The 56,621-nt window shown below is 60.2% G+C and carries 55 protein-coding genes and 2 tRNA genes (1 of these 57 running past the window's edge); 35 read left to right on the top strand and 22 right to left on the bottom strand.

Going from position 1 to position 56,621, the window contains the following annotated elements; genetic code table 11:
- The 6 genes from plsX to PM04_RS00255 all read left to right on the top strand — a co-directional run.
- A protein-coding gene (gene plsX / locus PM04_RS00280; protein WP_052068279.1) for a phosphate acyltransferase PlsX crosses the window boundary here: on the top strand, positions 1-599 show its 3' portion. It extends 514 nt beyond the left edge of the window; the window shows 599 of its 1,113 coding nt (coding positions 515-1,113); its start codon lies beyond the left edge, outside the window; it ends in the stop codon at positions 597-599.
- Position 600: 1 nt separating this feature from the next.
- A complete protein-coding gene (locus PM04_RS00275) occupies positions 601-1,578 on the top strand; it encodes a beta-ketoacyl-ACP synthase III (protein WP_038002532.1) in 978 nt (325 codons plus the stop codon).
- Between the two features lie 99 nt (positions 1,579-1,677).
- A complete protein-coding gene (gene ihfA / locus PM04_RS00270) occupies positions 1,678-1,980 on the top strand; it encodes an integration host factor subunit alpha (protein ID WP_038002530.1) in 303 nt (100 codons plus the stop codon).
- 60 nt (positions 1,981-2,040) lie between these two features.
- Positions 2,041-2,829 carry a MerR family transcriptional regulator gene (locus PM04_RS18375; RefSeq protein ID WP_081945959.1) on the top strand — a complete coding sequence of 263 codons (789 nt, stop codon included), beginning with the start codon at positions 2,041-2,043 and terminating at the stop codon, positions 2,827-2,829.
- Positions 2,830-2,934: 105 nt separating this feature from the next.
- A tRNA-Pro gene (locus PM04_RS00260) sits at positions 2,935-3,011 on the top strand.
- Between the two features lie 61 nt (positions 3,012-3,072).
- Positions 3,073-4,140: a 2'-deoxycytidine 5'-triphosphate deaminase gene (locus PM04_RS00255; protein ID WP_038002528.1), complete on the top strand. Its 1,068-nt coding sequence runs from the start codon at positions 3,073-3,075 to the stop codon at positions 4,138-4,140.
- A gap of 93 nt (positions 4,141-4,233) precedes the next feature.
- Here PM04_RS00255 and PM04_RS00250 read toward each other — a convergent pair whose 3' ends face one another.
- Complete coding sequence (locus PM04_RS00250) at positions 4,234-5,001, bottom strand: DUF3445 domain-containing protein (protein ID WP_052068280.1); 768 nt, start codon at positions 4,999-5,001, stop codon at positions 4,234-4,236.
- A gap of 86 nt (positions 5,002-5,087) precedes the next feature.
- On the opposite strand from PM04_RS00250, the gene dddP reads away from it, so the two are divergent.
- Both dddP and PM04_RS00240 read left to right on the top strand, forming a co-directional pair.
- Positions 5,088-6,413: a dimethylsulfonioproprionate lyase DddP gene (gene dddP, locus PM04_RS00245; protein ID WP_038002526.1), complete on the top strand. Its 1,326-nt coding sequence runs from the start codon at positions 5,088-5,090 to the stop codon at positions 6,411-6,413.
- A gap of 85 nt (positions 6,414-6,498) precedes the next feature.
- Positions 6,499-7,356, top strand: coding sequence for a hypothetical protein (locus PM04_RS00240; RefSeq protein WP_152593981.1), 858 nt, complete (start codon positions 6,499-6,501; stop codon positions 7,354-7,356).
- A gap of 8 nt (positions 7,357-7,364) precedes the next feature.
- Here PM04_RS00240 and PM04_RS17275 read toward each other — a convergent pair whose 3' ends face one another.
- Positions 7,365-8,243, bottom strand: coding sequence for an endonuclease/exonuclease/phosphatase family protein (locus tag PM04_RS17275; protein WP_052068281.1), 879 nt, complete (start codon positions 8,241-8,243; stop codon positions 7,365-7,367).
- 136 nt (positions 8,244-8,379) lie between these two features.
- Between PM04_RS17275 and PM04_RS00230 the strand changes: the two genes are divergently transcribed.
- Positions 8,380-9,627, top strand: a complete 1,248-nt coding sequence (locus tag PM04_RS00230) for a bifunctional alpha/beta hydrolase/OsmC family protein (RefSeq protein WP_038002522.1) — start codon at positions 8,380-8,382, stop codon at positions 9,625-9,627.
- A 305-nt stretch (positions 9,628-9,932) separates the two neighbouring features.
- Here the strand turns inward: PM04_RS00230 and PM04_RS00225 are convergent, their stop codons facing one another.
- Positions 9,933-10,349: a DUF6314 family protein gene (locus PM04_RS00225; protein WP_038002520.1), complete on the bottom strand. Its 417-nt coding sequence runs from the start codon at positions 10,347-10,349 to the stop codon at positions 9,933-9,935.
- A gap of 114 nt (positions 10,350-10,463) precedes the next feature.
- Between PM04_RS00225 and purB the strand changes: the two genes are divergently transcribed.
- The 8 genes from purB to PM04_RS00190 all read left to right on the top strand — a co-directional run bounded on the left by purB (position 10,464) and on the right by PM04_RS00190 (position 18,360).
- Entirely contained in the window at positions 10,464-11,765 is a 1,302-nt protein-coding gene (gene purB / locus PM04_RS00220; protein ID WP_038002517.1) for an adenylosuccinate lyase, read from the top strand.
- 74 nt (positions 11,766-11,839) lie between these two features.
- Positions 11,840-12,004 (top strand): chitin-binding domain-containing protein, encoded by a 165-nt coding sequence (locus tag PM04_RS17845; protein ID WP_116903986.1) that lies wholly within the window; start codon positions 11,840-11,842, stop codon positions 12,002-12,004.
- A 127-nt stretch (positions 12,005-12,131) separates the two neighbouring features.
- Complete coding sequence (gene argC, locus PM04_RS00215) at positions 12,132-13,025, top strand: N-acetyl-gamma-glutamyl-phosphate reductase (protein WP_038002515.1); 894 nt, start codon at positions 12,132-12,134, stop codon at positions 13,023-13,025.
- Between the two features lie 65 nt (positions 13,026-13,090).
- A complete protein-coding gene (locus tag PM04_RS00210; protein ID WP_038002513.1) occupies positions 13,091-13,624 on the top strand; it encodes a tetratricopeptide repeat protein in 534 nt (177 codons plus the stop codon).
- Positions 13,625-13,807: 183 nt separating this feature from the next.
- Entirely contained in the window at positions 13,808-14,794 is a 987-nt protein-coding gene (locus PM04_RS00205; protein ID WP_233486439.1) for a flagellar motor switch protein FliG, read from the top strand.
- 63 nt (positions 14,795-14,857) lie between these two features.
- The gene (locus tag PM04_RS00200; RefSeq protein WP_038002511.1) at positions 14,858-15,874 is read left to right on the top strand and encodes a ligase-associated DNA damage response exonuclease; all 1,017 of its coding nucleotides are present in this window, start codon (positions 14,858-14,860) and stop codon (positions 15,872-15,874) included.
- On the top strand, positions 15,871-17,463 hold the full coding sequence (locus PM04_RS00195; protein ID WP_038002508.1) for an ATP-dependent DNA ligase: 1,593 nt from the start codon (positions 15,871-15,873) through the stop codon (positions 17,461-17,463). Before PM04_RS00200 ends, PM04_RS00195 begins: the two co-directional genes overlap by 4 nt.
- A gap of 9 nt (positions 17,464-17,472) precedes the next feature.
- Entirely contained in the window at positions 17,473-18,360 is an 888-nt protein-coding gene (locus PM04_RS00190) for an amidohydrolase (protein WP_038002507.1), read from the top strand.
- On the opposite strand, the gene PM04_RS00185 is transcribed toward PM04_RS00190, so the two are convergent.
- The 5 genes from PM04_RS00185 to PM04_RS00170 form a co-directional block, all read right to left on the bottom strand.
- Positions 18,357-19,133: a gamma-glutamyl-gamma-aminobutyrate hydrolase family protein gene (locus tag PM04_RS00185; protein WP_038002505.1), complete on the bottom strand. Its 777-nt coding sequence runs from the start codon at positions 19,131-19,133 to the stop codon at positions 18,357-18,359. The two genes, PM04_RS00190 and PM04_RS00185, sit on opposite strands and share 4 nt — an antisense overlap.
- A 97-nt stretch (positions 19,134-19,230) precedes the next feature.
- Positions 19,231-19,659, bottom strand: a complete 429-nt coding sequence (locus tag PM04_RS00180) for a heme-binding protein (RefSeq protein ID WP_038002504.1) — start codon at positions 19,657-19,659, stop codon at positions 19,231-19,233.
- Between the two features lie 24 nt (positions 19,660-19,683).
- Positions 19,684-21,825: a malate synthase G gene (locus PM04_RS00175; RefSeq protein WP_038002502.1), complete on the bottom strand. Its 2,142-nt coding sequence runs from the start codon at positions 21,823-21,825 to the stop codon at positions 19,684-19,686.
- A 91-nt stretch (positions 21,826-21,916) separates the two neighbouring features.
- Entirely contained in the window at positions 21,917-22,090 is a 174-nt protein-coding gene (locus PM04_RS17540) for a DUF2256 domain-containing protein (protein WP_081945961.1), read from the bottom strand.
- Position 22,091: 1 nt separating this feature from the next.
- Positions 22,092-23,600, bottom strand: a complete 1,509-nt coding sequence (locus PM04_RS00170) for an FAD-binding domain-containing protein (RefSeq protein WP_038002500.1) — start codon at positions 23,598-23,600, stop codon at positions 22,092-22,094.
- Between the two features lie 196 nt (positions 23,601-23,796).
- On the opposite strand from PM04_RS00170, the gene pepN reads away from it, so the two are divergent.
- The 6 genes from pepN to PM04_RS00140 all read left to right on the top strand — a co-directional run bounded on the left by pepN (position 23,797) and on the right by PM04_RS00140 (position 29,896).
- Positions 23,797-26,331, top strand: a complete 2,535-nt coding sequence (pepN, locus tag PM04_RS00165) for an aminopeptidase N (RefSeq protein WP_038002498.1) — start codon at positions 23,797-23,799, stop codon at positions 26,329-26,331.
- A complete protein-coding gene (locus tag PM04_RS00160; RefSeq protein ID WP_038002497.1) occupies positions 26,324-26,758 on the top strand; it encodes a hypothetical protein in 435 nt (144 codons plus the stop codon). The genes pepN and PM04_RS00160 overlap by 8 nt, the downstream gene beginning before the upstream one ends.
- A 57-nt stretch (positions 26,759-26,815) precedes the next feature.
- A complete protein-coding gene (locus tag PM04_RS00155) occupies positions 26,816-27,214 on the top strand; it encodes a hypothetical protein (RefSeq protein WP_038002495.1) in 399 nt (132 codons plus the stop codon).
- An 80-nt stretch (positions 27,215-27,294) separates the two neighbouring features.
- Entirely contained in the window at positions 27,295-28,467 is a 1,173-nt protein-coding gene (locus PM04_RS00150; RefSeq protein WP_038002493.1) for an aminotransferase class I/II-fold pyridoxal phosphate-dependent enzyme, read from the top strand.
- Positions 28,464-29,381, top strand: a complete 918-nt coding sequence (locus PM04_RS00145) for an ornithine cyclodeaminase family protein (protein ID WP_038002491.1) — start codon at positions 28,464-28,466, stop codon at positions 29,379-29,381. Before PM04_RS00150 ends, PM04_RS00145 begins: the two co-directional genes overlap by 4 nt.
- On the top strand, positions 29,378-29,896 hold the full coding sequence (locus tag PM04_RS00140) for a pyridoxamine 5'-phosphate oxidase family protein (protein ID WP_052068283.1): 519 nt from the start codon (positions 29,378-29,380) through the stop codon (positions 29,894-29,896). Before PM04_RS00145 ends, PM04_RS00140 begins: the two co-directional genes overlap by 4 nt.
- Here PM04_RS00140 and PM04_RS00135 read toward each other — a convergent pair.
- From PM04_RS00135 to dctP, 5 genes are all read right to left on the bottom strand, one after another.
- Positions 29,893-31,413 (bottom strand): malonyl-CoA synthase, encoded by a 1,521-nt coding sequence (locus PM04_RS00135; RefSeq protein ID WP_038002490.1) that lies wholly within the window; start codon positions 31,411-31,413, stop codon positions 29,893-29,895. The genes PM04_RS00140 and PM04_RS00135 overlap by 4 nt on opposite strands.
- Before the next feature lie 9 nt (positions 31,414-31,422).
- On the bottom strand, positions 31,423-32,670 hold the full coding sequence (locus tag PM04_RS00130; protein WP_038002488.1) for a malonyl-CoA decarboxylase: 1,248 nt from the start codon (positions 32,668-32,670) through the stop codon (positions 31,423-31,425).
- Entirely contained in the window at positions 32,667-33,983 is a 1,317-nt protein-coding gene (locus tag PM04_RS00125) for a TRAP transporter large permease (RefSeq protein WP_038002485.1), read from the bottom strand. Before PM04_RS00125 ends, PM04_RS00130 begins: the two co-directional genes overlap by 4 nt.
- Positions 33,984-33,985: 2 nt before the next feature.
- Positions 33,986-34,531, bottom strand: a complete 546-nt coding sequence (locus tag PM04_RS00120) for a TRAP transporter small permease (RefSeq protein ID WP_038002483.1) — start codon at positions 34,529-34,531, stop codon at positions 33,986-33,988.
- Between the two features lie 77 nt (positions 34,532-34,608).
- Positions 34,609-35,589 carry a TRAP transporter substrate-binding protein DctP gene (gene dctP, locus PM04_RS00115; RefSeq protein WP_038002480.1) on the bottom strand — a complete coding sequence of 327 codons (981 nt, stop codon included), beginning with the start codon at positions 35,587-35,589 and terminating at the stop codon, positions 34,609-34,611.
- Between the two features lie 137 nt (positions 35,590-35,726).
- Here dctP and PM04_RS00110 point away from each other — a divergent pair, with 137 nt between their 5' ends.
- On the top strand, positions 35,727-36,383 hold the full coding sequence (locus PM04_RS00110) for a GntR family transcriptional regulator (RefSeq protein ID WP_038002477.1): 657 nt from the start codon (positions 35,727-35,729) through the stop codon (positions 36,381-36,383).
- Between the two features lie 306 nt (positions 36,384-36,689).
- On the opposite strand, the gene PM04_RS00100 is transcribed toward PM04_RS00110, so the two are convergent.
- A tRNA-Leu gene (locus PM04_RS00100) sits at positions 36,690-36,776 on the bottom strand.
- Positions 36,777-36,891: 115 nt separating this feature from the next.
- Here PM04_RS00100 and lipB point away from each other — a divergent pair.
- The 3 genes from lipB to PM04_RS00085 all read left to right on the top strand — a co-directional run bounded on the left by lipB (position 36,892) and on the right by PM04_RS00085 (position 40,101).
- Positions 36,892-37,674, top strand: coding sequence for a lipoyl(octanoyl) transferase LipB (gene lipB / locus PM04_RS00095; protein ID WP_255347893.1), 783 nt, complete (start codon positions 36,892-36,894; stop codon positions 37,672-37,674).
- 235 nt (positions 37,675-37,909) lie between these two features.
- A complete protein-coding gene (gene ctaD / locus PM04_RS00090) occupies positions 37,910-39,583 on the top strand; it encodes a cytochrome c oxidase subunit I (protein ID WP_038002469.1) in 1,674 nt (557 codons plus the stop codon).
- A gap of 5 nt (positions 39,584-39,588) precedes the next feature.
- Positions 39,589-40,101 (top strand): DUF2244 domain-containing protein, encoded by a 513-nt coding sequence (locus PM04_RS00085; RefSeq protein ID WP_038002468.1) that lies wholly within the window; start codon positions 39,589-39,591, stop codon positions 40,099-40,101.
- A gap of 177 nt (positions 40,102-40,278) precedes the next feature.
- Here PM04_RS00085 and PM04_RS00080 read toward each other — a convergent pair whose 3' ends face one another.
- Positions 40,279-40,731, bottom strand: a complete 453-nt coding sequence (locus PM04_RS00080) for a GatB/YqeY domain-containing protein (RefSeq protein ID WP_038002466.1) — start codon at positions 40,729-40,731, stop codon at positions 40,279-40,281.
- A 176-nt stretch (positions 40,732-40,907) separates the two neighbouring features.
- Here PM04_RS00080 and carA point away from each other — a divergent pair, with 176 nt between their 5' ends.
- The gene (gene carA, locus PM04_RS00075; RefSeq protein WP_038002465.1) at positions 40,908-42,056 is read left to right on the top strand and encodes a glutamine-hydrolyzing carbamoyl-phosphate synthase small subunit; all 1,149 of its coding nucleotides are present in this window, start codon (positions 40,908-40,910) and stop codon (positions 42,054-42,056) included.
- Between the two features lie 97 nt (positions 42,057-42,153).
- Positions 42,154-44,214: a glycosyltransferase gene (locus PM04_RS00070; RefSeq protein ID WP_052068284.1), complete on the top strand. Its 2,061-nt coding sequence runs from the start codon at positions 42,154-42,156 to the stop codon at positions 44,212-44,214.
- A gap of 14 nt (positions 44,215-44,228) precedes the next feature.
- Here the strand turns inward: PM04_RS00070 and PM04_RS00065 are convergent, their stop codons facing one another.
- Positions 44,229-44,885, bottom strand: a complete 657-nt coding sequence (locus tag PM04_RS00065; protein ID WP_038002464.1) for a GntR family transcriptional regulator — start codon at positions 44,883-44,885, stop codon at positions 44,229-44,231.
- A gap of 121 nt (positions 44,886-45,006) precedes the next feature.
- On the opposite strand from PM04_RS00065, the gene PM04_RS00060 reads away from it, so the two are divergent.
- On the top strand, positions 45,007-45,669 hold the full coding sequence (locus tag PM04_RS00060) for a pyrimidine 5'-nucleotidase (protein WP_038002462.1): 663 nt from the start codon (positions 45,007-45,009) through the stop codon (positions 45,667-45,669).
- 64 nt (positions 45,670-45,733) lie between these two features.
- Complete coding sequence (locus PM04_RS00055) at positions 45,734-46,924, top strand: UbiH/UbiF family hydroxylase (RefSeq protein ID WP_038002459.1); 1,191 nt, start codon at positions 45,734-45,736, stop codon at positions 46,922-46,924.
- Positions 46,925-46,930: 6 nt separating this feature from the next.
- Here the strand turns inward: PM04_RS00055 and PM04_RS00050 are convergent, their stop codons facing one another.
- The 3 genes from PM04_RS00050 to PM04_RS00040 form a co-directional block, all read right to left on the bottom strand.
- Positions 46,931-48,070, bottom strand: coding sequence for an aminotransferase class V-fold PLP-dependent enzyme (locus tag PM04_RS00050; RefSeq protein ID WP_038002456.1), 1,140 nt, complete (start codon positions 48,068-48,070; stop codon positions 46,931-46,933).
- A gap of 150 nt (positions 48,071-48,220) precedes the next feature.
- Positions 48,221-48,673 (bottom strand): Lrp/AsnC family transcriptional regulator, encoded by a 453-nt coding sequence (locus PM04_RS00045; RefSeq protein ID WP_038002454.1) that lies wholly within the window; start codon positions 48,671-48,673, stop codon positions 48,221-48,223.
- Complete coding sequence (locus PM04_RS00040; protein ID WP_038003750.1) at positions 48,670-49,125, bottom strand: Lrp/AsnC family transcriptional regulator; 456 nt, start codon at positions 49,123-49,125, stop codon at positions 48,670-48,672. Before PM04_RS00040 ends, PM04_RS00045 begins: the two co-directional genes overlap by 4 nt.
- A 134-nt stretch (positions 49,126-49,259) precedes the next feature.
- Between PM04_RS00040 and ilvC the strand changes: the two genes are divergently transcribed.
- Positions 49,260-50,282, top strand: coding sequence for a ketol-acid reductoisomerase (gene ilvC, locus PM04_RS00035; protein ID WP_038002451.1), 1,023 nt, complete (start codon positions 49,260-49,262; stop codon positions 50,280-50,282).
- Positions 50,283-50,355: 73 nt separating this feature from the next.
- On the opposite strand, the gene PM04_RS00030 is transcribed toward ilvC, so the two are convergent.
- Together PM04_RS00030 and PM04_RS00025 are read right to left on the bottom strand one after the other, a co-directional pair.
- Positions 50,356-50,943, bottom strand: coding sequence for a hypothetical protein (locus tag PM04_RS00030; protein WP_038002449.1), 588 nt, complete (start codon positions 50,941-50,943; stop codon positions 50,356-50,358).
- 201 nt (positions 50,944-51,144) lie between these two features.
- Positions 51,145-51,738, bottom strand: coding sequence for a YceI family protein (locus PM04_RS00025; protein ID WP_038002447.1), 594 nt, complete (start codon positions 51,736-51,738; stop codon positions 51,145-51,147).
- Positions 51,739-51,914: 176 nt separating this feature from the next.
- Between PM04_RS00025 and PM04_RS00020 the strand changes: the two genes are divergently transcribed.
- Positions 51,915-52,841 (top strand): DMT family transporter, encoded by a 927-nt coding sequence (locus PM04_RS00020; protein WP_038002445.1) that lies wholly within the window; start codon positions 51,915-51,917, stop codon positions 52,839-52,841.
- On the top strand, positions 52,838-53,422 hold the full coding sequence (locus PM04_RS00015; RefSeq protein ID WP_038002442.1) for an NTP transferase domain-containing protein: 585 nt from the start codon (positions 52,838-52,840) through the stop codon (positions 53,420-53,422). Before PM04_RS00020 ends, PM04_RS00015 begins: the two co-directional genes overlap by 4 nt.
- On the opposite strand, the gene PM04_RS00010 is transcribed toward PM04_RS00015, so the two are convergent.
- Positions 53,409-53,669, bottom strand: a complete 261-nt coding sequence (locus tag PM04_RS00010; RefSeq protein ID WP_116903983.1) for an usg protein — start codon at positions 53,667-53,669, stop codon at positions 53,409-53,411. The two genes, PM04_RS00015 and PM04_RS00010, sit on opposite strands and share 14 nt — an antisense overlap.
- A gap of 192 nt (positions 53,670-53,861) precedes the next feature.
- Here PM04_RS00010 and gyrA point away from each other — a divergent pair, with 192 nt between their 5' ends.
- Positions 53,862-56,606, top strand: a complete 2,745-nt coding sequence (gene gyrA / locus PM04_RS00005) for a DNA gyrase subunit A (RefSeq protein WP_052068285.1) — start codon at positions 53,862-53,864, stop codon at positions 56,604-56,606.
- Positions 56,607-56,621: the final 15 nt, after the last annotated feature.

Genomic DNA, 56,621 nt, shown 5'->3' with positions numbered 1-56,621 from the left:
TGGGCATGTCCTACGCGCGCAACGGTCTGGGTCTGCAACGGCCCCGTGTTGGCATTTTGAATGTCGGCACCGAAGAACACAAAGGTCGCCCCGAACTGCATGAGGCGCATGACATCATCGCCGCTTCAGCGGATGCCAACAAATATGAATTTGTCGGCTTTGTTGAAGGCGGCGATATCCCCTCGAACCGCGTGGACGTGATTGTCACGGACGGGTTCACCGGGAATGTCGCGCTGAAAACAGCCGAGGGCACGGCCAGCTTCATCTCTGAGGCGCTGCGCACCGCGTTCCAAGCCACGCCCCTGTCCAAAATCGCGGCTCTACTGGCGATGACGTCCCTAAGACGGCTCAAAAAGCGGATCGATCCGCGGCGCGTCAACGGTGGCGTGTTTCTCGGCCTGAACGGGACAGTCGTAAAATCTCATGGTTCCGCAGATGCCACCGGCGTTTCCGCAGCGATCAAACTGTCGTGGGACTTGGCGCAAACCGGATTTTCTGACCGCCTCGCAGCGCGTCTTGCATCTACTCAGTCTACAGGTCAAAGTGTTAACAAAACCGAGGCTGGGTTAACCCCCGAAAAGACCGATCAAGGCATCTAACATGAGCGTAATCCGATCCGTTGTGCGTGGTGTGGGCCACTATCTGCCCGACCGCGTTGTGGAGAACGCGGAATTTGAGACTTGGGTCGAGACGTCCGACGCTTGGATTCGGTCCCGCTCTGGGATTGAGCGGCGTCATTTCGCGGCCGAGGGGCAAACCACATCTGATCTTGCAACCCGCGCAGCGCAGGCCGCCCTTGCGGACGCTGGCATGGATGCCTCGCAGATCGACGCTATAGTCGTCGCGACCTCTACTCCCGATTTCACCTTCCCGTCCGTGGCGACAATGGTCCAAGGTGCCCTTGGGATGGAGCGCGGCTTTGCCTTTGATATCCAAGCGGTATGCGCGGGCTTTGTTTACGCCCTGACCAACGCGAACGGTCTGATTCTGTCGGGCCAAGCCGAGCGCGTTTTGGTTATCGGTGCGGAAACGTTCTCTCGGATTATGAACTGGGAAGACCGGACCACCAGTGTTTTGTTCGGCGACGGCGCGGGCGCTCTGGTCTTGGAAAAGGCCGAAGGCCAAGGCACCTCGGACGACCGCGGCATCCTAGCCACGGACCTCAATTCCGACGGTCGCTTCCGCGAAATTCTGTACGTTTCGGGGGGGCCATCCGCCACCCAAAGCACCGGCCACCTGATTATGGAAGGCAAGGAAGTCTTCCGCCATGCCGTTGAAAAGCTTGCCACTTGTACCGTTGATGTCGTCGCCAAAGCGGGCCTTACGACCGACGATATCGACTGCGTGATCCCCCATCAGGCGAACCTGCGGATCATCAAACGCACCGCCGACAAACTGGGCATCGATGAGAGCAAAGTTGTCATCACGGTCCAAGATCATGGCAACACGTCGGCGGCCTCTATCCCGCTTGCGATGTCCGTGGGCAAGCAGCGCGGTCAGGTTCGTGAGGGCGATTTGGTCGTCACCGAAGCCATCGGCGGCGGCCTCGCATGGGGCGCTGTGGTGCTACGCTGGTAACCGCTCATTTGCTGCGCGAAGAACATCTGCCAAGTGCTTGTTATTGACTCGAAAACCGCCGTGCCCCAATGTGGGTAAAACATGGCGAGGGACCCGGATATGACTTCAAAAACACTGACACGCATGGATCTGAGCGAAGCGGTTTTCCGCGAAGTCGGTCTGTCGCGCAACGAAAGCGCACAATTGGTTGAGCAGGTTCTGCTGCACATGTCCGATGCGCTGGTCCAGGGCGAGCAGGTCAAGATCAGCTCCTTCGGGACGTTCTCCGTCCGTGAGAAATCGGCCCGCGTGGGTCGCAACCCCAAAACCGGCGAAGAAGCCCCCATCCCGCCACGTCGCGTGCTGACCTTCCGCCCATCGCACCTGATGAAAGATCGCGTCGCGACTGGTAACAAAGCCTAACAAACTGTTCACGCGGAGCGGGCTAAAGTGCCGCCTCCATCCAACAGTTGAGGGGGAGTTATGAGCAAAAGCGCTGATGCCTTTCGCACGATCCGCGAGGTTGCGGATTGGTTGGGCGTGCCGACCCATGTTTTGCGGTTTTGGGAAAGCAAATTTGACGTGGTCAGTCCCGTAAAGGGGCCCGGCGGCCGTCGGTATTACCGCCCTAATGACATGCGCCTTTTGGGCGGTATCCGCGTGCTATTGCATGATCAGGGCATGACCATTCGCGGCGTGCAAAAGATGATCTCCGAAGATGGGGTCGCCCCGATTGAGGCTCTCTCGCCCGAGCCGGCCTTTGCGGACCCCAAGACCAAACCCTCTTCCTCACGGACCGCACGGCGTGGCGCCAATCGGCGCGTCGTCAAAGAGGACGCCAATGCGGGTGGTACCGGGCGCGGCGGTCTCTATGACCTCGATGCTTTGTCCGAAGAAACCCCGCCTGCCCCGTCCGAAGCCCCCATGGTGCATGTTGAGCCCGAACCGGTTGAGGCCGAAGTTCTCAGCTTTGCCAACGCGTTGCAAAAGAACGCAACACCAGTTGAAGAGGTGCCTGAGCCGGCAGAGGAGCCACTTATCCTCGACAGCGCACACCAAATCGTGGACGACGCAATCGCCCCCGAACTCCCGCTAGAGCCACCATCGCCCGAAATCACCGAACACGCTATGGTCCGCGCGCTGACCGCAAAAGCCGCCGCCAAGCGGGGCACAAACACCGCGCTCAGCGTCCAAAACCGCGCCAAGCTTGACCTTGTGGCCCGCCGGATCAAGCTTCTGAGCGACCGGATCAGTGCCGAGCTGAAATCCTGACGTGACGCTGGCTTTCGCACAGGGAAACACGACGAAAAAAGGTCGGACATTCGTGGCAATTGCCGCTTGCAGCCCCGAAAAAATACCTTATACGGACCGCATAGTCGGGCTATGGCGCAGCCTGGTAGCGCGTCCGTCTGGGGGACGGAAGGTCGCAGGTTCGAGTCCTGCTAGCCCGACCACCGACTGCAAAGCCGCAGGCCATTTGGCACTGCGGCTTTTGCTGTTCATAGGGGTAAGAAAATGACACACGGGGTTCTCCCTTCTCAGGCCCTAGAGGCGATGTTGGACCGCGGTGAAATCGCCGTGACCGCACCACTGGTCGACGGTCAGGTGCAGCCTGCCTCGCTCGATCTGCGCCTTGGCACGGTAGCCTACCGCGTCCGCGCCTCGTTTCTTGCGGGTGCTGGTACGCCGGTGGCAGACCGCCTCGCAGATTTTGAGATGCACCGCATGTCGCTTGACGGTGGCGCGGTCCTAGAAAAGGGCTGCGTCTATCTTGTGCCCCTGATGGAAAGCCTCGCCCTCCCCGCCGGGATCACAGCTGTGGCGAACGCAAAGTCCTCCACGGGACGGCTCGATCTCCTGACCCGTGTCATCACCGATGGCGGCACCGAATTCGACCGCATCCCCGAAGGCTACGCCGGCCCTCTCTACGCCGAAATCTGCCCCCGCTCGTTCAGCGTTTTGGTCCGGCCCGGCATGCGCCTCAACCAAATCCGCTTCCGCCAAGGCGAGGCAGTCCTGTCCGACAGTGCGATGGCCGCCCTGCACACTCAAACCCCACTGGTGGATGGCACACCGCTCATCTCCGAAGGTTTGGGCTTCTCCGTCGATCTCAAACCCAGCGAAGGCGATCTGGTCGGCTACCGCGCCAAACCGCACACCGGCGTGATCGATCTCGACAACATTGGCCACTACACGCCGCGCGACTACTGGGAAGAAGTCCGCACATCCGATGGCCGCATCATCCTGGACCCCGGCGCGTTCTACATCCTCGTCAGCCGCGAAGCCGTCACGATTCCCCCCCAATACGCCGCCGAAATGGCGCCCTATCTGGCTATGGTTGGCGAATTCCGGGTCCATTACGCGGGCTTCTTCGACCCCGGATTTGGCCACGGCGTCCCGGCCCGCGGCGTTCTTGAGGTTCGCTGCCACGAAGCCCCCTTCGTCCTCGAACATGGCCAAGTGGTTGGGCGTTTGGTCTATGAAGGCATGACTGAGGTCCCAAATGTCCTCTACGGTGCAGATATGAAAAGCAATTATCAGGGCCAAGGCCTCAAGCTGTCCAAACACTTCGCCGCCCCCTAGGCCACGCACTCCGCCTCCTTTGTTCCCTAAATACTCCCCAGAGCGCGAGAGAGGATCTCTCGCTTTGGCGATGCCGTCAGGCGGCGCAAAACCTCACGCCTGATGAAACGGGCAACTCGCCTGCTGCTTGGACGTTAACCGATCAAACGGCAGCACATAGGTATGCACCAAAAACACCAGCGCATCCGTCTGAGGCAGGCGCAAAATCGTCTGACGCTCGGCCCGTAAATAGCGCGGCGTTCCCTTGGGCGGGATTCGTGGCGCGGTCTCGGAATGAGGCTGATACAGCTCTGCATCGTGATACATCAGCGCATTCGCCCGCCACAGCGGTTGGCCCACGCGGACGCGGTCGAACATGCGTTCAACCCTTGCCGCAACGGGCGCGTAGCTGGGCACGGGGCGGTGTATCGCGTCCAATGGCTGCATAAATTTCTCGGCCAAGGTCCACGCCGCCGGAAAGCACAACAAAGCCCCCGTCAAAACGAACGCACCCTCGCGCTTTTGTAGCACCACGACATCCTCTTGGATCAACCCGCCCAAGCTCTCTAGCGGCGCGTCGCACGTGGGCACGACAACCCGTCCATCGGGACAGCGCACAGCATCGCCCTGCCGCTCAAACCCAGCGGGCAATGCCCCCAGAACCACCTCCAACGCTTCACGCGCAGCGGGTTCTGCGGCCGGATCAAGGGCCAAAACTTGCGATCTGCGTGCCTTTATCAACCGCGCTTTGTGGGCCATTTGTGCGGCGTATGCCTCATCCACAATCAGCCAATCCCCCTCAACCGGGCGCATCCCCGGCAGCCGCGCAAGCGCGGGGTCAGACCACCGGGTAAAGGGCAGATGTTCCTGCAAAATGTCCATTTGCGCCCTCTTGGCCGATGAATCGTGTCGCTTATGCCGCAGAAGGCGCCGAAATGCACGGCACACTCATGGATAAGGAGGCCCCCATGAACCAGCATTATCGCACCACCCGCAAGATTGACCCCAGCAAAGGCACCCACCTTTTAGACGGGACACCAAACGACAACGACCGGATGGAGATTGGGCCTACCAAGCTGGCCTATGATGAATGGGAAGCCGCCGATCTGATCCTGCCCGATTTGGCCGCCATGCGCGCCTATCGCCACCGCCGGCTCGTCGATGCTGTCGTGGCCCGGGATTTGGGCGGTGTGTTGATGTTCGACCCGCTCAACATCCGCTATGCCACCGACAGCACCAACATGCAGCTGTGGAACACGCACAACCCGTTCCGCGCGGTGTTGGTCTGTGCCGATGGCTATATGGTCATCTGGGACTACAAGAATGCCAAGTTCCTAAGTGCCTTCAACCCCTTGGTCCAAGAACAACGCTCTGGCGCGGATCTGTTCTACTTTGGGCGTGGCGACAAAATCGACATCGCCGCTGACACCTTTAGCAATGAGGTCCGCACCCTGATCGAAGCCCACGGCGGCGGCAACATGCGGCTGGCCGCGGACAAGCCGATGGTGCACGGCCTGCGTGCACTTGAAGCGCAGGGGTTTGAGGTCACGGACGGCGAAGAGTTGACCGAAAAAGCCCGGTCCATCAAAGGTCCGGATGAGATTTTGGCCATGCGCTGTGCCTCTCATGCCTGCGAGGCCGCGTGCTATGAAATGGAAAAGGCCTGCGCGCCGGGCCTGAGCGAGGACGAAGTCTGGGCCGTGCTGCACGCCGAAAACATCAAACGCGGCGGTGAATGGATCGAAACGCGGCTTTTGTCCTCTGGCCCACGCACCAACCCTTGGTTCCAAGAATGCGGCCCGCGCATCATTCAAAACAATGAAATCGTGGCCTTTGATACCGATCTCGTGGGGTCCTACGGGATTTGCGTGGATATTTCGCGCACGTGGTGGGTGGGCGACGCTGACCCTCGCCCCGACATGATTGAAGCCATGCGCCACGGGGTCGAGCACATCCAAACCAACATGGAGATGCTCAAACCCGGCGTGCCCCTGCGCGATCTGACGTTCAATGCACACAAGCTCAAGCCAGAGTATCAGGAGTTGAAGTACGGCTGCATCATGCACGGCGTAGGCCTGTGTGATGAATGGCCTCTGATCCGCTATCCCGATCACCACGTTGAGGGGGCGTTTGATGGCCACCTAGAGGCCGGGATGGTCCTGTGTGTTGAGGCGTTAATTTCCCCAAAAGGCGGTGATTTCTCTATCAAGCTAGAGGATCAGGTCCTGATCACCGAAGATGGGTACGAAAACCTGACCAAATACCCCTTCGACCCCCGCTTGATGGGGCACTAGCCCCCCGGAAGGGGATTGTTAATGCGGGCCTGCTAGGCTGTCGTGATCCGTGCGGTGCACGGGCTTCGATCGATAGGCAGGCCCCTTGAGTTTTCATCCCCATGACCCCGTGATCTCGGTGCAATCCCCGCAAAGGGGCAGCTATCCGATGACTGTGCGCACGATCTGCGTGGCTCCGGGGCAAATGCTCCGCGAGGGGGAGCGTGTTGCCGAACTGCTTGAACCCTCGGGCAGGTGGGTCTGTTTGATCGCGACTGAGGCTGCGGGCCAGATCAAGGCCGTGCGTGTCCGGGTTGGCGATGAGTTAACTGGCCCGACGGAGCTTGCCTCGATCTTTGTGGCAAGACGGCCCAATCCTGCGGATGCGCCCTTAACCGGGGCCGTGCGCCGCATAGCGCTTGAGGCACTAGAGGCCGAGGTCGCCCACGCACCGCCGCGCCTCCCGATCACCCCGATCCGCCTGCTTGGGCGCGCCGGGGATGGCCCGTCCCATCCGGTGGGTCCCGAGGGACTGGCGCAGCAGTTTCTTCAACATAAACTGCTGATTGCGGGGTGTATATTGTCGATTATTCTCGCGTTCGGGGTGGTCAGTACTGGCACCGTACAACCCCGCCTTGATCCGCCAGAAGTTTCAATGGATCAGCTGTGGTCCGAAATGCGGGCCGCCCGCATCGCCGCTGCAGAGGCGGAAAATGCCCGGGTGGGCGATGACCTTTCGACCCGCGCCGCCGATCAAAAGCGCGCCTTGGCGCTGGCCCGTGACGGACCACCTGGCAACGCAGCTTGCGCAGGTTTCTTCGTCGGTAGGCAACTGCCCGGCTGGCATGTCACGCGCGGCATGCGGCGCGTCACCTATCTGGATCCGGATCGCGGTGTCGGCGCGTTCATTTGGACCAAATCACTGGTGTCGGGCACATTTTCCTGCGCGCATGAGCGGGAGTGATCGCCCCCTCACCACAGGTCCGCCACCAGCGGGACATGGTCCGATCCGGAATCGGGCGCGCGGCGGACCTTTGCATCCATCGTGGTGAACACGTGGTCAATCTGGATCGGATACCGCCACCATTCCGGCCCGCTGGGCAAACGAAACGTGGGCACCCAAGGCCCCATCCGCGTCACCCCCGCCGCGCGCGCCAAACGACGCAGACGGTGCGTGCCCGCCACCATATTGAAATCGCCAGCCATGACGATCTCACCCTCCAGCTTGGCCAAAGCGGTCTCCATGTAGTCCACCTGTGCAGGATCGTTGAACGGATAGGGCCATTTAGCATGGACCGAGACGACCCACACCGGCCCGCCCGGCGTCTCGACCTGCAGGGCGACCAAGCCCATGGGGTACAGGCACAGGGGCTTGGTATCCGTCGCGGGCAACCGGCTCAGGACCATCACGGCGCCCACAGCGCCGTATCGGCAAAACGCCTGATGCGGATAATCGGCGCGCAATTCCTCCAACAAGGAACGCTTGTTTTGGGACACTTCCTGAAACGTGATGACATCGGGCGACAGGGCCGCGATATTGGCCAGCGTCAGGCTGTGATCGCTTTGTGCGAAAAACAAATTGTTCTGGTACAGACGAAAACTGGGGGCCCCTTGCGCCTGCACCTGAAGCCCGGGCAGGCCCACGCCCCACGTCATCGCCGTGACGCCAAAACCGACCGTGCCAAGCATCGCCACGATGGCCGCCCCGCGCCGCCGGATCGGCCACGCAAGGCCCGCACATATCAGGGTTGCGGCCAGCCAAATGGGACGGAAGGTCGCCAGCGAGTCGCCCAAATCATGCACCGCCCCCAGCCACGACGCCCCCCAAACGACAGTAAAAAACCACGCCATTCTGTAGCATATGTCACGGAACATGGGTCGAAACCTCGCCTCAAGTCACGGCTGCGTGATCGCGGCCCGCCTACGCTTGAGCCCGCCTGCCCGCGCGCCCATTGTCAGTCTCAACCCTAATGATCGGACCTGTTCCATGCCAAGCCGCAAACTGACATTCACCGGACATGATGGCGCGCAACTTGCCGCACGTCTGGATTTGCCCGAGGGGCCGCACCTTGCGACGGCGCTGTTTGCGCATTGTTTTACGTGTTCCAAGGATATCCCCGCCGCGCGCCGGATTTCGGGACGGTTGGCAGCCATGGGGATCGCGGTGTTGCGGTTTGATTTCACCGGGCTTGGCCACTCGGAGGGAGAGTTCGCCAACACCTCCTTCACCTCAAACGTGGATGATATTGTAGCCGCCGCCGCGCATCTCAAATCCGAAGGGTTCGCGCCCAGCCTGCTGATCGGCCACTCACTTGGCGGTGCGGCGGTTTTGCGCGCCGCGGGGGCCATCGCCTCGGCCAAGGCCGTGGTGACCATTGGCGCGCCCTCAGACCCGGGCCACGTCACACATAATTTCGCCGACGCCCTGCCCCGCATCAAAGCGGATGGCAAAGCCCCCGTGATGCTGGGCGGCCGCCCGGTTGTGATCGGCCAAGGGTTTGTGGAGGACGTGAGTGCGGCAGCCCTTACCCCGGCGATTGGCGCACTAAACCGCGCGCTCTTGGTGCTGCACGCGCCGCGCGACGAAACCGTCGGCATCGAGAACGCCACGGCGATTTTTGCCGCCGCCAAACACCCCAAAAGCTTTGTCACGCTGGATAACGCAGACCACCTGATCACCCGCCCGGCGGATGCGGAATACGTGGCCGACGTAATCGCTGCATGGGCGGGACGGTATCTGGACCTGCGCGCGCCAGCCCCCCCCATCGGCGCGCCCGAAGGCGTGACCCGCGTGTCAGAAGCGGATGCGAACGGCTTTTTGCAAGACGTCACATCCGGCAATGCGCATCACGCGCTGGCGGATGAACCCGTGGCCTATGGCGGCACGAACAAAGGCATGTCGCCCTATCAATTCCTTGCGGCGGGCCTTGGCGCCTGTACGTCGATGACCGTGCGGATGTACGCCCGACGCAAGGGCTGGCCGCTGAGCCACATCAGCGTGGACGTCACCCACGACCGGATGCATGCGCAGGATGCAGGCACCCCGAATGAGCGGATTGATCGGTTCACCCGCGTGATCACGCTGGCAGGTGATTTGTCAGATGATCAGCACAAACGCCTAGTTGAGATTGCAGATAAATGCCCTGTTCACAAAACTTTAGAGGCAGGTGCTAAAGTAAAAACCGTGCTGCGCGTTGCGGAAAATGAAGCTGCACCGGCGCCCCAAGACGCTTGACCAGCGGCGACCGTTAGCGGCCCATAAGGCGTTAATAATTTGCGACAGATCAAGGTGCGCGCCAGCCTTTTACAATAATCTGTGCCCACGAATGGAGGGCACAGAATGCACACCCTTGAACGCTTGATCCTATCCCCGCGCCTCGCCGCCGATGTTGCGGCCCGGCTCAGGACAGCACAAACCAAATCACCACCCCCCAGGAACGTCCAACATCTTCGTGCAGAGGTGTGTGAGGTTGAAAGCGGCCTGACCATGGTCTTTCTACCACCCGCCCTCAGCGGCGAAGACAATCGCTCAGCCAGACCTCAAGCCCGGCTATAGCGGCTCGTCATCGTGTAGGATTTGCGGGGCCCCTGAACCCGCCACGTCACCACAAACTCGGGCCACATGGTAAAATCGTAGTGGACGCGGTAATCATCCGGATCACACCAATGGTCCGTGTCGCCGCCCTGTGCGGGCACGGTGTGAAAATAGCGGCCATCATCGAACCAAACGCTCAGGTCCGGTTTCCACAGATACCGCCGGGTCGCGGCCATCGGGGTTTGCCCAACGATCGTCAGGGTGCCCTCCTCGACATAGGCCAAGCCGTCGGCGTGCGGCGCCCAAGTTGCGGTCCCGATGAACTGTCCCGGCGGCATCCCGTCCTGCGAAATAACCCGGCTCAGCGTCCAAACACCTGCAAAATCGTCCAATGTGCGCGCTTTGCCATCCGTTTTCGTCATCAAAGCCCGTTACAGGCGCGGCATATTTCACCGCAGCCCGTCCCCGTGTTGCACATCACCCGAGCGGACCCTAAGAGAAACGCCAAGCCGCAGCAACGCAAGAGATGAGAGCCGATGATCCCCCGTTATTCCCGCCCCGACATGGTCGCCATCTGGTCCCCCGAGACGAAATTCCGCATCTGGTTTGAGATCGAGGCGCACGCCTGCGACGCGATGGCCGATCTGGGCGTGATCCCACGCGAAAACGCGCAGGCGGTTTGGAAGGCAAAAGATGTCGAGTTCGACGTCGCGCGCATCGATGAAATCGAAGCTGTGACCAAGCATGACGTTATCGCCTTTCTGACCCACTTGGCCGAACATGTGGGCAGCGATGAGGCCCGTTTTGTCCACCAAGGCATGACATCCTCGGACGTGTTGGACACCTGTTTCAACGTACAGCTCGTACGCGCTGCGGACATTCTGATTGCAGACATGGATGGCTTGCTGGCCGCCCTAAAGCGCCGCGCAATTGAGCATAAAGACACCCTGCGCGTCGGTCGCAGCCACGGCATCCACGCCGAACCCACAACCATGGGCCTGACGTTTGCGCGGTTCTACGCCGAGATGGACCGCAACCTTGCGCGTCTGAAAACCGCCCGCGCCGAGATCGCGACCGGGGCCGTCTCTGGCGCCATCGGCACCTTTGCCAACGTAGACCCCCGCGTAGAAGAGCATGTGTGTGCACAGCTTGGTCTCTCGCCTGAGCCGATCAGCACCCAAGTTATCCCGCGCGACCGTCACGCCGCGTTCTTTGCCGCCCTTGGTGTCGTCGCCTCCTCGATCGAGAACGTCGCCACCGAAATCCGCCACATGCAGCGGACCGAAGTCCTTGAGGGCGCTGAGTTTTTCTCGATGGGGCAAAAAGGCTCCAGCGCGATGCCGCACAAGAAAAACCCCGTTCTGACCGAGAACCTGACCGGTCTTGCGCGTATGGTCCGCTCCGCCGTCGTCCCCGCCATGGAGAACGTGGCCCTCTGGCATGAGCGTGATATCTCGCACTCCTCGGTTGAGCGGAACATTGGCCCAGACGCCACTATTACGCTTGATTTCGCGCTGCACCGCCTGACCGGCGTGATCGACAAAATGCTGATTTTCCCTGACAACATGCTCGATAACATGAACAAATTTCCGGGTTTGGTCATGTCTCAGCGGGTTCTTCTTGCCCTGACGCAGGCCGGTGTCAGCCGCGAAGACGCCTATTCCATGGTGCAACGCAACGCGCTCAAGGTCTGGGAACACCGCACAGATTTCCGTGAGGAACTGCTGGCCGACCCAGAGGTATGCGCAGCCCTATCCGTTGAGGAAATCAACGAAAAATTCGATATGGGCTATCACACCAAGCACGTGGACACGATTTTTAAACGTGTGTTCGGATAAGCTGCGCGCAAATCTGGTGACAAATGAGGGAAATCTGTTAGCTTCCTTAGCGTAAACCGCAACAGGAGACGACAATGAAGACGTGGAAGACCCTCTCTATCGCCGCCATCCTGGCAGCCGCGCCGAGCCTTGCGCTCGCGTATGAATGCAACAGTGCCAAGCAGGCCGCGATGTCCTGTGCCACCGGGACTGTTTGGGATGCTGCAAGCCGAAGCTGCGTGACCGCAATCAACAGCTGATCCCGCACCAAATACTCGCATCAAAGCGCGCGCTGGGGGACCGGCGCGCGCTTTTCGTTTGTGTGGCGGGTAAAATTGACCTAAGCCCCCCACGCCCATTACGGGCCAAGAACCGAAGGACCGAACCATGACGGCAAAAGTATTCATCGACGGCGAAGCTGGCACAACGGGGCTGCAAATCCGCGAACGTCTTGAGGCGCGCGACGACATCACACTGATCTCGGTGGATGCTGCTGAACGCAAATCGCCCGAAGCCCGCGCAGCTGCATTTGCCGCCGCGGATGTGGGTATTTTGTGCCTGCCCGACGCCGCCGCAATTGAGGCGGTTGCCTTGGCCGGGGATTGCCGGATCATCGACGCCTCAACCGCGCACCGGATCGCGGACGGTTGGACCTATGGCATGCCCGAATTGCCCGGCGCGCAAGCGGCCATTGCAGCCTCTGACCGGGTGGCGAACGTCGGCTGCTATGCCACGGGTTCCATTGCTCTTTTGCGCCCCTTACGTGATGCAGACGCCCTGCCCGCAGACTACGTCGCCACCCTGACCGGGGTATCAGGCTACACCGGCGGCGGCAAAGCGTTGATCGCGGAATATGAGGCCGGCACAGCCCCCGACCACTTCCTCTATGCCACGGGTCAAAACCACAAACACGTGCCCGAAATCATGGAATACGGTCGCCTTTCGCAGACACCATTTTTCCAACCCGCCGTTGGCAATTATGCCCAAGGGATGATTGTTCAGCTGCACCTGTCCGGCGCAGAGGTCTCTGCGGCGCAGCTGGCTGAAATTTATAATGCTTTCTATGCCAACGCTCCTTTTGTGGATGTTGTTGACGCCCCTGATCGGCTCTCAGCGACGGCGCTGAATGGGACCAACCGGATGGAGATTTCGGTCCTGGGCAACGGTGCGGACCGCATCACGGTTTCGGCCACGTTGGACAATCTGGGTAAGGGCGCCAGCGGCACGGCGGTGCAGAACCTCAACCTGATGATCGGTGCGCCGGAAACCGCCGGACTGTAACAAACGGGTTGTTTCAGGCGCGCGCGCCCTATGTTTTGGGATACACACCCAAAGGAGCGCGTACCATGAAAACCCTCGTTGCCCTGACCATGACGGCCATTTTGAGCCTGCCCATGACCGCTTTTGCGGCAGGATCGGGCGTGCCGGCCGCGACCAATCCAAACAAGGATTGCAAAGCGGGTGAGGTGTTTGACACCAAAACCAAGACCTGCATCGCCAGTCAAAGCGGCAGCCTTTTGGATGAGGATCGGCTGAACGCGGCGCGCTATTTCGCCTACGCCGGCGATTATGACGCGGCAAACAAGGCGCTCGCGGCGTTGAACATGCCGGGCACCGCCGACGCGCTCACGCTTCGTGGGTTTGTCGCGCGCAAGATGGGCGATTTTGATACCGGAATGACCTATTACACGGCCGCACTAGAGCAAGATCCAAACCATTGGCAGGCCCGCAGCTACATGGGCCAAGGCTTTGTTGAGGCCGGAAATTCCGACGCCGCGCGGGCGCAACTGACCCTGATCCGCACGACAGGCGGACGCGGCACATGGGCTGAGGTGTCTCTGCGCCAAGCCATCGCACGCGGGGCGGGCTACAGTTACTAGGGCATGGAAAACTGCGTCACATTCGATGCAGTTTGGCTTGGGTTAGGGCCCTTGTGTTGACCAAACCTTAACCTTGGCGCGCCAATATCCCCTCAGACACTCATGAGGGCAAACTTGGTGGTACCAGCGCAATCTCCCAACCCCCGGCGGCAACAAATCGCGCCGCGCCCCGGCGCACCCGCTATGACGCCCCAACAAAAGGCCGCTGTGATTGTGCGCCTGCTGCTGGCCGAAGGCGTCGACCCCGGCCTCAACAAGTTGCAAGATAACCAACAAGAAGTGCTTGCCCGCGAAATGGCAGACATGCGCTATATCACCAAGGATACGCTGCGCTGGATCGTCAGTGAATTTGCGTCCGAGCTGGACAGTGTGGGGCTGCACTTCCCCCCCGGATTGTCTGGTGCGCTGTCGGTTCTGGATGGCTTCATTTCACCCAACACGGCGGACGTTCTGCGCGACGAATCCGGTGCGGAAATCTCGGGCAACCCGTGGGAACGGCTCGCAGGGCTTGAGGTCGCCAAACTTCGCCCAATCGTCGAACAAGAAAGCATTGAGATTTGCGCCGTGCTTTTGTCAAAACTATCCGTGCCCAAAGCGGCAGAGTTATTGGCGGAAATCCCGCCCGAACGCGGCCGTCGGATCGCCTATGCCGTATCCCTCACAGGTGAGATTGACCCCGAAACCGTCGCGCGTATCGGCCTTGCCCTTGGTCGTCAGCTGGATGCACAACCCGGTGAAGCCTTCCGCGATGGCCCGGTTGAGCGTGTTGGCGCGATCCTCAACGCCTCCCCCGCTGCGACCCGCGACGCGGTCCTTGACGGGCTTGACCAAGAGGATGCGGTGTTCGCACAAAAGGTCCGCAAGGCGATCTTTACGTTCCAAAATATCCCCGCACGGATCGCCGGGCGCGATATTCCCAAAGTCGCGCGCGCCGTCGACCAAGAGGTGTTGATCGTGGCTTTGGGCCACGGCAAAGCCACTGCGCCAGATGCGGTCACATATATCCTCGGGGCGATGTCCCAAAGGCTATCTGCCCAGCTAGAAGACGAGATCAACGAAAAGGGCGCGATCAAGCCGGCTGAGGGTGAGGCCGCCATGCAAGAAATCGTCACCGCTATCCGCGAAATGGAAACCTCCGGGGAGATCTTGCTACTGTCAGAGGACGAATAACAAAAGGACCACAAGACAACCGAACCACGCGCCCTAAGTGTTGAGATCACAAAGGAGAGGCGCATGGTGCTGACGCTCAAAACACAGGGGCTATATTGTCCGGCGGGGGATTTTTTTATCGACCCGTGGCGCCCGGTGGATCGCGCGCTGATCACCCATGCCCATTCCGATCACGCGCGCCCCGGTCATCAACGCTATCTCGCCACGCCGCTGACCAAGGCCGTGATGCGCCACAGATTGGGCGATATCACCTGCCAAACCATCGACTACGCCACAGAGCAAAAGATTGGCGACGCGACGGTCAGCTATCATCCCGCCGGTCACGTGCCGGGCTCGGCGCAAATACGGGTTGAGGTCGGGGGTGAGGTCTGGGTTGTCTCCGGTGACTATAAAACCACCGATGATGGCCTCTCGACCCCATTTGAACCTGTGCGCTGCCATGGTTTCATCACGGAATGCACGTTTGGGTTGCCGATTTTTCGCTGGCCCCCAGAGGACCAGTTGCGCGCAGACATCACCGCATGGTGGCAACGATGCGCAGCAGAGGGCAAAACCGCAATCTTAGGCGCCTACGCCTTGGGCAAAGCCCAGCGGTTGATGGCCGGCCTCAACCCCGACCTCGGCCCGCTCCTCACCCACGGCGCGGTGGAGGCCACGAACCAAGTCCTGCGCGAGCATGGCGTCACCCTGCCCGACACATGCGTTGTCACCAAGGACACCGACCGCAAAGCCTATCCGGGCGCGTTGGTCATCGCTCCGCCCGCCGCACTTGGCTCCGCTTGGGCGCGCAAATTTGGTCCGCGCGAAGAGGCTTTTGCCTCCGGTTGGATGGCCCTGCGCGGCGTGCGGCGGCGACGCGCGTTGAGCACGGGTTTTATCGTGTCCGACCACGCCGATTGGCCCGGCCTTCTGGAGGCGATCCAAGCCACGGGTGCGGAAAAAGTCCTTGCAACACACGGGTACACCGCGACATTTTCCAAATACCTCGACACGTTGGGGTATGATGCAGGCATTCTAGAAACCGAATTCACCGGCGAAGACGCAGACCCCGAAGCGGACACAGAAAAGATCGCATCATGAGAGATTTTGCAGATCTTTTCACTGCCCTTGATAGCACCACTTCGACCAAGGCGAAAACCGAAGCCCTAGCCGGGTATCTAAGTGCTGCGGCCAGCGCGGACCGTCTGTGGTGCGTGGCCCTTTTGTCAGGGCGCAGGCCAAAACGTACTGTGACCGCGACGCGCTTGCGCGAATGGGCGGCTGAGCGCGCGGGCCTGCCGCTGTGGCTGTTTGAGGAAAGTTACAGCGTTGTTGGGGATTTGGCTGAAACGATCGGCCTCGTCCTGCCCTCCGCCAGCCAATCCGATGATCGCCCGCTCAGCGACTGGATCAAGGCGATCCAAGCGCTGCAAACCCAAGACGATACCGCCAAAAAACCTGCCATCTTGACTGCATGGGACACGTTGGACGGCGCGGAGCGTTTTGTTTTCAACAAGCTTTTGACCGGTGGCTTCCGCGTTGGGGTCAGTCAAAAGCTGATGACCCGGGCCTTGGCACTGGCAACGGCACAGGACGAAGCCGCCCTCGCGCACCGCTTGATGGGGGGATGGACGCCCGATACCACGACCTGGGAGGCCCTCATTGAAGCCCCCGCCCCGCAAGCCGACCTGTCGCGGCCGTACCCATTTCAGTTGGCCTACGGATTGGAGCATCCCCCCCAAGACCTTGGTCCGCCCGAAAACTGGCTGGTTGAGCACAAATGGGACGGCATTCGCGCGCAATTGATCCGACGCGGCGGGCAGATGTTCATCTGGTCCCGCGGTGAGGAATTGATGACCAACCGCTTTCCTGATCTTGCGCCCGTGCTCGATCATGTGCCCGACGGGACGGTAATTGACGGCGAACTTTTGGCGTGGGATTTCGCGGCCGATCAACCGCTGCCGTTTGCAGCCCTCCAAAAACGGATTGGACGCAAAACGGTCCCCAAGACGGTTCTGCGCGACGCACCCGTCGTTCTGCGCGCGTATGATGTGTTGGAATTTGAGGGCGCTGACCTGCGAGGAGATACTTTAAGGCATCGACGTAAGTATCTGAATTTTATAAATACAATACCCGATGATATCCCACTCCGCCTCTCACGCGGCCTTGAGGGGACGTGGGAGGACCACGTCGCAACCCGCGCCGCCGCACGTGACGCACAGGCTGAGGGGTTGATGATCAAACGCTTGGACGCGCCTTATGTTGGCGGGCGGCGCAAAGGCGATTGGTGGAAATGGAAGCTTGATCCGCTGACCGTGGATGCGGTGATGATCTATGCGCAAGCCGGCCACGGACGGCGTGCAAACCTTTATACGGACTATACTTTTGCCTGCTGGAAGGGCAACGAACTGGTCCCCTTTACCAAGGCCTACTCTGGGCTGACAGACGCTGAATTCCGCGATATCACCAAATGGGTCCGGAAAAATACCCTCGAACGGTTCGGGCCCGTGCGCCGCGTGCCACCGGAACTGGTGTTTGAAATCGCGTTTGAAGGCATCCAGGCGTCTTCGCGGCACAAATCGGGGCTCGCGCTGCGGTTTCCGCGCATGGCCCGCTGGCGGCGAGACAAACCCGCGGCTGAGGCCAATACACACGCCGACCTGCTGGAAATGTTGGACCAATACGGCTAGGCAGATCCCATGACGCTTCCCCAAGGCCTTGTGCCCCGCCCCAGCCGTATCCCGAAAACGCCTGCCCCTGATGGGGCTTGCGACAGCCATATTCACATGCTGGCTGGCCGTGATGAGGCCCCCTTGTGGGACAGTCGCGTTGAGGACCCAGCCCCGAACCTGCGCTACGCTGATTTCATGGCCGCCTACATCAAACAGATGCAGGATTTGGGCATCAGTCGGACTGTGGTGGTGCAATCGATCCTCTATGGCACCGATAATTCCGTGACCGCACGGGCGGTTGCCGACTTGAACGCGCTAAACGGGTACACTGCACGGGGCATCGGTTTGGTGACGGATGCCGCCACGGACGCGGATTTGGACCGTCTGGTGGAGCAAAACCTGGTCGGCGTACGGCTGAACTATGTGCATGGCGGCGTGCTGTCGTGGGCCGGGGTTCAGGCCATGGCCCCACGCCTTGCTGCGCGCGGTTTGCATGTGCAAATGCTGATCAACACGCATCGCCATATGGTTGAGCTTGCGCCCCAAATCGCCGCCCTCCCGGTGCCGGTGGTGCTGGATCATATTGGGTGGCCCGATCTGGCGATTGGCCCGGATGAGCCGGGGTTTCAGGCCCTGCTCAACCTACTGAAAACCGGCAACGTGTTTGTAAAACTGTCGGGCCTATATCGGCTTTGCCCACCGCCCTACACGGCCGCTGACGCGTTTGTCGCGGCTTTGGTTGCAGCCGCACCGACGCGGTGTCTTTGGGGCTCAGACTGGCCGCATATCATGCTCGCTGATGCAGAGCAGCCCGACAGTGCCACCTTGCTAGAAGCTTTGGCCCGGGTCTGCCCCGATGAGGAAACGTGGCACCAAATTCTGGTCGATAACCCAGCCGCGCTGTATCGGTTTTAGGCGATCGCCCGGGTGCTGGGCCGTGCGCCCGATGCCCAGTCTGCCACGGCCCGACCAAAGGCTTCGAACAGCGGGCGGGACACAGGGTCCTTTGCCGCGCGGTACTCGGGATGCCATTGAACAGACAGGGTAAATCCGGGTGCCTCGGCGATATACAGCGCCTCTGGCGTGCCATCATCGGCATAGCCGTCCACGACGACACGGGGACCTGCCGTCTTGATCCCCTGCCCGTGCAGTGTGTTGGTGCGCACGATGCGCTGCCCATAGAGCCGTTCAAACACGCCGCCCTCGCGAAAGGTCACGTCGTGGCGGATTTCGAACTTTTCCTCAAGCGTCCCATCGGGTGGCATACGGTGGTTCATCCGCCCCGGAAGGTCGCGGATCTCGGGGTGTAGCGTGCCCCCCATCGCGACGTTGACCTCTTGAAAGCCGCGGCAAATCCCCAAAATCGGCTGACCGCGTTCCACGCAGGACCGGATCAACGGCAACACAAGGCTATCGCGATCCCGGTCAAAAGTGCCGTGAGCCTCCGTCTCGGCTTCACCGTATTCTTCGGGGTGCACATTGGGCCGTCCCCCGGTCAGAAGGAAACCATCACACCGCGCAAGCAGCGCTTCAACATCGCAAAACTGGGGGTTTGCAGGCACCAAAAGCGGCAGCGCGCCGCTGACCTCAGCGATTGCCTCAGAATTCATCGTTCCGCCCGCGTGGGCCGGATACTGATCGTTAATCAAATAGCTGTTAGAAATAATGCCAACGATGGGGCGCGTCATAGAAACCTCAAGGAGAATGCTTTCCCAAAGGTATACCGGGCCCTAACGCATCGTAAAGGGGTGCAGGCGCGCGATAGACTGCGCGCCTGCGCACAAATTAGGCGGTGCCTACCAAATTGGCAGCTTCGATACCCGCAAGAGCAGCCGTCGCATCATTGTCGGAGGTGTCGCCGGTCACGCCAACGGCCCCCACAAGGTTGCCGCGTTTGTCATGGACCAAAACGCCACCGGGCACAGGGATAACCTGCCCACCAAACACGCCGTTCACAGCGGCCATGAAATAGGCCTGCTGTTCAGCCCGCGCCATTTGCGCGGAACCGGGCATGCCCAGCATGATTGCACCATAGGCCTTGCCGTGCGCAATTTGGAAACGACCTGCAGCCGCGCCATCTTCGCGCTCGAACGCTTTGATGTGACCACCGGCGTCCAGAACGACGACCGACAATGGCTTAAGGTCCATCTCGCGGCCTTTTGCGAGGGTGGTTTTGATGATGCTGCGCGCTTTGCGCAATGAAATCTCAGACATATTATATCTCCTGTTATCCGCAGCTTAGCTGGCGGCTTTGCGCTCTAGGCGGCGGGCGTGAAGGACTGGCTCAGTGTAGCCCGAGGGCTGCACACGGCCTGCAAACACCAGATCACAAGCGGCCTTGTAGGCAATGCTGTCGAAGCTGGGTGCCATGGCTTGGTACAACGGGTCGCCCGCGTTTTGACCATCCACAACGGCTGCCATTTTCTCCATGACTGCGCGCACGTCAGCCTCGCTGACCACATCGTGGTGCAGCCAGTTGGCAATGTGTTGCGCCGAAATCCGGCAGGTTGCGCGGTCTTCCATCAGGCCGACGTTGTTGATGTCGGGCACTTTGGAACAGCCAACACCCTGATCGATCCAGCGCACAACGTAGCCAAGGATACCTTGGGCGTTGTTTTCAACCTCACGGATGATCTGCTCCCGGCTCCATTTGCGGTAGCTGGCCGCCGGAATGTCGAGCACCGTGTCCACAAATGCGCGGCGACCGCCGGCTTTCAGCTTGGCCTGAACGGCAAAGACGTCAACCTTGTGGTAATGCAACGCGTGTAGGGTCGCGGCGGTGGGCGAAGGAACCCAAGCGCAGTTTGCGCCGGATTTCGGATGGTCGATCTTTTGCTCGATCATCGCAGCCATCATGTCGGGCATGGCCCACATGCCTTTACCGATCTGCGCCTTGCCGGACAGACCACATTCCAGACCGATATCCACGTTCTGGTTTTCGTAGCCGCTGATCCAAGCTTTGCGCTTGATGAAGTCCTTGCGCGAGAACGGCCCGGCTTCCATCGAGGTGTGGATTTCGTCGCCCGTACGGTCGAGGAACCCGGTGTTGATGAACGCAACGCGCGATTTGGCGGCGCGGATACATTCCTTAAGATTCACACTCGTGCGGCGCTCTTCGTCCATGATGCCCAGTTTGACGGTGTTAGCCGCCATGCCCAGCACACCTTCGACAAAGGTGAAGGTCTCATCCGCAAAGCTCACTTCCTCGGGGCCGTGCATCTTGGGCTTCACGACGTACATCGAGCCCGTAACCGAGTTGCCACCAGCCTGCGCCAGATCGTGCTTGGCGATGAGCGCGGTGATCATCGCATCCATCAGGCCTTCGTACACTTCGTTGCCGTCACGGTCCAAGATCGCGGGGTTGGTCATCAGGTGACCGACGTTACGCACCAACAAAAGTGCGCGACCCTTCAGCGTGACCTCACCCCCATCGGGGCCAGTGTAGACCACATCAGGGTTCAGCGCGCGGGTGACGGTTGCATCGCCCTTCTGGAAGGTTTCTTGCAGATCGCCGCGCATCAGGCCGAGCCAGTTAGAGTACGCCTGAACTTTGTCTTCGGCGTCAACGCAGGCCACGGAATCTTCACAATCCATAATCGCAGAGATCGCGGACTCAAGCCGAACATCCGCAAGACCCGCTTGGTCCCGCGCACCAATTGCGTGGGTCCGATCGAACACCAACTCAACGTGCAGGTTGTTGTTTTTCAGGACAATCGCATCGGGTGCTTTGGGGTGACCACGGTAGCCCACAAACTTTTCGGGCTGAGCCAGGGGTTGATCATCAATCAGCAGCGCGCCACCTTGGATGTGATAGCGGCGGGCGTCTGCGTGGCTGGTTCCTTCAACGGGGAACGCCTCATCGAGGAACACACGCGCACGGGCCACAACACGGGCTCCACGACCGATGTCGTAGCCGCCTTTTGGCGCGGGGCTGCCCATGGCGTCTGTGCCATAGAACCCATCGTAAAGGCTGCCCCAGCGGGCGTTCGCCGCGTTCAGCGCGTAGCGCGCGTTGGTGATCGGCACCACCAGCTGCGGGCCTGGAACGGTCGCGATTTCGGGGTCAACGTTCGCGGTATCGATTTCAAAGCTGTCGCCCTCGGGCAGCAGATAACCGATTTCCGTCAGAAAGGCTTTGTAGGCCTCATGATCGTGGGCCGTGCCGCGGTTGGCGACGTGCCAGGCGTCGATCTTGGCTTGGAGGTCTTCACGCTTTTCCAGCAGCGCGCGGTTGCGCGGGCCAAAGTCGTGGATCAGTTTGGACAGTCCGTCCCAGAACGCCTGAGCCTCAACCCCACTGCCGGGCAGCGCCTGTGTTTCAACGAATGCGTGCAGCTCTTCAGCGACCTGTAGCCCCGCAACTTCAATACGTGCGACCATGTGTATGCTCCCTTGGTATACCGTTGTGGACGCGACCTAGGGCGTTTGTTTCCGATAGGCAACAAGATCGCGGAAAATTCCGATGAGAATTTTAACGGTCGTCCTGAGCGGGCTTGGCTCCGCCCTTGGATGCGCTGCGACACCGGTCCGAGCAAAAGCGGACATTGTCCCAATCGCGCGCCCACTTTTTGCGCCACGCAAAGGGCAATCCGCAATGGGCACAGTCCTTGGAGGGTAAATCGGATTTTTTACGCATTTTCGGCATATTACAGATCGAAGCTCATCTGATTGGGAGGTGATTTTGACCGTTTGACCGCACGGGCGCGATCATTCACGAAGCGCCCCGTGCCGTCCTTGCGGCTGGCATGTTTACGGATGATTTCCCCCGCCTCCGCGCCAAACCGATCCGAACGGCGCACGGCCCAAATTCTGTCCCGCGCAGCGCGGGCAGCGGCGGCCACATCCACGATGGGCGGCGGATAGCTCAGCCGTTCAGCCCCCGGCCAATCCCATGGGGTCTGCAAAAACGCATCCGGCACGCTGGCCAATTCCGGCAACCAGCGGCGGGTGAACCGGCCATCGGGGTCTTGCTCTTGGCCCTGCTTGATCGGGTTATAAATACGCGGCGTGTTGATCCCGGTCGTGCCCGATTGCATCTGCATCTGCGACCAATGAATGCCCGGTTCATAATCTGTGAACATGCGCGCCAAATGCGGGCCAGTGGCGCGCCAATCCAGCCACAGGTGGTAGCTGGCCACTGCGACCAGCATCGCCCGCATCCGGAAATTTAGCCAGCCTGTGTGGATCAGTGACCGCATACACGCATCCACAAACGGCAGCCCGGTTTCCCCCTGCTCCCACGCGGCCAAACGCGCGGCATCACTGCCGCGCAGCCCCTCATAGGCGGAATGCAGGCAGCGGCGATCTAGGTCGGGAGCATCCTCTAGCTTTTGCATGAAATGGTCGCGCCACGCGAGGCGGCTAACAAAGCTCTGCATCGCTTGGCGCCAATCCCCTTTGGGCGCTTCGGCTCGGCGGGCCAGCCCTGCGTGATGTGCCTCTCGGATCGAGAGGGTCCCCCACGCCAAATGCGGGCTGAGCCGAGAGCACGCGACCGCTCCCTCAATCGGGGTGGCCATCGCCGCGCGGTAAGTCCGCCCCCGCTCCGTCAGGAAACTGCCCAACAACGTGAGCCCCGAATTGCGCCCCCCCGACTGACGGTCCGGGCACGGGTCCCACCCAAGGCCCAGATCGCGCGCATCGGGCATGTGCCACACACCCTCACCCACACCGCGCAGGGCACGCGGCGGCGTCGCTGTTTCTTGGCGCAGCCATGTTTCGCGGGTGGCCGCCCAACCATCGCGGGTTTTCAACCGCCGCATAACGCCTGATTGCGGCACCTCGTGCCAAATTACGCCCGCAGTTTTGGCCCATGACGCCACCCGTAGATCGCGGTCAAAGCTCCACTGCGTGCCGGTTTCCTCATGACTGACCAAATGGGTGGCCCCATAGTCCTGCGCCAGCGTGGCCAGCACCTGAGCCGCCTCCCCGAAGTGGATCTGCAACGGCGCCCCGATGGCGGCCAGCTCAACGCCCAGCGCCTCAAGGCTTTGGGCCACAAACCGCCACTGCCGCGCAGAGGCGTCGGGTTGCGCCCACATCTCCGGCTCCGCGATATAGACAGGCACGACCGCAGACCCCAGCTCAGCCGCAAGCGCCAGCGCCGGATGATCCGCCACCCGCAAGTCCCGCTTGAACCAAAGAATCGTCGTCATAGCCCCTCCGTGAATACGAACATTTCAAGAACATGATATGTGGTCAAGCCGTAGAACCCTGCCCATTTGCCAGACACATCCGCCCACGCCGCAGACATAGGGCGCACCCCTCACAATACCAGCGATCTGCGCGGCTACAGGGCTTGCGATCAGGCCCCAAGGCACTAGGCTCTGCACCAGCCCAAAGGAGTGCCCCATGCGCGATGCAGCCCCTCAGACGATCTATCTAAAAGACTACACCCCAACGCCCTATAACGTGGCCCATGTCGCGCTGGATTTCACGCTGCATCCCACTGCGACGCGCATCCAAAGCCGCATCGCATTCACCCGCGTCCGGGCAGAAGATTTGGTGCTCAACGGTGAGGATCTGATCCTGAAGTCCCTACGCGTTGACGGTGCTGAGGTCCCGCATGAGGTGTCCGAGACGCATCTGACCATCCCTGCCGCCCACCTCAGCGACACGTTCACCCTTGAGGTGGAGGTCGAGATTTCGCCCCAGACCAACACAGCCCTTGAGGGGCTTTATATGTCTGGCGGCATGTATTGTACCCAGTGCGAGGCTGAGGGCTTTCGCAAGATTACCTACATGTACGACCGCCCCGATGTGATGGCCCCCTATGAGGTCACGATCAACGCCGACACCCCCGTGCAATTGTCCAACGGCAACCCCACAGCCCCGGGGTGCTGGACCGACCCACACCCCAAACCCACCTACCTGTTCGCCCTTGTGGCCGGGAATTTGGTCGCGACGACGGATCATTTCACCACGATGGAGGGGCGCGAGGTCACGCTCAACGTCTATGTCCGCCCCGGGGATGAGGGCAAAACCGACTACGCGATGGATGCACTGAAACGGTCGATGAAATGGGACGAGGACGTCTATGGTCGCCCCTACGACCTCGATGTGTTCAACATCGTGGCAGTCGATGATTTCAACATGGGGGCTATGGAAAACAAAGGGTTGAACATCTTCAACTCGAAATACGTTCTTGCCTCACCCGAAACGGCGACCGACACCGATTATGCCATGATCGAGGGGATCGTCGCCCATGAGTATTTCCACAACTGGACCGGCAACCGGATCACATGTCGCGACTGGTTTCAGCTGTGCCTCAAAGAAGGGCTCACGGTTTACCGCGACCAACAGTTCAGCGCAGACATGCGCTCCGCCCCGGTGCAACGGATCAAGGACGTGTTGCAACTGCGCGCGCGCCAGTTCCGCGAAGACGCGGGCCCCCTTGCGCACCCCGTCCGGCCCGAAGCCTTTGTTGAGATCAACAATTTCTACACCGCCACCGTCTATGAAAAAGGCGCGGAGGTCATCGGGATGCTGCGCACCCTTGTGGGCCCTGCGGCCTATGATGCGGCCCTCACGCTCTACTTTGATCGTCATGACGGCCAAGCCTGCACGATCGAGGATTGGATACAGGTGTTTGAGGACAGCACCGGCCGCGACCTGAGCCAGTTCAAACGGTGGTACGCACAGGCCGGCACACCGCATCTGACTGTCACAGATGACTTTAAGAACGGTGAATATACCCTTCACTTAAAACAGAAAACAAAGCCCAGCGCAGGCCAACCCGACAAGGCCCCACAAGTCATTCCAATTGCGATGGGCTTGATCGGTGCAGACGGCGCCGAGGTCCTGCCCACCCAAGTGGTTGAGATGTCTGAAGCCGAACTGACCCTCCGCTTTGAGTTGGATGTCAAGCCCATCCCTTCGCTCCTGCGCGGGTTTTCGGCCCCGGTAATTCTTGAGACAGAGCAAAGCGAGGCCGACCGTCTGGTCCTACTGGCCCACGACACCGATCCGTTCAACCGCTGGGAGGCGAGCACCCTTCTGGCCAAGAGCAACTTGATGGCCAATCTCACGGCCGGGTCCGCGCCCGCGACCGCATGGCTTGACGCTTTGACAAAGGTGATCACCGATGACACGCTGGACCCTGCGTTTCGCGCGCTGGTGTTGGCGCTGCCGTCCGAGGATAACCTTGCCAACGCTTGCGACGCCGCAGGCATCGTGCCGGACCCAACCGCCATCCACACTGCGCGCAAAGCGGTGCATTTGGCGATTGCCCAACACATGGGCGACACCCTGCCCGCATTGATCGCGGTGACCGCAACACCCGGGCCCTATTCCCCCGCCGCGAATGATGCTGCCAAACGCAGCCTGCGCGCGCAGTTGTTGCGGCTGCAAACCCGGCTAGACGGCGGCACAATGGCCCGTGCGGCCTATGACGCGGCCACGAATATGACCGACCAACTGGCGGCCTTTGGCTGTCTGCTCTCGGCGGGTGATACGACAGTGGCAGCCGCGTTTGAGGCGCAGTGGCGCACGGACCGCCTTGTGATGGATAAATGGTTCGCCATGTCCGTGGCAGAGGCCGACCCAGATGATGCGGTTGCGGTTGCTACCGGCCTCACCCAGCACGCTGATTTCGATTGGAAAAACCCCAATCGGTTCCGGTCCGTTATTGCAGGAATGACAGCCATGAACCCCGCGGGTTTTCACCACCCGTCTGGTGCGGGCTACAGGTTTTTGGCCGATTGGCTACTGAAGCTTGACGCGCTCAACCCCCAGACGACGGCACGCATGTCCACCGCCTTTGAAACTTGGCGCAGGTACGACGTGGACCGTCAGGCCCTGATCCAAGAGCAACTGGCCCGCATCGCCGCACACCCCGGTCTTAGCCGCGATACCGCTGAGATGGTCGGCCGGATGCGTGATGCCTGAGGGCACGTATCAACACGTCGCGCGCGCACGATCTGCGCGCGGCGTGCTGGCTTTGGCGGCCACTTGGGGCTGTGCCTTGTTTTTATTGCTCGGGCTGGGCGCGCTGCCGGTCATTACGCTGTTGTTATTTGTCGCGGGAATACCGCTGGCCTACGACCTCATTCGCGACCGTCAGAGCCAGTTTGAGATCAGCCCCGACACCCTCAGCTGGGAGGTTCCGAATGGCAGCGGTGAGGTCGCGCTGACGTCCGTCGTGCAGGCACATCTGACGTTTCGGCTGGATCTGTCGGCCAAGCTTGGCCTGCGCCTGACGGATGGTCGGCTGATCACGGTGCCCCTGTCGTGCCTGCCCGGGCCACACCGGCTGGAGCGGGCACTGTTGGACCGAAACATCAAGGTCGTCCGGGGCCGCCAACCCTTGGGCTAGGGCGACAAGTCGCTGTTCGGTCATACTTTCTTCATTCTTGCGTGCTAGAGGTAGCCTATGGTTGCTTTGACACATATTCCTCTGACACGGCTCGCGCCGGGCCTGTGTGCAGGCCTTGCGGTGGTGGGTGTTATGCTCTTGCCGCACAGCTTGGCCATCGGGTTCTGCGTTGTTCTGATGGCGGGCAGCTTCGCGATCCTACGCGCCCCCCGGCCGGAGGCATCATCGCGCATCGGTGGCTCGACCTGGACTGTGCGCTACGGGGCTGAGGTCACCGCCTTACCGTTGGACCGGATCACCGAGGTACGGATTGATCATCCTCATAACGGCCCAGATAGGGTGCAGGTCCTGATGACAAACGGTCTTTGCGTCCCGCTGCCAGATGCGGCCCTGCCCGACCCCCGCACCCTAACGGATGCGCTACGCGCCCGGAACGTCACCGTTTACCAATCCTAACGCCCATCACAGACACAGTCACAGTGGCGAAGGCCTAACGCCTGCGCTACACCTTGGGAAAGCTACCCAAGGAACGCGTTATGAACCAACAGCCCCCTGCCAGCACCTTGCGCGACTTTGCGCTGGAAGTTCATTTCTCCAAGTGGGAATTCAATGCCCGTCATCACCTGACCGCCTCCGATATGGAAAGCCTCTCCTTGCGCGATCTGCTGGCGCTGGGCACCGATGCGGACCGAGAGGCGTTTGAGGCCACATCCCTCGGCTATACCGAAACATGGGGTGCGCCCGATCTGCGCACGGCCATTGCAGCGACCTATGACACGATGGCCCAAGACAACATCCTGACACTCGCAGGCGCGGGCGAAGGTCTCTACGCGCTAGCAAGGGTACTGCTTGGGCCGAATGATCACGCCATCGTCCCCACCCCCAACTACCAAAGCGCTGAGACCGTTCCGGCCGCGATTTGCGAAACAACCGGCGTGCCGATGCGAATTGAGGGCGGGAAATGGCGGCTGGATATCGACGCAATCAAGGATGCCATTCGTCCCAACACACGGCTGATTTCGCTCAACTTTCCGCACAATCCCACCGGCGCGCTCATGCCGCGCGCGGACCTCGATACTCTGATCACGCTGGCCCGCGCCGATGGCATCTACATCCTGTGTGATGAGGTCTATCGCGGCGTCGAACTGGACCCAAACCTACAGATGCCGCAAATCGCGGACGTGTATGAGCGGGGGATTTCGCTCAACGTGTTGTCCAAAGCCTACGGTTTGCCAGGGCTTCGGATCGGGTGGTTAGCCTCGCCCGATCGCGACGTGCTGCAACGCGTAGAGCGGTACAAACACTACCTGTCGATCTGCAACGCGGCTCCTGCAGAGCGGCTCGGCATGATCGCGCTCGCCGCGCGGGAACAAATCTTTGCCCGCAACCGCGCGCTTTTGCAACGCAACCTCACTGCGTTTGAGGCGCTGTTGGCCGATTTCCCTGGGCTGATCGACTTCTCAGCGCCCGAGGGCGGCTGCGTCGCCTACCCCCGCTACACCGGCCCCGGAACTGTAGAAACCTTCTGCGCAGACCTGATCGAAAACCACGGCATTTTGCTGTTGCCCGCAGGCCTATACCGCTCCGATCTGGGCGCGACGCCAGACGACCGTTTTCGTATTGGCCTCGGCCGGGATCGGGCCGTCGCCGACGGGATCACTGCATTGCGCCGCTATTTCGAAGACCACAAAGCGGAGTTCGCCGCATGATCCCCCACTACGACGCCGAGGCCCTCGCCGCGCTAAACATCAGCGCGCAGGACATCATCGCGATGTTGCAAAAACTGATCCGTGGCGCCGCCGAAGGGACGGTGCACGCAGCGCCCAAAGCCGCCCTCACCCCGCCGGATGGGCGCTACATCATGTCGACGCTGGCCGCGATGGACAGCCCCCCCATCGCCGTGACCAAATCACTGGTACTAAACGCCGCGAACTCTGCGCGCGGGTTGGCGCAGATCAATGGCCTCGTCTCCCTTTTGGATGCGGAAACGGGCCTACCGCTTGCGACACTAGACAATAATTGGCTCACGGGCGTGCGCACCGCCGGACTGTCCGCCTTGGCCGCGTCTTACTTGGCCCGCCCGGACGCAAGCAGCGTCGGGTTTGTGGGCACAGGGCTTCAGGCCCGCAGTCATTTGGCGTTGTTTCGGCAGATGTTTCCTCTGACCCGGATCAAGATCTCAGGCCGTGGGCGGGCCAATATTGACGCCCTAGTCGAAGCCGCCGACGGGTTGGACGCCGAAGTGGTGGACACGCCGCGCGCCGCCCTCGAAGGGGTCGATCTGGCCGTTACAAGCGTGACGCACACAGCCGTGGAGGCCCCATTTCTCGATGCCAACTGGCTTGATGCGGGGGCGTTTCTGTCGGTCGTTGACCTCGCAGTGCCGTGGCACAAACAGAGCTTTGGCGCATTGGACCGCGTCATTATTGACGATCTTGAACAAGAAGCCACCCTGCCCAACAAGCTCGCGGAGCCTGCCCATATCCACGGCGATATCTCAGGGCTCGTGATGGGCAACGCGTCGCCCCGGCAAAGCGATACCGAACGCAGCGCGTTTGTGTTTCGCGGTCATGCGTTGGGGGATCTGGCACTTGCCGCCCTCGCGTGGGAACGTCTCGCATGACGCCGGATCAAATTTGGAGCACCCTGAGCGCGGCCTGCATCACCCCCGGCCACCCGCTGCGCACGCCGACCCTCGCCACTGTCGACGGAACAACGCCCAGCCTGCGCATGGTCGTTTTGCGGGCGGTCCAACCCGAGGCCTGTGCGCTGATTTTTCACACCGATACGCGCAGCGCAAAGTGGGCCCAACTGGACGAAAACCCCGCCGCTAGCGTGCTAACCTGGGACCCTGAACAGCAAATCCAAATGCGGTTTTCTGGTCAGATCACGCGCCATGCCCCCGGCAGTGAGCTGGCAAACAGCGCGTGGGATCAACTGCCCCCGTACACCAAGGAAACATACGCAGGTGCAGCCCCCGGCGGAGCGTTGGAGGCCACGTCAAGCACTGGCCACGACGCTTTTGGCGTGCTGGTCTTCACGGCGCAAACCCTTGATTGGCTACGCCTATCACGGGCCGGTAACACACGCGCACTGGTGGACCTGGCCATAGCGCGCGTGGATTGGGTTGCGCCCTAGGTCGCTGGCTGGAACGTATCGGCGTAGGCCTCGCGCAGGACGTTCTTTTGCACCTTGCCCATCGTGTTGCGCGGCAAGGCGTCAATCACGATCAGCTTGCGAGGATGTTTGAACCGCGCAAGCGCGCTGGCCGCCGCAGCCGCAATCCCATCGGTATCGGGCGTGGCCCCCGGTTGCGGCACGATCAGCCCCAAAACCGTCTCACCAAAGTCCGCATGGGGCACGCCGATCACGGCGCTTTCGAGCACACCGGGTTGCTCATCCAGAACCAACTCAATCTCCTTGGGATAGATGTTGTAGCCACCCGAAATGATCAAATCCTTGTTGCGCCCCACGATGTGCACATAGCCATCGGCATCTCGCTTGCCCAAATCACCGGTGATGAAAAAACCGTTCTCACGCAGCTCTTCGGCGGTTTTTTCAGGCATCTGCCAATAGCCTTTGAAAACGTTGGGGCCGCGCACCTCGATCTGACCCACCTCGCCTTGGGGCAGTTCGGCGCCCGTAGCGGGATCGGTGATCAACAGCTCAACCCCCGGCAGCGGAAAGCCGACGGTGCCCGCGCGGCGATCACCATCATAGGGGTTCGAGGTGTTCATATTCGTCTCGGTCATGCCGTAGCGTTCCAGGATGCGGTGCCCAGTCCGGGCGGCAAAATCGTCATGGGTTTCGGCCAGCAAAGGCGCGCTGCCCGACACAAACAACCGCATGTGGGCCGCGCATTCACGGGTGAACCGCGCATCCCCCAAGAGCCGGGTATAGAACGTTGGAACCCCCATCATCGTCGTGGCATCCGCCATTCGGTCCAACACCACGTCGATGTCGAACTTCTGCAAAAAGATCATTGCCCCGCCCGCGATCAGCGTCACGTTTGTGGCCACGAACAGGCCATGGGTGTGGAAAATAGGCAGCGCATGCAACAGCACGTCATCGGCCGTGAACTTCCACACCTCTGCCAAGGTTCGCGCGTTTGACAGCAAGTTGTCCTGCGTCAGCATCGCCCCCTTGGAGCGGCCCGTTGTGCCAGATGTATAAAGGAACGCGGCCAGATCATCGCCCGTGCGCGCCACCGTTGCGAACTGGGTCGGTTTGTCGCTCGCCGCATCGCTCAGCGAGCCAGAGCCGTCGGCCCCCAAGGTCGCGAGCTTCGCGCCAAGCTGTGCTACAACCGGGCTTAAGGTCGCCGCGCGCGCAGGGTCACACACCACAAGGGATGCGCCGCTGTTGTCGATGAAATAGGTCAGCTCATCCACGGTGTAGGCCGTGTTGAGCGGCAAAAACACCACGCCCGACTGCACGCAGGCCGCATAAAGCGCCAATGCTTGGGGCGATTTTTCGATCTGCACCGCCAGCCGGTCACCCGGCACCAGCCCGTGATCCGTGATAACATGGGCGTATTGCGCGGCCAGTTCCAAAAACTGCGCGTGGGTCCATGTGCTGCCATCTGCAATATGCAAAAACGGCGTGGCCTTTTCGGCGTGGCATCCAAAGAGCGTATCATAAAGGGGGTTGGACATCGGAGGCTCCTAGGCTTTGGCCTTCTCGGCGGCGATGGTGAGCGCGCGAATTTCAGGGGATGCCGCGATCTCAGATGAGGCGGCGTAGCGTTCATGGTTTTGCGACACGCGCGATAGATCATAGAGGTAATTGACCATCACGCCGTGGGATTGCTGCATCCCCTTGGGGGACACATCGGCGTTCGCATGCAGGCGGTGGACCTCTGCCCCGTTGCCAAGGTGAAAGCGGGCAACCGGATCGCGGGGTAATCCGTCGGGGCGTTTGGCCGTCGTCAGATAAAGGGCCGTCAGCCCCGTCAGGCGCGTAGGATCACCCGCAGGCACGTCATACCCGGCCTCTTGCAGCCAAGCCGCGAACCCGGGGATCGGCGAAAGCGTGACAAACGTCTTGAGGTTTGGAAGTGCTGTCGACAAGTCCGCCGCTACTTGTTTGATCAAGGAATTGCCGAACGAGATGCTCGCAAGACCCGCCTGACAGTTTGAGATCGAATAGAACACGGCCGTGTCGGCGCCCTCTGCCTCAAGCACAGGGCGGTCTTCGGACAAAACACCTTGGACAGAGCCAGGAATGCCGCCTGTCAACGCGACCTCGACAAAGATCAGCGGCTCATCAGGCATAGCGGGGTGGAAAAACGCAAAACAGCGGCGGTCCGCAGGTTCAAGCCGGGCGCGCAGCGCACCCCAGCTATCAATCGCGTGCACGGCCTCATAGGCGATGATTTTCTCAAGAATATGCGCGGGGCTTTCCCACGTGATCGGCATCAGGACCAAAAAGCCTCGGTTAAACCAACTGGACAGAAGGTGCCGGAAATCTAGATCGAGCGCATCAAGCGCAGCCTCGCCTCGACCCAGACGCAGCAGGTCCGCGCGCATTGCCACCAACTGCCGCGTGGCACCGGGCACCTGATTAAGGCGGCGGATCAATTCTTGGCGGGGCGGCTCAGCCGCAGTCATAAACGCGCGGTAGCTGGCCTTTGTCTGGCCCTGCTCGTAGGCGTCCAGCGCAGTGCGGACATCCTCGGGTGAAATTGTCAGGTCCTCAGCCAGATGCCGGAAAAACGCGAGCTTTTCGTCATCATCACTGGCTGCGAACTTATCAAGAATGGCACGAGCCACTGCCATGCCCGTCCCCTCACCCGTGGTCCGCATAAGGTCCACGGTGAGGTCGGCGAAGGGGCGAGACACTTGACCCGCCCCCTTGTCGCCTCGGTAGCGCCGCTCAAAAACAGTCGAAAGAAGGCCACCGAGAAGGCTCATACCGCTGGCCCCATCACGTAGTCGGGCAGCCACGTTGCGATCCCCGGAAAGAAGCACAACAACAGGATCGCGATGACCATACAGGCCACATAAGGCAGCGAGCCCATCAGGATGGTCTTGAGCTTGATATCAGGCGCAATGCCGTTGATGACGTACAAGTTCAGACCCACGGGTGGCGAGATCAGCCCGATTTCCATGTTGATCGTCAGGATCACGGCAAACCAGATCGGATCGAACCCTGCGGTCGTGATGATCGGCAACAAGATTGGAGCCGCCATCAAGATCACCGCCACCGGTGGCAGAAAGAAACCCGCGATCAGCAAGAAGATGTTCACCGCAAGCATCAGGACCCAAGGGTTCACGTCCAATGTACCGATCCATGCCGCAATCGACTGCGTGATGAACAGCGATGAAAGCATAAAGCTGAACACGCCAGCCGCCCCGATGATGAACAGGATCATCACGGATTCCTTGGTGCTGTCGCGCAGGACAACCCACAGGTCCTTTGGGTTCCAGAGCTTGTAGATAATCATCGCGATCACGAGGCACAAAAGTGCGCCCACAGCTGCGGTCTCAGACGGGGTCGCGACGCCGCCATACATGGCATAGAGCACGCCAAAGATGATCAGGATGAACGGTGTCACGCGGGGCAGAATTTCGAATTTTTCTTTCCACGTGTAGTTCACCTTGGCCAACACCTGCATGTTGCCCGAGCGTGCCGTGGAATAGAGCGACCACGCCATGAACAACGCCACCAACATCAGCCCCGGCAGAACACCCGCAAGAAACAGACGCCCGATCGAGGTCTCGGTGGCGATGCCGTAGACGATCATCGTGACCGACGGCGGGATCAAAATGCCCAAGGTGCCGCCCGCCGCGATTGAGCCAGAAGCCACCTCATCGGGGTAGCCACGCTTGCGCATCTCGGGGATGCCCATTTTGCCGATGGCCGCACAGGTTGCGGGGCTGGACCCGGACATCGCCGAAAACAGCGCGCAGGCCCCAAGGTTTGAGATTACGAGGCCACCGGGCACGCGGGTCAACCACCGCTCCAGCGCTTCGTACAGGTCTGCGCCTGCGCGGGTTGAGGCAATCGCCGCCCCCATGATGATGAACATCGGGATCGACAAAAGCGCAAAGTTGTTGAGCTTGCCGAACATGATTTCAGGCATCAGTTCCAGCGAGCGCATCCCGTCAAAGGCGATCAGGAAGCCCGCCGAGACGATCAGCAGACCCGTGGCCACCGAAACGCCCGAAAACAGGACAAAAATGGTGAAGAATGCGACCAGAAGGCCGAGCAAGAGCGGATCCATCCCTACTCCTCCAGTCCGAAGGGCGTATCAACGCCGATGGCGACCGCGACAGTGTCAGCGATCATTTGCAGCACGAACAGCGCGAACCCGATAGGCAACGCCAAGTATGGGATCCACAAGCGCACGCCCCAAACTGTGTCAGACCGCCAGTTCCGTTCCCACGCGATGTGCCAGTATTCATAGGAATAAAACGTCATCACACAGATGATCGCGATGCCCGTCAGCATGGTGACGAAAAACAACGCTTTGCGCAGGCGCGGCGGCAGGGCCAGTGGGATCAGGTCTACGTTCACGTGCCCGCGCAGGTATTGCACATAAGGCAAGCCCAACATCGTGGCCGCGATCATCATGTAAACGACGGCTTCAGTTTGCCAGATCGTCGATTGGTTCAGAACGAAGCGGACAAAGATCATTTGGCAGGTGATCATCACCGACACCACGATCAACGTCGCCGCCGTCCAGCCCGACAGGAGCGACAGAAACGCCACGCCTTTTAGAAAAGGGTTATCCCCCGTGCGCGCGGACGCGCCCGTTGTTTGGCCAGACATACCAGCCTCCTGATTATTCTTGTTGGATGTGGTCGATGGGTCGGGCGCACCGTTAAGGCCGCCCGACCAAAGTGTGCTTACTCGACGGCGAGAGCCTTATCGAGCAGGTCTTGACCCGCAGGGTAGCCCGCCACGAACTCAGCGTAGGAGGTTTCCATCGCCAGTGCGCGCCATTTGTCGAAATCGTCCTGGGACATTTCAGCAATCTCAACGCCTGCGGCTTTGAAGGTCTCGACCGAAGCCGCATCCTCTGCCTTGGCTTGCTCTAGATAGAACGCTTCGGCCTTGGCGGCGGCGGCGGTCAGAGCTTCTTGTTGTGCGGGCGACAGGTCATTGAAGGTCGTCAGGTTCATCAGCAGCGGCTGGTACATGAACCAAAGCGCCGTTTCAGAGGCAGGTGTGTAGCATTTGACCTGCTCATAGATACGGTAGGACACGAACGACGAGGACGAGGTGTTTGCGGCTTGCAGCACGCCGGTTTGCATCCCGTTGTAGATTTCGGACGACGCCATGGACGTGATCGACGCCCCTGCCCCTGCCAACATCTGCTCAAACGCACGGCCAGCGGCGCGGGTTTGCAGGCCTTGGATATCGTCTGGCGAGGTGATGCATTTGTCTACGCCCGCAAAACCACCAGCAAGGTAGCCGTGCACAAGCACTTTGACGTCATCTTCGGCCATGATTTCTTCGAGCGAATCCATGAAGGGACTGTCCACCAAGCGCGCGGCGTGGTCGTGGTTGCGCACGAGGCCGGGCATCAGCGTCAGGTTATAGGCAGGCTGTTGGCCGCCCGCATAGCTGAGCGGCAGAACCGTCATGTCCAGCTGGCCACGGCTAACGGGGTTGTATTGCTCCCGCGGCGCAAACAGCGACTTCGACGGGAAAATCGTAATCTCAAGGTCAACGTCAGCAGCGGCGACTTCGTCAGCCACGATCTGCGCCACTTGGTGACGGATGTCTTTTGTGGACCACTGGTGCGACAGGCGCAGCTCGGTCGCGGATGCAGCACCAGCCATGAGCCCAAGACCCACTGCGGTGGAAATCAGCATATTTTTCATTGGAATCCTCCCAGAAACATTCCCCGATTCCTATCAGGGCTGGACAGGTTGTCACACGTCGTGTTTTTTAAATCAATATTTTTGTATACAAAAAATGATTGTTTGCGTGTGATCCAGTATGCTATCATATACAGAACATGGATAAACGACGCGCAGATAGCATTGCAAAGGCTCTTGAGCAGCTGATTTTCGACGGTACCTACACCGACGGAATGCGGCTGGATGAGGTGCAGCTTGCAGAACAATTCAACGTATCGCGCACCCCCATACGCGAGGCATTTCAACGACTTGCACAAAGCGGCATGGTTGAAGCGATCCCGCGACGTGGGGTGTTCGTGCGACAGCCCGGCCCTGTAGAACTGCTAGAGATGTTCGAAGTCATGGCCGAGCTAGAGGCCGCTTGCGCCCGGCTTGCCGCCTCGCGCATCACAGAGACCGCTTTGCAAGCCCTGCATGAAACAAATGCACGATGTAATGCCGCCGTCGCCGCCAAAGACAGTGACGGCTACTACCGTGAGAATGAACAGTTCCACGCAGCCCTCTACCGGCAATCCGGCAACGCATTCTTGGAACAAGAATGCCTGCGCCTGCAACGACGGCTCCAACCGTTTCGCCGGATGCAGCTGCGTTTCCGCGGGCGCCTGAGCCAATCCATGAGCGAGCATGAAGCCATCGTCACAGCACTGGAGGCTGGCGACGGCGACACCGCCGCCGCAGTGATCCGAGGCCATGTTGCCGTGCAGGGTGAAAAGTTCCATATGTTGATGGCGTCGCTGAAACCAGCGGCGGAATAGACCGCCCACCCTATTCGCATCACCGATAAGAGGACGCACATGGACAACCATCTCGACCCCTCAAACGCGCACAAACAACGCTGTCCCCGGTGCCAGTCCCCATTGAAAACGGTCGTCGTGCACGGCCATGAGCAATGCGCGATCTGCAAATCCAACATCTTTGAGTGCTGTTCCGGCGACACTTGTGAAACGGATCACAACTTGGCGGTGGGGTATAAGCGCGGTTAAACAACCCAGACAGTGACGCGCTGGGTAGCGTGTTTAATTTACATGTTTTCGAGGGAGTAGATCGTCACTCGATCCAAATGGTGCGGTCGAGAGGACTCGAACCTCCACGGGTGTTACCCCACAGCGACCTCAACGCTGCGCGTCTACCAATTCCGCCACGACCGCACGTCTTGACTTGGTATGGGGGGCGTTTAGCTCAGCCAAAAAGCGAAGGAAAGAGGAAAATGCACGCGGATCGCAATCCTGTGCATGGCGGAGCTTTTCAGCCCGCCAAAGGCGCGTGAACTGCGCCGCGAGACGGCCCTCCGGTTGCTTGAACGACGCAGGATTTGAGCGTAATGTCAGCTCCTCAAGGACTCCTAGACAAAGAGAGACGCGCATCGTGGTCGAATGGATAACGTCAGACGGCCTTGTGCCCTATGAAACCGCCGTCGCCCAGATGGAGGCCCGCGCCGCCGAGATCGCCGCCGGCACAGCGGATGAAGCGATTTGGCTGCTAGAGCACCCTCCCCTTTATACGGCTGGCACATCCGCAAAGCCGAGTGATCTGGTCGATCCCGAACGGTTTCCCGTCCACACCAGCAAACGCGGCGGACAATATACGTATCACGGGCCGGGGCAGCGCGTTGTTTATGTCATGCTCGATGTGGCCGCGCGCGGGCGCGATGTGCGGCTGTTTGTCGAACAGTTGGAGCATTGGGTCATCGCCACGCTGCAAGAATTCAACGTCACCGGCGAAATCCGACCGGGGCGCGTGGGTGTTTGGGTGCCGCGTCCCGACAGGCCCCGCACAGCGCATGACGAAGTGGCCGAGGACAAGATCGCGGCCATCGGCATTCGTCTGCGCAAATGGGTCAGCTTTCATGGGATCTCAATCAATGTTGAACCCGATCTGAGCCACTTTGAGGGAATCGTCCCCTGCGGGATTGCCGAGCATGGCGTGACATCTCTGGTTGATCTGGGTCTGCCCGTCACTCTTGAAGATGTGGATGTGGCTTTGCGCCGAACTTTTGAGCCCGCAATGGGCCCTGCCCCTGCCCGCCGGACGCAGGTCACCGCCTAAAATAGGGCGCGCAGATCCCAAAAACCTGTGGATAACCGCTCATGACGCGGTTCGCGCGTGGCGCACTCACAACAGGTCGGCCGGCACTTTGATCCAGATCAAAACCGCGACATTTTGCGCCACTAAATTCTGCCACTCATATTGCTCTTGGCGCATATGATCACTAGAAGAACACTCAATAAATTGTGCGGGAAGGACCCCCGCACCACTGCCACATAACAATTGGGAGCTTTCCATGGCGGACGCAGCCCTTACGGGACACGACGACCACGCGAAACCTGGGTTTTTCACCCGCTGGTTCATGTCGACAAACCACAAAGACATCGGGGTTCTGTACCTGATCGTCTCCGGCATCGCCGGTTTTATCTCTGTTGCATTCACGGTTTACATGCGCCTCGAGCTTATGGAACCCGGCGTGCAATACATGTGCCTTGAAGGCGCGCGCCTGACGGCGGCGGCTATTGGCGAATGTACCCCCAACGGACACCTCTGGAACGTGCTGATCACTGGCCATGGCATCTTGATGATGTTCTTTGTTGTGATCCCCGCACTGTTCGGCGGTTTCGGGAACTACTTCATGCCGCTGCACATCGGTGCGCCGGACATGGCATTCCCTCGTTTGAACAACCTGTCATTCTGGCTGTTTTTCGCAGGGACAACACTGGCTGTGGCCTCTGTGTTGGCGCCGGGCGGTAACGGTCAAGCGGGCTCTGGCGTTGGTTGGGTTCTGTACCCGCCGCTGTCGGTGAACGAAGGCGGTATGTCGATGGATCTTGCGATCTTTGCGGTGCACGTATCGGGCGCCTCTTCGATCCTGGGTGCGATCAACATCATCACAACCTTCCTCAACATGCGCGCCCCCGGCATGACGCTGCACAAAGTGCCGCTGTTTGCTTGGTCGATCTTTGTGACCGCATGGCTGATCCTTCTGGCTCTGCCCGTTCTGGCTGGTGCGATCACCATGCTGCTGACGGACCGTAACTTTGGGACAACTTTCTTTGACCCAGCGGGTGGCGGTGATCCGGTTCTGTACCAGCACATCCTGTGGTTCTTTGGTCACCCTGAAGTGTACATTGTGATCCTGCCTGCCTTCGGCATCGTCAGCCACATTGTTGCAACCTTCTCGCGCAAGCCAATCTTTGGCTACCTGCCCATGGTTTACGCTATGGTCGCCATCGGGGCCCTCGGCTTCGTCGTCTGGGCGCACCACATGTACACCGTCGGTATGAGCCTTAGCCAGCAAGCGTACTTTATGATCGCCACTATGATCATCGCGGTACCCACAGGCGTTAAGATCTTCTCTTGGATTGCAACGATCTGGGGCGGCTCCATCAGCTTCCGCACACCGATGCTGTTTGCGATGGGCTTTATCTTCTTGTTCACCGTTGGTGGTGTGACAGGGATCGTGCTCAGCCAAGCTGGTATCGACCGCGCCTATCACGACACTTACTACGTTGTGGCACACTTCCACTACGTGATGAGCTTGGGTGCTGTGTTCGGTATCTTTGCCGGTATCTACTACTGGATCGGCAAGATGTCGGGTCGCCAATACCCTGAGTGGGCTGGGAAACTGCACTTCTGGACCTTCTTCATCGGGACCAACATCACGTTCTTCCCACAGCACTTCCTCGGCAACCAAGGCATGCCACGCCGCTACATCGACTACCCAGAGGCATTCGCCTACTGGAACCAGATTAGCTCCTACGGCGCCTTCCTCAGCTTTGCCTCCTTCTTGTTCTTCATCGGCATCGTGGCCTACACGCTCGTCGCTGGTCGCAAGATCAAAGAGGCCGACTACTGGGGTGAATATGCCGATACGCTGGAATGGACCCTGCCCAACCCACCCCCGGAGCACACCTTCGAGCAGCTGCCAACCCGCGACATGTGGGACAAGCAGCCGGGGCACTAGGCACAATGCCTTTCCAGGTTACAAAGGGGGCTCCGGATCATTCCGGGGCCCTTTCCACACCCACCCTCGAAATCACGCTGTGGCCGCACCAAAGCCTGACCCCCAAGGGGTTTGTGATATTCATCGGGGCGACATCCATGCTGTTTGCGCTGCCGCTTTTGTCGGTGGTTGGTACGGCGGCCCTGTGGTTCTTGCTGCCGTTCATTGCGGCGACCGTCACGCTTGTGTGGTGCTTGCTCAAACGCTCATGGAAGGATGGCACGCTGCGCGAACAGCTGACCCTCACGCCTGAGCTGATCTCGATCCTACGGACCAACCCCCGCGCGCCAAAACAATCGTGGGAAGCCAATCCGTTCTGGGTCCGGGCCGAGCTGCACTCCGAACCGGTTGAGAATTATCTGACCCTGCGCGGTGGCGCACGTGATGTGGAGCTGGGCCGTTTTCTGACACCAGAGGAACGGGCCGAGTTGCACAATCTTTTGCTAGATGCGCTTGCGCGGACCAAGACCGCGCAATAGCCCTCAAAGCCCCGCACCTTTGCCGGATCTACGGCAGGACGCGGGGCTTTTTCATTCAACATTCTCAGAAGAAAAGATGCGCTTATTTACCGGGGCGTTATCGCCCCTATGAATAAACCGCGGATGGGTCGGCGGGGGCCGCTTGGCCCGCACCCTGTTCACATGAGCAGATAGCTCTTAGGACAGTTGGCCTTTGACCATCGGGCCGACCGCTCCAAAATCCATCTGGCCGGTGTACTTGGATTTGAGCGCGCCCATGACCTTGCCCATGTCGCGAATGCTGGTCGCACCCACTTCGGCAATGGCGGTCGCGACGGCGGCGTCAATCTCTGCCTCAGACAGTTGGCGCGGCAAGTAATCCTCAAGGATCGCGATTTCCTCACGCTCCCGCTCGGCCAGTTCAAGCCGCCCGCCCTCTTCATAGGCGCGCACACTTTCCTGCCGCTGCTTGACCATCTTGCCAAGGATTTGCAGCACGTCTGCATCACCCACGGTGCTGCCTTCGGTCCGCTTGGCAATGTCCAGATCCTTGATCGCCGCATTGATAAGCCGCAGCGTCGACAACCGTGTGGCGTCTTTCGCCTTCATGGCGTCTTTCAAAGCTGCGGTGATTTTAGCGCGCATATCCATCGTCTTGTTCCTTGCTCACACCCGAGAAAGGGCGTCACATATATCAGCCCCCCGCGACAAACAACCCAAGCGCGTCTGAACCCACCGATCAAGGTCCTTTGACGCTTGACCCCTCTGCCCCGCGCGCCTAAACCGTGGCCAATTTGCCGAACCCCATCAGCCGCTAGGAGACCATCATGTCAGACCCCCGCCCCACAGCCTGTCTGGCCCTTGCGGATGGCACCGTGTTCTACGGACACGGGTTTGGCGCCACGGGCCTGTCCGTCGCCGAATTGTGCTTTAACACCGCAATGACCGGATATCAGGAAATCATGACGGACCCGTCCTATGCGGGCCAAGTCGTGACCTTTACCTTCCCCCACGTGGGCAACACTGGCACCACGCCCGAGGATGACGAAACCGGACAGTCCGCCGCCGCGGGTATGGTCGTCAAATGGGACCCCACCGCGCCGTCCAACTGGCGCAACGCGCAGGACTTGGGCACGTGGCTTGCAGCACAGGGCCGCATTGGCATGGGCGGCGTTGATACCCGCCGCCTGACCCGCGCGATCCGCCAACAGGGCGCGCCGCACGTGGCACTGGCCCACGACCCCGAGGGCAATTTCGACATCGAAGCCTTGGTCAAAGCCGCCCGCGCCTTCAAAGGCCTTGAGGGTCTGGATCTGGCCAAAGAGGTAACCTGCGCCCAGAGCTACACATGGGACGAAAGCCGCTGGGCATGGCCCGAAGGCTACCCCAAGCGCGAAGGCCCCGCCCCCAAGGTTGTGGCCATCGACTACGGCGCAAAACGCAACATTCTGCGCTGCTTGGCGTGGGCGGGTTGTGATGTGACCGTGCTGCCCGCATCGGCCACCGCCGCCGACATCAAAAGCCATTCTCCCGCCGGCGTGTTCCTGTCCAACGGCCCTGGTGATCCGGCGGCCACGGGGGCATATGCCGTGCCCATGATCCGCGAAATCCTCGACACCACGGATTTGCCGATTTTTGGCATCTGCCTGGGGCACCAAATGCTGGCGCTGGCACTGGGTGCCAAGACCATCAAGATGAACCACGGCCACCACGGTGCGAACCATCCGGTGAAGGACCTCGAAAGCGGCAAGGTAGAGATCACCTCGATGAATCACGGGTTCACCGTCGACAGCCAATCGCTGCCTGAAGGCGTGATCGAAACCCATGTGTCGCTGTTTGACGGGTCGAACTGCGGAATCAGGATGGCGGACCGTCCGGTGTACTCTGTGCAGTACCACCCAGAGGCGAGCCCGGGCCCCATGGACTCAATGTATCTTTTCGAACGTTTCAGGAACGCGTTAAAGTTACCGGCCTAATTGGTTAACATATTGAGTTAATGCGTTAATTTAACGCTCCCATTAACTCTCTGTTTACCAATAGCGTCTTTCAAGGACCTGATTGTAAAGGTTCTTGATGTCCACCCAGTTTCTAAAACTCGTCCAAGCGACGCGTGTTCCCCCGTTGATGGGCCCCAAAAAGCGCGCGGCGTCCACTGCGGAGCACGCCTCGCCCCTTGGGGCGTATCTGCTTGACGCTCGGGCGATTTCACCCGGCAATCTGGCCAAGGCTTTGGCGCTGCAACTGCGCGAAGACGCCCGTTTGGGCGACATCCTAATCGCGAACGGATGGGTAACCGAGCGTGACTTGATGATGGCGTTGTCGGCGCAATACGGCATTGGATTTGCGGACACCGCCCTCCCCCCGCATGATTTGGATATGATCCGGTCTGTCCCTTGGGAATTGTGCCTCCAATACACCGTCGTGCCGTGGTCGCAGACCGGTGGAATGTTGATCCTTGCCACGTCGAACCCGGACAAAATCCCCCAGATCCGCGCCGCACTGCCCCCCGGTTTGGGCAACGTTTTGTTCACACTCGCCCCTGAGGTTGAAGTGTTAAAGGCCATCGCCCTTGGTCACGGCAAAGCCCTTGCCCGCCGGGCCGAGGCGAAGGTCCCCGAACGCATGTCGTGCCGCAATTGGGCAACCAGTTTGTCGAGCTTGGTCGTGCCAACCCTGTGTATCGTGCTGATCTTTAACCTTTTGTTTCATACGACGATGACGCTGGCAGTGCTGTCACTGTTGGCCTGCGCCCTTCTGATCAGCAATGTGATCTTTAAAGGCACCGCGCTTTGGTTTCACCTGACAGAGGACAAGAGCGAGTTCCATTCACACCGCGACCACGGATCGCAAACCAAGCGGCCGATTATTTCGCTGTTCGTGCCCCTGTTCAAAGAACCAAGGATCGCGGGGCCGTTGGTGCAACGTATGGCGCGGCTCGATTATCCACGCGAATTGCTCGACATCTGCCTGATTGTTGAGGAACACGATATTGAAACGCGCATGGCGCTTGCCCGCGCGGCAATCCCGTCGTGGTTTCGGGTCATCGTTGTGCCCGATGGCACGCCCCGCACCAAACCCCGCGCGATGAACTATGCGCTCAACTTCGCGCGCGGCTCCATCGTTGGGGTCTATGACGCCGAAGACGCCCCCGAGGCCCGACAACTCCATGCAGTGGCCAACCGCTTTGCCATCGCCCCCAAAAAGGTAGTCTGCCTTCAAGGCCGTCTGGATTATTACAACCCCCGGCAAAATTGGGTCTCTCGCTGCTTTACCATCGAATACGCCACATGGTTTCGCCTGTTTTTGCCCGCGATCAAACGCATGGGTTTGGCCGTGCCTTTGGGCGGGACCACGCTGTTTTTCCGCCGGGATGTGTTGCGTGAACTGGGCGGCTGGGATGCGCACAACGTGACCGAGGATGCCGATCTGGGCATTCGCCTTGCCCGGTTGGGCTATGAAACGGAGATGGTCGACATCACCACCCATGAAGAGGCCAACGCCGCCACCTGGCCTTGGGTCAAGCAACGCTCACGCTGGAACAAGGGCTATTTTATGACTTGGGTGGTCCATAATCGCCAGCCAATTCAACTGCTTCGCGACCTTGGCCTGCGTAAATGGCTTGGGTTTCACATGATGTTTTTGGGCATGATCCTGAACGCCGCCTTGGCCCCCTTGTTATGGAGCACGGTCGTTGTCGCCTTTGGGATGCACCATCCGATCATGACGCTGTTGCCGGAGTGGGCCGTGTGGCCGATGGCGCTGGTCTTTACCCTGGCCACGGTTCTGACGATCACGCTGGCCCTCGTCGCGTGCCGCGCCAGCCACCTGAGGTTTTTGCGGCTATGGGTGCCCCTGACGCTGCCATATTTTCAACTCACGACGCTCTCAACCTACAAGGCGCTCTTCGAAACTGTGCGCAAACCGTTCTATTGGGACAAGACCGAGCATGGCGCATTTGGCGGAGCAGAGCACGACGTTCAGACGCCCGAAGCCGCGGGGATTGAGCGGAAACCGGTGATCTTTGGCACGCCCATCAAGGACACGGCCCCCAACATCCAAGCCCTGCCCGATCAATTGACCAAGGTGCCCGTGATCAAGGTTGGCACCGATGGGACGATCCGGCGGATTTCGTGAACCCGCGGGCAGTTCTACCGGCGCCCGCCCGAGGCCATGATCCGCTCGGATTCTTCCTTGAGACGGACCTCAAACGCCACGCTCAAATGCGCGCGCAGCTCTTCTGCCGCGCGCTCTCCGTCGCCGTCGGCAATGGCCTGCACGACGCGGCTGTGCTCTTCTAATGCTAACTCTCCCCGGCCCTCTGCGGCCAGTGACGTCGTGGCCATTAACGCCATGGAGCGATGGACCAAGTCCAACTGTTGCACCAGATACCGGTTGTGGCTGGCCAGATGGATCTGCGTATGGAACCGACGATTGGCCCGGCTCAGCGCCTTGGGGTCATCAATCAGCGCGCGGTCATCTTCGACCATGTCAAAGAGGACCTTGATCTCTTCGGGGGCTGCGTGTTTTGCAGCCAGCTTGGCGGCCAGCGCCTCCAGCTCGGTGCGTACGATATACAGTTCAGCAATCTGGTCGTGGTCCAACGACGCCACGATCAAGGACCGCCCATCGCGCGTGAGCAACGATTGGGTCTCAAGCCGCTGCAATGCTTCACGAATGGGGGTGCGTGAGACGCCAAACCGCTCCGCCAGTTCGCTTTCGACCAAGCGGTCGCCGGGGCGATACGTGCCCACATCGATCGCCTCTAGGATCAGCCCATAGGCGTCTTTTTGCGATGTTTTTTCCACGTGAACCCCGTCTGCCTTAATCGTATACCATGATATGCAGACTGCCCGCACGGGATCAAGCGCAGAACAAGACCCAAAGGACGGGTTGCCCCCCGTATCCCAGCGCCTAAGGTGCAGCGCTATGACGATATCCACCACCCTGCCGCTGCCGTTTGAACATATCACCACGTGGGTGTTCGATCTGGACAACACGCTTTACCCCAGCCACGTGCGCCTGTTCGATCAAATCGAGGTCCGAATGCGGGACTACGTGGCCCGTACCCTGCGTGTCGATCTCGCCGAGGCGGACCGATTGCGCGCGCATTACTGGCGTACGCACGGGACCACCCTTGCGGGATTGATACGCGAACACGCGATCGACCCGGACCCATTTCTGGACCATGTGCACGACATTGATTTTTCCGTCCTCCCCCGTGACGCGACTTTGGCGGACCGGATCGCGCGCCTGCCGGGGCGACGCATTGTCTATACCAACGGGACTGCGTCCTATGCCGCGCGCGTCCTTGAGGCACGCGGCCTGAGCCATCTGTTTGACGCGCTTTATGGGGTGGAACACGCGGGCTATCAGCCCAAGCCTGATGCCGCCGCCTTTGATGCCGTCTTTACCAAGGACAACCTCGTCCCACGCCGCGCCGCGATGTTTGAGGATGAACCGCGCAACCTACAGGTCCCGCACGAACTGGGCATGGCCACGGTGCTGGTCGCCGAAACTCGCCCGCGCGGCGAGCACATCCACCATCACACCCACGATCTGAGCGACTTTCTGGCGCAGATTGTTGATTGAGGCGGCCTACACACTGGCCGTCTCAACGCCCGCGGCCTAGGTGTGCGGGAAGGAGGCAGTATCCATGCATGATACCACCGACATTCTGATCTCGGGCGGCGGTGTCGCCGGTTTGACCGCAGCGGCCGCATTTGGGGCCTGCGGGCACCGCGTCACGCTTGTGGACCCGACACCGCCGATCACCGACGGCGATGCGGTTGGCGCGGACTTGCGCAGCACCGCGTTTTTGCAACCCGCCCGCGCCCTGCTAGAGGAAGCCGGGCTATGGGATCGGCTTGCCCCCTTTGCCAGCGCGCTGCACACGATGCGGATCGTAGATGCGTCAAACCCCGCGCGCGAGCCTGTTGTGCGCGATTTTGAAAGCAGTGACCTAGGCGACGCGCCCTTTGGTTGGAACCTGCCCAACTGGCTGCTGCGCCGCGAAATGGTGGCCCGCTTGGACGATTTGCCAAACGTCGATTTCCGCCCCGGCACCGCCACGGCCCGCGTTCAGACCCGCACCCATGAAGCGCGTGTGACGCTGTCGGACGGCACCCGGATCACGACCCCCTTTGTGATCGCCGCCGACGGCCGCAACAGCCCCGTGCGCGAACAGGCGGGCATTTCGGTGCGCACCACCCGTTATGGCCAAAAGGCGTTGGCGTTTGCGGTCACGCACCCGTTGCCCCACGACAATGTTTCAACCGAGGTCCACCGATCCGGCGGGCCGTTCACGCTTGTGCCCCTGCCCGACCGTGATGGGCAGCCGCGCTCTGCGATTGTGTGGATGGATGATGGCCCCGAAAGCTTGCGCCGGATGAACCTTGCGCCCGATGCGTTCGAGGCTGAGCTGAACGACCGATCCGCCGGTGTGATGGGGCGGCTCAAGCTGGCCTCACGTCTGACGATCTGGCCGATCATCAGCCAAATCGCTGAACGGTTTGATGCAGAACGGACCGCCTTGATGGCCGAGGCCGCGCATGTCGTGCCCCCCATCGGCGCGCAGGGCTTGAACATGAGCCTTGCAGACATTCGCGCCCTTCTGGACCTAAGCATGAACCACGAAATGGGCAGCGCTGCGATGCTAGAGGCGTATCACCGCGCCCGGTATAAGGATGTCGCGACGCGGGTGGCGGGGATTACGACCCTGAACCGCACCTCGCAGGCCGGTCAACCGATGGTCCAAGCATTGCGCGCACGCGGCATGCAGATGTTGCACGACGTGACGCCGGTGCGCCGGGCCATGATGGAACTTGGCCTCGGCGCGCGGGGGTAAATGCCCTTAGGTGTTGGCCGGAATGACCGCATCCAACGAGCGGGTCAGCCGAGCCAAGGTCGCCTCGACATCGTATAGTTTATCGAGACCGAACAGCCCGATGCGGAAGGTCGCAAAGCCCTCAGGCTCATCACATTCCAGCGGGACGCCCGCAGCAATCTGCGTGCCCTGCGCAAGGAACGCACGGCCCGATTGGACCTCAGGGTTGTCGGTGTAGCTCACAACAACGCCCGGCGCGCCAAAGCCCTCGGCCGCGACAGATTTGACCCCGCGTGCCGCCAAAATAGCGCGCACACCGTCGCCCAAAGCCCATTGCTGGTCTTTAAGTTTCGCAAAGCCGTAGTCGCGGGTTTCGATCATCGTATCGCGGAACACCCGCAGGGCGTCGGTGGGCATCGTTGCGTGATAAGCGTGGCCGCCGTTCTCGTATGTCTCCATGATCTGGAGCCACTTTTTGAGATCAATCGCAAAGCTGTTGGACTGGGTGGCCATCACAGCTTCGCGGGCACGGTCAGACATCATCACAAGGCCAGCACATGGCGACGCGGACCAGCCTTTTTGCGGGGCAGAGATCAGGACATCGACGCCCGTGGCCTTCATATCGACCCATGCGCAGCCGCTGGCGATACAATCGAGCACCATCAAGCCGCCGACGGCGTGGGCCGCCTGCGCCAATTGCGTGATGTAGTCATCGGGCAGGATCACACCGGCGGATGTCTCAACGTGAGGGGCGAAAACCACTTGGGGTTTTTCTTCGTGGATCTTGGCCACGACTTCCTCAATCGGTGCCGGCGCGAAGGGTGCTGTGACCGTGTTGCCCTGTTGGCGCGCCTTGATCACGGTGCAGGATTTCGTGAAATGCCCGGTCTCAAAAATCTGGCTCCAGCGGTATGAAAACCACCCGTTACGCACGACGATTGCATGGGCGTCTGTGCCAAGTTGGCGGGCAACGGCCTCCATCCCGAAGGTGCCGCCACCGGGGATCAACGCGACGTGGTCAGCATTGTAGACGTCTTTGAGCATCCCCGAGATGTCAGTCATGACACCCTGAAACGCGGTCGACATTGAATTGAGCGAACGGTCCGTAAACACGACCGAAAATTCTTCGAGACCATCGGGGTCCACTGTGTCTAGCAAGGCAGCCATGAAAGTTCCTCCATTTTTTTCAGCGATACGCGCGGAGGTCGCCTCGCGCAAAGTCTATTTGGGTATACAATCGCGTTTCTAGCGGGAATTGCGCGGCAATGGTTTCCGATCCGCTACACGGCGTGCGGATTGTGGCGGCTTGGGATTTGCTCAGATCGGGCCGGGGCGGCGTTCTTCGCTCAGCAGCACATTCGCCTCAACGTTGCCCACACCGGGCAATGTCATGATACGCCGCCGCAGCACCCGTTCAAAATCGCTCAGATCGCGGGCCACGACGCGCAGGCGATAATCATATAGGCCAAGGACGTGCTGCACCGTCTGCACCTCGGGGATGGACATGCAGGCGCGCTCAAAATCCTCAAGGCTGACCCGGCCCTTGGTGGCCAGCTTAACCCCCAAAAACACCGTCACACCGAAACCCAGTTTTTCGACGTCCAGATCAACGCGGCGTCCGGAAATCACCCCCGCTTCGCGCAGCCGTTGCAACCGCCGCCAAACCGCAGGTTGGCTTAGCCCAACGGCGCGGCCAACTGCGCCTGCGCCCAGCGTCGCATCCTGTTGGACCACACGTAAAATCGCCATGTCCGTTTCGTCCCAACTCATATCGGCAAGGTTTCCGAGGTTTTGAGGGTCGCCACATGCATCAGCGCCTCAATGTCTGCTATATGCGGCAGCGTGAGAATGCTGTCGCGGTAAAGCCGTTGGTAATCCGCCATGTCGCGTGCGATCACGGACAGGCGCACGTCGACGCGGCCAAGGAATGTCTGGATCGCGATCACTTCGGGGATGTTACGGGCCGCGGCCTGAAATTCGTCAAATGCGCGGGCTTGGGTTTTTTCGAGGGTAAAGCGGAGAGACACCTCAACCGCGTAGCCAAGGGCGGCCCAATCGATCACCGCGTGACTGCCGCGCAGCACGCCTTGGGCGCGCAACCGGTCCAAGCGACGGGCGGCGGTGGTGGGTTGCAGGCCCGCGCGCTCTGCAATGTCCGACACCGGTGCTTCGGGATCGGATTGCAAATAGCGCAAGAGGCGACGGTCGGCATCATCAAGCATGAAACCTGCATATAGCATAATATCGATGAATAAAAGTCGCGTATATTAAGTGCATTTCGGGGTATTTACCCTCGAATTCCCTGCGTGCATGCCTATGCTGCCCTCAATCGAAACTCTTACCGCAAGGGACTGACATGCGCGTATATTACGATCGCGATTGCGATGTGAACCTGATCAAAGACCTCAAAGTTGCCATCCTCGGCTACGGCTCGCAGGGCCACGCCCACGCGCTGAACCTGCGCGACAGCGGTGCGAAGAACGTTGTTGTTGCTCTGCGCGAAGGCTCGCCCTCGATCGCAAAAGCCGAAGGCGAAGGCCTAAAAACAATGGGTATCGCGGAAGCCGCTGCTTGGTGTGATGTCATCATGCTGACCATGCCCGATGAGCTCCAGGCTGAGACTTACAAAAAGTACGTCCACGACAACCTGCGCGAAGGTGCTGCTATCGCATTCGCTCACGGCCTGAACGTACACTTCGGCCTGATCGAGCCCAAGCCCGGCGTTGACGTCATCATGATGGCCCCCAAAGGCCCCGGTCACACCGTGCGCGGCGAATACACCAAAGGCGGCGGCGTGCCCTGCCTTGTGGCTGTTCACCAAGACGCCTCCGGCAAAGCGCTGGAAATCGGTCTGTCCTACTGCTCCGCCATCGGTGGCGGCCGCTCCGGCATCATCGAAACCAACTTCCGCGAAGAGTGCGAAACCGACCTGTTCGGTGAGCAAGCTGTTCTGTGCGGCGGCCTCGTTGAACTGATCCGCATGGGCTTCGAAACCCTTGTAGAAGCTGGCTACGCACCCGAAATGGCCTACTTCGAGTGTCTGCACGAAGTGAAGCTGATCGTAGACCTGATCTACGAAGGCGGCATCGCGAACATGAACTACTCGATCTCGAACACAGCTGAGTACGGCGAGTATGTGTCCGGCCCACGGATCCTCCCCTACGAAGAAACCAAAGCGAAGATGAAGGCGGTTCTGACCGACATCCAAAACGGCAAATTCGTGCGTGACTTCATGCTCGAAAACGCTGTTGGTCAGCCTTCGTTCAAAGCGACCCGTCGCATCAACGATGAGCACCAGATCGAAGCCACCGGTGAGAAACTCCGCGGCATGATGCCTTGGATTTCCGCAGGCAAAATGGTCGACAAAGAGCGCAACTAAGACCGCGCTTGAGACATGCGAGAGGGCGTCCCGATTGGGGCGCCCTTTTTTGTTTGATGGACAGGCTTTGGGACTAAGCCGCAGTCCGCCTGCGCGCAAAGGCCAAACCACCCAGACCCAGCGCCAGAAGCGGCAGGCTTGCGGGCAGTGACACCGGTGATACCTGCAGATCCCATGTGCCGCGTTCCTGCGGCACGAAAGAGCCCAAGATTGGATTGACAATAAACGCGACCGAACCGCTAAGCGCGCCGAGCGAAATGCTCGCACCCGTGGGATTAATCGCCGTATCAAACGCGTAAGACGCATTGTTTACAAACAAGAAGCCGTCAAAATTACTGTTGCGCTTGGGCGCCCAGTTGAACGACAGATTATAGCGGTCCACACCGAAATCGATCATCCAAGTATCAAGGTACTGGTCCGCGCGACTGCCATTCGCCACACCGCCATAAAGGCCAAAAGCCCCACCCGGCGTTAGGATAAACCTAGACGGCGTGTTCCCAAAATCGCCCAGCGTCATATCGCACGCAGAGGCGGAAATCGCGGGCGCGACGCCGCCCTCACACACGGTGCCGGATACGACGGTTGCAGCGGACGCTGAGCTGGCCAAAGCCATGAACGCCGCGAGACATGCGGATGCCAAAATTGGCTTTATCACGATCATTGAATTCTCTTTCTTCAAACGTGGTTAATTGGTTTGAATGAGTAGAGAGCAAATGTGGCACAACAAAGATAATTCCTTGAAAACAATAAGTTTCAAGACCCTTTGCGGCGAAACTGTGGAGGTTTGGTCAGCCGCTGGGATCAAAGCCATGACCCCAGCGGGATTGTACACGTGGCGAGCGAAATATGCCCCCCCATACGCTTAGCTATCGGGCGTGTCAGAATCGAAAACCAGCCTCACGGTGACAGGTGACACACGCGTGATGCTGTCTAGGCCCGCAATTTCCTGAAGCTGATCGATCGCCGCGTCGACGCCCAACTCATCGGTGGCGAGCATCAGCATCCCATCGGTCGTGACCATCACCTTGTCCTCACCCACGCGGATCACAAAAAGGTCACTATACAGCGCAACCTCCTGCCCCAAGAGCGACAGGGTGCCCTCGGTCTCAGCGACCATGCTTTCGCCCACGCCCAGCTTGTCCAGCGCGACCATATCAACGGTGGCCGAAACAGTCGCTGTGGGGCTGTTTTTGAACACCAACTCGCGCATGCGTTCGTTGCGGATGTCGATCATTGTCTCGACCGAGGCGAGCGGCACGGACACCACCACCTGCCCCTGCGCATCGACGCTGCCCGACAGGGTGCTAAAGTGATGCACCTCGCCATTGTACTCGTTCTTGACCGAGCCAAACGCGATGTTCGACATGTCGCCGTTCAGGGTCCATGTCTCTGCCACAGCCATGGGGGCCATGAGGGCCAGCGCCATGGCTGACGCCGTGATTTTGAATAAAGTCATGAGGGATCCTCCCAAAAATATGAATAAAGGTGGGCGCTTCTGCGGGGCCCTATCCTAGATAATAGCCCGAAAGCGCGGCCTGCCGCCAAACAATTGACCTTACGTTAGCGTGAAGCGGCCCTGAGCGCGAAAATGCGGCACTGGCGCAGGCGTCGCGCGCAGGGTACATCGCAATTATGAACAGCACTCCCGTCTCTGCACCCACCCCGACAAACTGGCTCTCTATCGCGGTCCTTGGCCTAATTTGGGGCGGTACATTCATGGTGATTTCGGTCGCCTTGCGCGGGTACGGCCCGATCACAGTCGCCTGTGCGCGCACCACATTGGGCGCGTTGACCCTGCTGGCCCTGTGTGTGGCATTGCGGCGGCCTTGGCCGTGCTGGTCGTGGCGGTTATTCGGCTATGTGGTTGTCGGCGCTTTGTTTTCCACGGCGATCCCGTTTGTACTGCTCGCGTGGGGACAGCAACATGTGCCTTCAGCCTTTGCTGGGCTTTCGATGGCGGCGGTGCCTTTGTTCGTTCTGCCGTTTGCCCACTTCATGGTGCCGGGCGACGCGCTGAGCCTGCGCAAAACGGTTGGTTTCTTGATGGGGTTTGCGGGGGCGTTGGTGTTGCTTGGACCCGGCATCTTTGCCGCTGGCAGCGGAGATTTGGTGGCCTTGGGACGGCTTGCATGCCTTGCGGCCGCGATGTGCTATGCGATCTCATCTATCGCGACACGCTTGACCCCAGCGATTGATGCCATCGTGTTGTCTGCGGTGGGTTTGGTGCTGGGGGCGGTTGTCCTGATCCCGCTGATGCTGCTGACCGAGGGTGTGCCCACCCCAACGGCCACAATCCCAACGCTGGCGATCATCCTTCTCGGGCTTCTGCCCACCGCGTTTGCCGCCCTTTTGCGGGTCGCGGTGATCCGCACAGCGGGGCCCAGCTTTATGACGCTGGTCAACTATCAGGTACCCGTTTGGTCCATGATCCTCGGCGCGCTGATCCTGTCCGAGGCGCTGCCGGGACGGTTTTTCGCGGCCCTTATGCTTATCCTAACAGGGCTCGCGATCAGCCAGTGGGCCACATTGCGCGACCTGCGCACACGGGTGACAACATGACAGACGTGGCCATTGTCCTCTTGGCGGCGGGCGCTTCGAACCGGATGAAGCCCGCCGACAAACTCCTTGAATTTATTGACGGAACACCCCTAATCCTGCGGCAGCTACGGCGGTGTTGTGCGGCCAGTGGGAACGTCACCGTGGTCCTGCATGCGGGTGACGCAAAGCGGCGCGCTTGGATCACCGATAGCCCCGCGCGGATCATCACAACGCCGGAGCGGGCCATGTCGGCCTCCCTTCGGGCCGGGATTGCGGGCTGTACGGCCCCTGCGGCCATGGTTGTGCTGGCCGATATGCCCGACATCACGACCCAAGACATGGAGACCTTGCTGGCCGCACATCGTGCCTACCCGCAGGATATCATCCAAGCCACCACAGCCGATGGCCGCCCTGGCCAACCCGTGATCTTTCCCGCGAAATACTACGCAGACATCGCGCAATTGACGGGTGACGCGGGCGCGAAACCCATCGTGCAGGCCAACGGCGCCCGACGCATCGCGCTGCCCGATGAGCACGCGATCACCGACCTTGATACGCCTGAGGATTGGGCGACTTGGCGCGCCTGCGTTAATGAAGCGTAAATTCGCCCGTTACGTTGCGCCACTCCCCCGGTGCGATCATTTTGCGGTGAGTGAATTCGACGGAATGAAGCGGGCCTTCAATCTCTCGCTGCCAAAATTCAATGAACTTAAATAGCTTGGGATAATCCGGCCCAATATCATACTCCTGCCAGGTGAAGGTATTGAGAACATGGGCATAATCCGGCATGTGATAATACATCTGCGCGGTGGTTAATCCATACCCCTTCAGCATCAATTCAGTCTCCATCAGACACTCCAATGTGTTGCCTTATCCCACCAGCCTGCCACAAATTGGTGAATAGTCAATAAACACAAAGTGTTAGCACTCCGCTCAGACCGGTGCCAACGGCGGTGTTCTTGGGCATTGCACCCCATATAAAGGGGCTGCTATAGTGCGGAGAACCAAATCTAGCGGGACCGACTGGTCCACGGAGGCCGCGTGACCGATACCCCACAAACCCCTGAAAACAATGATGAAAATTCAGAGGGCGGCGGGCCAATCAGCACCCATGCCGGACCACAGATCAATATCACCGATGAAATGAAGAACTCGTTCATCGAGTATGCCATGTCGGTGATCATTTCGCGGGCCATTCCGGACCTGCGCGACGGCCTCAAGCCCGTGCACCGTCGTATCCTTTATGCGATGCACGAAACCAACAACACGCATGAAAAATCCTACCGCAAATCGGCGCGGCCGGTTGGGGACGTGATGGGGAAATACCACCCCCACGGCGACAGCGCGATTTACGACGCGCTTGTGCGGATGGCGCAGGATTTCTCCATGTCACTGCCCTTGCTGGATGGTCAGGGCAACTTTGGCTCGATGGACGGCGATAACCCTGCGGCCATGCGCTATACCGAGGTGCGGATGGACAAACCCGCCGCCTCGCTTTTGGCGGATATCGACAAGGATACGGTCGATTTTCAGGACAACTACGACGGCAAAGACCGCGAGCCTACGGTTCTGCCTGCGCGGTTCCCCAACATGCTGGTCAATGGTGCGGGTGGTATCGCCGTTGGTATGGCCACGAACATTCCGCCGCACAACCTTGGCGAAGTGATTGATGCGACCCTCGCGCTGATCGAAAAGCCCGATCTCGATTCCATGGAATTGATGGAGTACATCCCCGGCCCCGACTTCCCCACGGGCGGGATTATGCTGGGTCGGTCCGGCGCGCGCAAAGCCTACCTTGAAGGGCGCGGCTCGGTTGTGATCCGGGCGAAAACCCGCGTCGAAGAGATCCGCAAGGACCGCTACGCCATCATCATCGATGAGATCCCCTATCAGGTGAACAAGGCCACGATGATCGAAAAGATCGCCGAAATGGCCAAGGAAAAACGCATCGAGGGCATCGCCCACGTGCAGGACGAAAGCGACCGGATTGGTGTGCGCGTCGTGGTTGAGCTTAAGCGTGATGCCACAGCAGAGGTCGTTCTGAACCAGTTGTTCCGGTTCACGCCCATGCAAACCTCGTTTGGGTGTAACATGTTGGCCCTCAACGGCGGCCGCCCTGAGCAGTTGACCCTGCGCCGGTTCCTGACGTCGTTCATCGATTTCCGCGAAGACGTGGTCGCGCGCCGCACGGCCTATGATCTGCGCAAGGCGCGCGAACGGTCGCACATTTTGTGCGGCCTTGCTGTGGCCGTGTCGAACGTCGACGAAGTGGTCGCCACGATCCGCCGCTCAGCCGATGCCGCTGAGGCGCGCGCCGCCCTGATGGAACGCCGCTGGCCCGCGGGCGAAATCGCCGCCTACATCACGCTGATTGACGATCCGACCCACAAGATGAATGAGGACGGCACATACAACCTGTCCGAAACGCAGGCCCGCGCGATCCTTGAGCTGCGTCTGCAACGCCTGACGCAAATCGGCGTTAAGGAAGTCACGGATGAGCTGGAAAGCCTCGCGGCGGCCATCAAAGACTATCTCGACATCCTCAGCTCGCGCACGCGGATCCTGTCGATCATCTCGGACGAGTTGCGCGAAGTGCGCGAAGCCTTTGCTGTCGACCGTCGCACCGAGATCGTCGATTGGTCCGGCGACATGGACGATGAGGATTTGATTGAGCGTGAGGATATGGTCGTGACCATCACCTCGGCCGGCTACATCAAACGCACGCCACTTGCGGATTTCCGCGCGCAAAAGCGCGGCGGTAAGGGCACGGCTGGCATGGCCACCAAGGAAGAAGACGTGGTCACCACGTTGTTCGTCGCCAACACACACACGCCGCTTCTGTTTTTCACAACGGACGGCATGGTCTATAAACTGAAAACGTGGCTCCTGCCCCAAGGCGGCCGTACGTCCAAAGGTAAGGCGCTGGTCAACATCCTGCCGATTGGGGCGGGCGTCTCAATCGCCGCCGTGATGCCCGTGGACCGCGCCGAAGAGGACTGGTCAGACCTGCAAATCGTCTTCGCGACCTCTGCCGGGGATGTGCGCCGCAACAGCCTGTCCGATTTTGCCAAAGTCATGCGCAACGGCAAGATCGCGATGGAACTGCCCGAGGGCGTCACCATGGTGAACGCGCGCATCTGCACCGAGGATGACGACGTCATGCTGATGACATCGTCGGGTCGCGCGATCCGGTTCCGCTCAACGGATGTGCGGGTCTTCCAATCGCGCAAATCAACCGGGGTGCGCGGCGTTCGCCTGACGGGCGATGACACCGTCGTGTCCATGGCCGTGATCCGCCACTTTGAGGCGACGCCAGACGAACGTTCCGCCTACCTCAAGATGCGCCGCGCGGTTGCAGGCCTTGCGGACGACGCCGAGGTTGGCACCGACGACGAAGACGTCAGCGCCAATGCCACGATCGATCCCGAACGCTATGCCCAGATGTCCGCCGCTGAGGATTTGATCCTGACGATTACGGCGCAGGGCACGGGCAAACTGTCGTCCTCGCACGATTATCCCGTCCGCGGGCGTGGCGGCATGGGCGTGCAAGCCATCGACAAAGGCATGCGCGGTGGCGCGGTTGTTGCCTCTTTCCCGGTTGAGATTGAGGATCAGATCATGCTCGCAACATCCAAGGGGCAGTCCATTCGCTGCCCTGTTGAAGGCATTTCGTTCCGCTCGCGCAGTGCGGGTGGCGTGAAAGTGTTCAACACCAGCAAGGACGAGGAAGTCGTTTCTGTTGCGTGGATTGCCGAGCAAACCGAAGACGAACCCGCCGCAGAATAGCGGCGGGGGGGCGGG

It is taken from the genome of Thalassobacter sp. 16PALIMAR09 (assembly GCF_000765485.1).
Taxonomy (GTDB): domain Bacteria; phylum Pseudomonadota; class Alphaproteobacteria; order Rhodobacterales; family Rhodobacteraceae; genus Thalassobacter; species Thalassobacter stenotrophicus.
This window is presented reverse-complemented; position numbering and strand designations above follow the sequence as displayed.

Bases quoted from the DNA above. Each gene is read 5' to 3' on its own strand.
- PM04_RS00250 (WP_052068280.1), bottom strand. From the start codon at position 5,001: ATGGACATTTTGCAGGAACATCTGCCCTTTACCCGGTGGTCTGACCCC.
- PM04_RS00080 (WP_038002466.1), bottom strand. From the start codon at position 40,731: ATGGATATGCGCGCTAAAATCACCGCAGCTTTGAAAGACGCCATGAAG.
- PM04_RS00210 (WP_038002513.1), top strand. From the start codon at position 13,091: ATGAAAACCCTCGTTGCCCTGACCATGACGGCCATTTTGAGCCTGCCC.
- PM04_RS00085 (WP_038002468.1), top strand. From the start codon at position 39,589: ATGCCTTTCCAGGTTACAAAGGGGGCTCCGGATCATTCCGGGGCCCTT.
- PM04_RS00130 (WP_038002488.1), bottom strand. From the start codon at position 32,670: ATGAGCCTTCTCGGTGGCCTTCTTTCGACTGTTTTTGAGCGGCGCTAC.
- PM04_RS17845 (WP_116903986.1), top strand. From the start codon at position 11,840: ATGAAGACGTGGAAGACCCTCTCTATCGCCGCCATCCTGGCAGCCGCG.
- PM04_RS00185 (WP_038002505.1), bottom strand. From the start codon at position 19,133: ATGACGCGCCCCATCGTTGGCATTATTTCTAACAGCTATTTGATTAAC.
- PM04_RS00180 (WP_038002504.1), bottom strand. From the start codon at position 19,659: ATGTCTGAGATTTCATTGCGCAAAGCGCGCAGCATCATCAAAACCACC.
- PM04_RS00010 (WP_116903983.1), bottom strand. From the start codon at position 53,669: ATGGAGACTGAATTGATGCTGAAGGGGTATGGATTAACCACCGCGCAG.
- PM04_RS00155 (WP_038002495.1), top strand. From the start codon at position 26,816: ATGGTTGCTTTGACACATATTCCTCTGACACGGCTCGCGCCGGGCCTG.
- PM04_RS00225 (WP_038002520.1), bottom strand. From the start codon at position 10,349: ATGACGAAAACGGATGGCAAAGCGCGCACATTGGACGATTTTGCAGGT.
- argC (WP_038002515.1), top strand. From the start codon at position 12,132: ATGACGGCAAAAGTATTCATCGACGGCGAAGCTGGCACAACGGGGCTG.
- ihfA (WP_038002530.1), top strand. From the start codon at position 1,678: ATGACTTCAAAAACACTGACACGCATGGATCTGAGCGAAGCGGTTTTC.
- PM04_RS00125 (WP_038002485.1), bottom strand. From the start codon at position 33,983: ATGGATCCGCTCTTGCTCGGCCTTCTGGTCGCATTCTTCACCATTTTT.
- PM04_RS00020 (WP_038002445.1), top strand. From the start codon at position 51,915: ATGAACAGCACTCCCGTCTCTGCACCCACCCCGACAAACTGGCTCTCT.
- PM04_RS00190 (WP_038002507.1), top strand. From the start codon at position 17,473: ATGACGCTTCCCCAAGGCCTTGTGCCCCGCCCCAGCCGTATCCCGAAA.
- PM04_RS17275 (WP_052068281.1), bottom strand. From the start codon at position 8,243: ATGGCGTGGTTTTTTACTGTCGTTTGGGGGGCGTCGTGGCTGGGGGCG.
- PM04_RS00015 (WP_038002442.1), top strand. From the start codon at position 52,838: ATGACAGACGTGGCCATTGTCCTCTTGGCGGCGGGCGCTTCGAACCGG.
- PM04_RS00055 (WP_038002459.1), top strand. From the start codon at position 45,734: ATGCATGATACCACCGACATTCTGATCTCGGGCGGCGGTGTCGCCGGT.
- PM04_RS00195 (WP_038002508.1), top strand. From the start codon at position 15,871: ATGAGAGATTTTGCAGATCTTTTCACTGCCCTTGATAGCACCACTTCG.
- carA (WP_038002465.1), top strand. From the start codon at position 40,908: ATGTCAGACCCCCGCCCCACAGCCTGTCTGGCCCTTGCGGATGGCACC.
- PM04_RS00070 (WP_052068284.1), top strand. From the start codon at position 42,154: ATGTCCACCCAGTTTCTAAAACTCGTCCAAGCGACGCGTGTTCCCCCG.
- PM04_RS00275 (WP_038002532.1), top strand. From the start codon at position 601: ATGAGCGTAATCCGATCCGTTGTGCGTGGTGTGGGCCACTATCTGCCC.
- PM04_RS17540 (WP_081945961.1), bottom strand. From the start codon at position 22,090: ATGCCGAAAATGCGTAAAAAATCCGATTTACCCTCCAAGGACTGTGCC.
- PM04_RS00150 (WP_038002493.1), top strand. From the start codon at position 27,295: ATGAACCAACAGCCCCCTGCCAGCACCTTGCGCGACTTTGCGCTGGAA.
- PM04_RS00205 (WP_233486439.1), top strand. From the start codon at position 13,808: ATGACGCCCCAACAAAAGGCCGCTGTGATTGTGCGCCTGCTGCTGGCC.
- PM04_RS00045 (WP_038002454.1), bottom strand. From the start codon at position 48,673: ATGAGTTGGGACGAAACGGACATGGCGATTTTACGTGTGGTCCAACAG.
- PM04_RS00060 (WP_038002462.1), top strand. From the start codon at position 45,007: ATGACGATATCCACCACCCTGCCGCTGCCGTTTGAACATATCACCACG.
- PM04_RS00135 (WP_038002490.1), bottom strand. From the start codon at position 31,413: ATGTCCAACCCCCTTTATGATACGCTCTTTGGATGCCACGCCGAAAAG.
- PM04_RS00145 (WP_038002491.1), top strand. From the start codon at position 28,464: ATGATCCCCCACTACGACGCCGAGGCCCTCGCCGCGCTAAACATCAGC.
- PM04_RS00050 (WP_038002456.1), bottom strand. From the start codon at position 48,070: ATGGCTGCCTTGCTAGACACAGTGGACCCCGATGGTCTCGAAGAATTT.
- PM04_RS00255 (WP_038002528.1), top strand. From the start codon at position 3,073: ATGACACACGGGGTTCTCCCTTCTCAGGCCCTAGAGGCGATGTTGGAC.
- PM04_RS00040 (WP_038003750.1), bottom strand. From the start codon at position 49,125: ATGCTTGATGATGCCGACCGTCGCCTCTTGCGCTATTTGCAATCCGAT.
- PM04_RS00230 (WP_038002522.1), top strand. From the start codon at position 8,380: ATGCCAAGCCGCAAACTGACATTCACCGGACATGATGGCGCGCAACTT.
- PM04_RS00140 (WP_052068283.1), top strand. From the start codon at position 29,378: ATGACGCCGGATCAAATTTGGAGCACCCTGAGCGCGGCCTGCATCACC.
- purB (WP_038002517.1), top strand. From the start codon at position 10,464: ATGATCCCCCGTTATTCCCGCCCCGACATGGTCGCCATCTGGTCCCCC.
- PM04_RS00170 (WP_038002500.1), bottom strand. From the start codon at position 23,600: ATGACGACGATTCTTTGGTTCAAGCGGGACTTGCGGGTGGCGGATCAT.
- dddP (WP_038002526.1), top strand. From the start codon at position 5,088: ATGAACCAGCATTATCGCACCACCCGCAAGATTGACCCCAGCAAAGGC.
- ctaD (WP_038002469.1), top strand. From the start codon at position 37,910: ATGGCGGACGCAGCCCTTACGGGACACGACGACCACGCGAAACCTGGG.
- PM04_RS00160 (WP_038002497.1), top strand. From the start codon at position 26,324: ATGCCTGAGGGCACGTATCAACACGTCGCGCGCGCACGATCTGCGCGC.
- ilvC (WP_038002451.1), top strand. From the start codon at position 49,260: ATGCGCGTATATTACGATCGCGATTGCGATGTGAACCTGATCAAAGAC.
- PM04_RS18375 (WP_081945959.1), top strand. From the start codon at position 2,041: ATGAGCAAAAGCGCTGATGCCTTTCGCACGATCCGCGAGGTTGCGGAT.
- PM04_RS00200 (WP_038002511.1), top strand. From the start codon at position 14,858: ATGGTGCTGACGCTCAAAACACAGGGGCTATATTGTCCGGCGGGGGAT.
- PM04_RS00110 (WP_038002477.1), top strand. From the start codon at position 35,727: ATGGATAAACGACGCGCAGATAGCATTGCAAAGGCTCTTGAGCAGCTG.
- PM04_RS00025 (WP_038002447.1), bottom strand. From the start codon at position 51,738: ATGACTTTATTCAAAATCACGGCGTCAGCCATGGCGCTGGCCCTCATG.
- PM04_RS00120 (WP_038002483.1), bottom strand. From the start codon at position 34,531: ATGTCTGGCCAAACAACGGGCGCGTCCGCGCGCACGGGGGATAACCCT.
- pepN (WP_038002498.1), top strand. From the start codon at position 23,797: ATGCGCGATGCAGCCCCTCAGACGATCTATCTAAAAGACTACACCCCA.
- PM04_RS00030 (WP_038002449.1), bottom strand. From the start codon at position 50,943: ATGATCGTGATAAAGCCAATTTTGGCATCCGCATGTCTCGCGGCGTTC.
- PM04_RS00175 (WP_038002502.1), bottom strand. From the start codon at position 21,825: ATGGTCGCACGTATTGAAGTTGCGGGGCTACAGGTCGCTGAAGAGCTG.
- dctP (WP_038002480.1), bottom strand. From the start codon at position 35,589: ATGAAAAATATGCTGATTTCCACCGCAGTGGGTCTTGGGCTCATGGCT.